Source organism: Bradyrhizobium oligotrophicum S58, from assembly GCF_000344805.1.
Lineage (GTDB): Bacteria > Pseudomonadota > Alphaproteobacteria > Rhizobiales > Xanthobacteraceae > Bradyrhizobium > Bradyrhizobium oligotrophicum.
Genome location: NC_020453.1, coordinates 3,425,687 through 3,481,011 on the forward strand (window position 1 = coordinate 3,425,687; position 55,325 = coordinate 3,481,011).

General features: G+C 65.6%; 56 protein-coding genes (2 of these 56 running past the window's edge). 35 read left to right on the plus strand and 21 right to left on the minus strand.

Features of this window, described 5'->3' with window-relative positions; genetic code table 11:
- On the minus strand, positions 1-490 hold the 5' end (the start) of the coding sequence (locus tag S58_RS14785) for an efflux RND transporter permease subunit (protein WP_015666138.1). The gene continues 2,657 nt to the left of window position 1, outside the view; 490 of the gene's 3,147 nt are visible here — the first part of the coding sequence; it begins with the start codon at positions 488-490; the stop codon falls past the left edge of the window.
- A complete protein-coding gene (locus S58_RS14790) occupies positions 487-1,656 on the minus strand; it encodes an efflux RND transporter periplasmic adaptor subunit (RefSeq protein WP_015666139.1) in 1,170 nt (389 codons plus the stop codon). Before S58_RS14790 ends, S58_RS14785 begins: the two co-directional genes overlap by 4 nt.
- 158 nt (positions 1,657-1,814) lie before the next feature.
- Here S58_RS14790 and S58_RS14795 point away from each other — a divergent pair, with 158 nt between their 5' ends.
- From S58_RS14795 to S58_RS14825, 7 genes are all read left to right on the plus strand, one after another.
- Positions 1,815-2,276 (plus strand): MarR family winged helix-turn-helix transcriptional regulator, encoded by a 462-nt coding sequence (locus tag S58_RS14795; protein ID WP_015666140.1) that lies wholly within the window; start codon positions 1,815-1,817, stop codon positions 2,274-2,276.
- A 448-nt stretch (positions 2,277-2,724) separates the two neighbouring features.
- A complete protein-coding gene (locus tag S58_RS14800) occupies positions 2,725-2,985 on the plus strand; it encodes a hypothetical protein (RefSeq protein ID WP_015666141.1) in 261 nt (86 codons plus the stop codon).
- Between the two features lie 245 nt (positions 2,986-3,230).
- Complete coding sequence (locus S58_RS14805) at positions 3,231-5,645, plus strand: TonB-dependent receptor (RefSeq protein ID WP_015666142.1); 2,415 nt, start codon at positions 3,231-3,233, stop codon at positions 5,643-5,645.
- 2 nt (positions 5,646-5,647) lie between these two features.
- Entirely contained in the window at positions 5,648-6,337 is a 690-nt protein-coding gene (locus S58_RS14810) for a Fe2+-dependent dioxygenase (protein WP_015666143.1), read from the plus strand.
- Between the two features lie 11 nt (positions 6,338-6,348).
- Positions 6,349-7,308: a tonB-system energizer ExbB gene (gene exbB, locus S58_RS14815; protein ID WP_015666144.1), complete on the plus strand. Its 960-nt coding sequence runs from the start codon at positions 6,349-6,351 to the stop codon at positions 7,306-7,308.
- A 6-nt stretch (positions 7,309-7,314) separates the two neighbouring features.
- Complete coding sequence (locus S58_RS14820; protein WP_015666145.1) at positions 7,315-7,779, plus strand: biopolymer transporter ExbD; 465 nt, start codon at positions 7,315-7,317, stop codon at positions 7,777-7,779.
- Positions 7,780-7,793: 14 nt separating this feature from the next.
- Positions 7,794-8,585 (plus strand): energy transducer TonB family protein, encoded by a 792-nt coding sequence (locus S58_RS14825; protein ID WP_015666146.1) that lies wholly within the window; start codon positions 7,794-7,796, stop codon positions 8,583-8,585.
- Between the two features lie 24 nt (positions 8,586-8,609).
- Here S58_RS14825 and S58_RS14830 read toward each other — a convergent pair whose 3' ends face one another.
- Genes S58_RS14830 through S58_RS14840 form a run of 3 tightly spaced genes read right to left on the minus strand, consistent with a single transcriptional unit; the run spans position 8,610 to position 10,198 of the window.
- Entirely contained in the window at positions 8,610-9,014 is a 405-nt protein-coding gene (locus S58_RS14830) for a hypothetical protein (RefSeq protein ID WP_042340755.1), read from the minus strand.
- Positions 9,015-9,071: 57 nt separating this feature from the next.
- Positions 9,072-9,752 (minus strand): site-2 protease family protein, encoded by a 681-nt coding sequence (locus S58_RS14835; protein ID WP_015666148.1) that lies wholly within the window; start codon positions 9,750-9,752, stop codon positions 9,072-9,074.
- A 56-nt stretch (positions 9,753-9,808) separates the two neighbouring features.
- Positions 9,809-10,198 carry a GFA family protein gene (locus tag S58_RS14840; RefSeq protein ID WP_015666149.1) on the minus strand — a complete coding sequence of 130 codons (390 nt, stop codon included), beginning with the start codon at positions 10,196-10,198 and terminating at the stop codon, positions 9,809-9,811.
- A gap of 270 nt (positions 10,199-10,468) precedes the next feature.
- On the opposite strand from S58_RS14840, the gene S58_RS14845 reads away from it, so the two are divergent.
- On the plus strand, positions 10,469-10,828 hold the full coding sequence (locus S58_RS14845) for a hypothetical protein (protein ID WP_015666150.1): 360 nt from the start codon (positions 10,469-10,471) through the stop codon (positions 10,826-10,828).
- 196 nt (positions 10,829-11,024) lie between these two features.
- Complete coding sequence (locus S58_RS14850) at positions 11,025-11,372, plus strand: hypothetical protein (protein WP_015666151.1); 348 nt, start codon at positions 11,025-11,027, stop codon at positions 11,370-11,372.
- 402 nt (positions 11,373-11,774) lie between these two features.
- On the opposite strand, the gene S58_RS14855 is transcribed toward S58_RS14850, so the two are convergent.
- Complete coding sequence (locus S58_RS14855; protein WP_015666152.1) at positions 11,775-12,791, minus strand: zinc-binding alcohol dehydrogenase family protein; 1,017 nt, start codon at positions 12,789-12,791, stop codon at positions 11,775-11,777.
- A gap of 115 nt (positions 12,792-12,906) precedes the next feature.
- Here S58_RS14855 and S58_RS14860 point away from each other — a divergent pair, with 115 nt between their 5' ends.
- The 3 genes from S58_RS14860 to S58_RS14870 are packed head-to-tail and all read left to right on the plus strand — an operon-like array spanning position 12,907 to position 16,070.
- Positions 12,907-13,284, plus strand: a complete 378-nt coding sequence (locus tag S58_RS14860; RefSeq protein ID WP_015666153.1) for a winged helix-turn-helix transcriptional regulator — start codon at positions 12,907-12,909, stop codon at positions 13,282-13,284.
- Between the two features lie 57 nt (positions 13,285-13,341).
- On the plus strand, positions 13,342-14,736 hold the full coding sequence (locus tag S58_RS14865; protein ID WP_015666154.1) for a DegQ family serine endoprotease: 1,395 nt from the start codon (positions 13,342-13,344) through the stop codon (positions 14,734-14,736).
- Positions 14,733-16,070 carry a replication-associated recombination protein A gene (locus S58_RS14870; protein WP_042339507.1) on the plus strand — a complete coding sequence of 446 codons (1,338 nt, stop codon included), beginning with the start codon at positions 14,733-14,735 and terminating at the stop codon, positions 16,068-16,070. Before S58_RS14865 ends, S58_RS14870 begins: the two co-directional genes overlap by 4 nt.
- Before the next feature lie 46 nt (positions 16,071-16,116).
- Here S58_RS14870 and S58_RS14875 read toward each other — a convergent pair whose 3' ends face one another.
- Both S58_RS14875 and S58_RS14880 read right to left on the minus strand, forming a co-directional pair.
- Positions 16,117-17,640: a GMC oxidoreductase gene (locus tag S58_RS14875; protein ID WP_083938592.1), complete on the minus strand. Its 1,524-nt coding sequence runs from the start codon at positions 17,638-17,640 to the stop codon at positions 16,117-16,119.
- 470 nt (positions 17,641-18,110) lie between these two features.
- Entirely contained in the window at positions 18,111-19,058 is a 948-nt protein-coding gene (locus S58_RS14880) for an alpha/beta hydrolase (RefSeq protein WP_015666157.1), read from the minus strand.
- Between the two features lie 102 nt (positions 19,059-19,160).
- On the opposite strand from S58_RS14880, the gene S58_RS14885 reads away from it, so the two are divergent.
- The gene (locus S58_RS14885) at positions 19,161-20,567 is read left to right on the plus strand and encodes an RluA family pseudouridine synthase (protein WP_015666158.1); all 1,407 of its coding nucleotides are present in this window, start codon (positions 19,161-19,163) and stop codon (positions 20,565-20,567) included.
- 202 nt (positions 20,568-20,769) lie between these two features.
- Here S58_RS14885 and S58_RS14890 read toward each other — a convergent pair whose 3' ends face one another.
- Complete coding sequence (locus S58_RS14890; RefSeq protein ID WP_015666159.1) at positions 20,770-21,210, minus strand: hypothetical protein; 441 nt, start codon at positions 21,208-21,210, stop codon at positions 20,770-20,772.
- 89 nt (positions 21,211-21,299) lie between these two features.
- On the opposite strand from S58_RS14890, the gene S58_RS14895 reads away from it, so the two are divergent.
- From S58_RS14895 to blaOXA, 4 genes are all read left to right on the plus strand, one after another.
- Positions 21,300-22,082 (plus strand): ATP12 family chaperone protein, encoded by a 783-nt coding sequence (locus tag S58_RS14895; protein WP_015666160.1) that lies wholly within the window; start codon positions 21,300-21,302, stop codon positions 22,080-22,082.
- A 61-nt stretch (positions 22,083-22,143) separates the two neighbouring features.
- Entirely contained in the window at positions 22,144-23,790 is a 1,647-nt protein-coding gene (locus tag S58_RS14900; RefSeq protein ID WP_015666161.1) for a flagellar hook-length control protein FliK, read from the plus strand.
- On the plus strand, positions 23,787-24,092 hold the full coding sequence (locus S58_RS14905) for an EscU/YscU/HrcU family type III secretion system export apparatus switch protein (RefSeq protein WP_015666162.1): 306 nt from the start codon (positions 23,787-23,789) through the stop codon (positions 24,090-24,092). Before S58_RS14900 ends, S58_RS14905 begins: the two co-directional genes overlap by 4 nt.
- A gap of 85 nt (positions 24,093-24,177) precedes the next feature.
- Positions 24,178-24,996: an OXA-1091 family oxacillin-hydrolyzing class D beta-lactamase gene (gene blaOXA / locus S58_RS14910; protein WP_015666163.1), complete on the plus strand. Its 819-nt coding sequence runs from the start codon at positions 24,178-24,180 to the stop codon at positions 24,994-24,996.
- 295 nt (positions 24,997-25,291) lie between these two features.
- On the opposite strand, the gene S58_RS14915 is transcribed toward blaOXA, so the two are convergent.
- The 4 genes from S58_RS14915 to S58_RS14930 all read right to left on the minus strand — a co-directional run bounded on the left by S58_RS14915 (position 25,292) and on the right by S58_RS14930 (position 28,272).
- On the minus strand, positions 25,292-25,777 hold the full coding sequence (locus S58_RS14915; RefSeq protein WP_042340758.1) for a hypothetical protein: 486 nt from the start codon (positions 25,775-25,777) through the stop codon (positions 25,292-25,294).
- A gap of 100 nt (positions 25,778-25,877) precedes the next feature.
- On the minus strand, positions 25,878-26,843 hold the full coding sequence (locus S58_RS14920) for a dienelactone hydrolase family protein (protein WP_042340759.1): 966 nt from the start codon (positions 26,841-26,843) through the stop codon (positions 25,878-25,880).
- A gap of 453 nt (positions 26,844-27,296) precedes the next feature.
- Complete coding sequence (locus tag S58_RS14925; protein ID WP_015666166.1) at positions 27,297-27,602, minus strand: hypothetical protein; 306 nt, start codon at positions 27,600-27,602, stop codon at positions 27,297-27,299.
- A gap of 235 nt (positions 27,603-27,837) precedes the next feature.
- Positions 27,838-28,272, minus strand: coding sequence for a DUF4260 domain-containing protein (locus S58_RS14930; protein ID WP_015666167.1), 435 nt, complete (start codon positions 28,270-28,272; stop codon positions 27,838-27,840).
- Positions 28,273-28,398: 126 nt separating this feature from the next.
- On the opposite strand from S58_RS14930, the gene S58_RS14935 reads away from it, so the two are divergent.
- From S58_RS14935 to S58_RS14950, 5 genes are all read left to right on the plus strand, one after another.
- Positions 28,399-29,931: an acyl-CoA carboxylase subunit beta gene (locus S58_RS14935; RefSeq protein WP_015666168.1), complete on the plus strand. Its 1,533-nt coding sequence runs from the start codon at positions 28,399-28,401 to the stop codon at positions 29,929-29,931.
- Positions 29,932-30,326: 395 nt separating this feature from the next.
- Entirely contained in the window at positions 30,327-30,797 is a 471-nt protein-coding gene (locus S58_RS14940) for a hypothetical protein (protein ID WP_042339510.1), read from the plus strand.
- Positions 30,798-30,973: 176 nt separating this feature from the next.
- Positions 30,974-31,693, plus strand: a complete 720-nt coding sequence (locus S58_RS14945) for an alpha/beta hydrolase (RefSeq protein WP_042339513.1) — start codon at positions 30,974-30,976, stop codon at positions 31,691-31,693.
- A gap of 21 nt (positions 31,694-31,714) precedes the next feature.
- Positions 31,715-31,861: a hypothetical protein gene (locus tag S58_RS38410; protein ID WP_015666171.1), complete on the plus strand. Its 147-nt coding sequence runs from the start codon at positions 31,715-31,717 to the stop codon at positions 31,859-31,861.
- A gap of 130 nt (positions 31,862-31,991) precedes the next feature.
- Positions 31,992-32,321 carry a twin-arginine translocation signal domain-containing protein gene (locus tag S58_RS14950; RefSeq protein WP_015666172.1) on the plus strand — a complete coding sequence of 110 codons (330 nt, stop codon included), beginning with the start codon at positions 31,992-31,994 and terminating at the stop codon, positions 32,319-32,321.
- A 106-nt stretch (positions 32,322-32,427) separates the two neighbouring features.
- Here the strand turns inward: S58_RS14950 and S58_RS14955 are convergent, their stop codons facing one another.
- Entirely contained in the window at positions 32,428-33,432 is a 1,005-nt protein-coding gene (locus S58_RS14955) for an alpha/beta fold hydrolase (protein ID WP_015666173.1), read from the minus strand.
- A 111-nt stretch (positions 33,433-33,543) separates the two neighbouring features.
- Positions 33,544-34,242 (minus strand): ArsR/SmtB family transcription factor, encoded by a 699-nt coding sequence (locus tag S58_RS14960; RefSeq protein WP_244440770.1) that lies wholly within the window; start codon positions 34,240-34,242, stop codon positions 33,544-33,546.
- Between the two features lie 75 nt (positions 34,243-34,317).
- On the opposite strand from S58_RS14960, the gene S58_RS14965 reads away from it, so the two are divergent.
- Together S58_RS14965 and S58_RS14970 are read left to right on the plus strand one after the other, a co-directional pair.
- The gene (locus S58_RS14965; RefSeq protein ID WP_015666175.1) at positions 34,318-34,632 is read left to right on the plus strand and encodes an NIPSNAP family protein; all 315 of its coding nucleotides are present in this window, start codon (positions 34,318-34,320) and stop codon (positions 34,630-34,632) included.
- A 45-nt stretch (positions 34,633-34,677) separates the two neighbouring features.
- Positions 34,678-35,493, plus strand: coding sequence for an isocitrate lyase/PEP mutase family protein (locus tag S58_RS14970; RefSeq protein ID WP_015666176.1), 816 nt, complete (start codon positions 34,678-34,680; stop codon positions 35,491-35,493).
- Between the two features lie 70 nt (positions 35,494-35,563).
- On the opposite strand, the gene S58_RS14975 is transcribed toward S58_RS14970, so the two are convergent.
- Positions 35,564-35,881 (minus strand): hypothetical protein, encoded by a 318-nt coding sequence (locus S58_RS14975; RefSeq protein ID WP_015666177.1) that lies wholly within the window; start codon positions 35,879-35,881, stop codon positions 35,564-35,566.
- Positions 35,882-36,052: 171 nt separating this feature from the next.
- Positions 36,053-36,466 (minus strand): hypothetical protein, encoded by a 414-nt coding sequence (locus S58_RS14980; RefSeq protein ID WP_015666178.1) that lies wholly within the window; start codon positions 36,464-36,466, stop codon positions 36,053-36,055.
- Between the two features lie 156 nt (positions 36,467-36,622).
- Here S58_RS14980 and S58_RS14985 point away from each other — a divergent pair, with 156 nt between their 5' ends.
- Together S58_RS14985 and S58_RS14990 are read left to right on the plus strand one after the other, a co-directional pair.
- Positions 36,623-37,267 (plus strand): trimeric intracellular cation channel family protein, encoded by a 645-nt coding sequence (locus S58_RS14985; protein WP_015666179.1) that lies wholly within the window; start codon positions 36,623-36,625, stop codon positions 37,265-37,267.
- A 309-nt stretch (positions 37,268-37,576) separates the two neighbouring features.
- Entirely contained in the window at positions 37,577-41,068 is a 3,492-nt protein-coding gene (locus S58_RS14990; RefSeq protein WP_015666180.1) for an indolepyruvate ferredoxin oxidoreductase family protein, read from the plus strand.
- 264 nt (positions 41,069-41,332) lie between these two features.
- Here S58_RS14990 and S58_RS14995 read toward each other — a convergent pair whose 3' ends face one another.
- The 3 genes from S58_RS14995 to S58_RS15005 form a co-directional block, all read right to left on the minus strand.
- Positions 41,333-42,310: a sensor histidine kinase gene (locus S58_RS14995; protein ID WP_015666181.1), complete on the minus strand. Its 978-nt coding sequence runs from the start codon at positions 42,308-42,310 to the stop codon at positions 41,333-41,335.
- Positions 42,311-42,412: 102 nt separating this feature from the next.
- Positions 42,413-43,465, minus strand: coding sequence for an alpha/beta fold hydrolase (locus tag S58_RS15000; protein WP_015666182.1), 1,053 nt, complete (start codon positions 43,463-43,465; stop codon positions 42,413-42,415).
- Between the two features lie 145 nt (positions 43,466-43,610).
- Complete coding sequence (locus tag S58_RS15005) at positions 43,611-44,135, minus strand: hypothetical protein (protein WP_015666183.1); 525 nt, start codon at positions 44,133-44,135, stop codon at positions 43,611-43,613.
- An 854-nt stretch (positions 44,136-44,989) separates the two neighbouring features.
- Here S58_RS15005 and S58_RS15010 point away from each other — a divergent pair.
- The 8 genes from S58_RS15010 (at position 44,990) to S58_RS15045 (ending at position 53,993) form a co-directional block, all read left to right on the plus strand.
- Positions 44,990-46,138: a thiolase domain-containing protein gene (locus tag S58_RS15010; RefSeq protein ID WP_015666184.1), complete on the plus strand. Its 1,149-nt coding sequence runs from the start codon at positions 44,990-44,992 to the stop codon at positions 46,136-46,138.
- A complete protein-coding gene (locus tag S58_RS15015) occupies positions 46,138-46,527 on the plus strand; it encodes a Zn-ribbon domain-containing OB-fold protein (protein WP_015666185.1) in 390 nt (129 codons plus the stop codon). Before S58_RS15010 ends, S58_RS15015 begins: the two co-directional genes overlap by 1 nt.
- Before the next feature lie 285 nt (positions 46,528-46,812).
- Positions 46,813-47,673 (plus strand): MaoC family dehydratase, encoded by an 861-nt coding sequence (locus S58_RS15020; RefSeq protein WP_015666186.1) that lies wholly within the window; start codon positions 46,813-46,815, stop codon positions 47,671-47,673.
- Positions 47,674-47,821: 148 nt separating this feature from the next.
- Entirely contained in the window at positions 47,822-48,700 is an 879-nt protein-coding gene (locus S58_RS15025; RefSeq protein WP_015666187.1) for an SDR family oxidoreductase, read from the plus strand.
- A gap of 129 nt (positions 48,701-48,829) precedes the next feature.
- Complete coding sequence (locus S58_RS15030; RefSeq protein ID WP_015666188.1) at positions 48,830-49,783, plus strand: dihydrodipicolinate synthase family protein; 954 nt, start codon at positions 48,830-48,832, stop codon at positions 49,781-49,783.
- A 2-nt stretch (positions 49,784-49,785) separates the two neighbouring features.
- Positions 49,786-50,589: an NUDIX hydrolase gene (locus tag S58_RS15035; RefSeq protein WP_015666189.1), complete on the plus strand. Its 804-nt coding sequence runs from the start codon at positions 49,786-49,788 to the stop codon at positions 50,587-50,589.
- 113 nt (positions 50,590-50,702) lie between these two features.
- Positions 50,703-53,384, plus strand: a complete 2,682-nt coding sequence (locus S58_RS15040; RefSeq protein ID WP_042339520.1) for a PAS domain-containing protein — start codon at positions 50,703-50,705, stop codon at positions 53,382-53,384.
- Positions 53,385-53,537: 153 nt separating this feature from the next.
- A complete protein-coding gene (locus tag S58_RS15045) occupies positions 53,538-53,993 on the plus strand; it encodes a hypothetical protein (protein WP_042340760.1) in 456 nt (151 codons plus the stop codon).
- Positions 53,994-54,008: 15 nt separating this feature from the next.
- On the opposite strand, the gene S58_RS15050 is transcribed toward S58_RS15045, so the two are convergent.
- Positions 54,009-54,392 carry a VOC family protein gene (locus tag S58_RS15050; RefSeq protein ID WP_015666192.1) on the minus strand — a complete coding sequence of 128 codons (384 nt, stop codon included), beginning with the start codon at positions 54,390-54,392 and terminating at the stop codon, positions 54,009-54,011.
- A gap of 220 nt (positions 54,393-54,612) precedes the next feature.
- Here S58_RS15050 and S58_RS15055 point away from each other — a divergent pair, with 220 nt between their 5' ends.
- Positions 54,613-55,325, plus strand: the 5' portion of a protein-coding gene (locus S58_RS15055; RefSeq protein ID WP_042340761.1) for a hypothetical protein. It continues 4 nt past the right edge of the window; the window shows 713 of its 717 coding nt (coding positions 1-713); it begins with the start codon at positions 54,613-54,615; its stop codon lies beyond the right edge, outside the window.

The window sequence follows — 55,325 nt, forward strand, 5'->3', positions numbered from 1 at the left end:
CCGCATCGACCGCGTCGCTGACCGTGGTCAGCGGCAGCGTCTCCGAAGTGGCCGACAGCAGCAGGATCGGCGAGTCCGCCGGGTTGACCTTGCGGTAGGTGGGCGGCGAGGGGAGATTCTTCGGCAGCTGGCCGGAGGCGGCGTTGATCGCGCCCTGGACGTCGTTGGCGGCGCCGTCGATGTTGCGGTTGAGGTCGAACTGGATCGTGATCGCGGCGGTGCCCAGGTAGCTGGTCGAGGTCATCTGGGCGATGCCGGGAATCTGCGCGAATTGCCGTTCCAGCGGCTGGGCGACCGACGTCGCCATGGTCTCCGGGCTTCCACCCGGCAGGTTGGCCGTCACCTGGATCGTCGGGAAGTCGACCTGCGGCAGCGGCGCGACCGGCAGCAGCGGATAGGCGACGAGGCCGATGAAGAGGATGCCCGCCATCAGCAGCGACGTGCCGATGGGGTATTTGATGAAGGGTGCCGAGATGCCGCCGCCGTTCATTCCTGCCGGACCTTAGCTGGCGCCGGGTCCGAGCTGGCCACCGCGGTGGTCACGACCGATCCTGGCTGCACTTTGAACTGACCGCCGGTAATCACCTGCTGCCCCGGCGTGAGGCCGTCTTCCACGACGGTACGGCCGTCGAACGAAACGCCCACCTTGACCTTGCGCAGCTCGGCCTTGCTGTCCGGGCTTACGGTGTAGGCGTAGAGGCCGTTGGTCGAGTGCTGCACCGCGTCGTCGGGAACCACCGTGGCGTCCTTCAGCGTCCGCACCAACAGGCGCGTCGACACCGACTGCCCGGGCCACAGCACGTGGTCCTTGTTGTCGAACACCGCCTTCAGGCGGATTGTTCCACTGGTCGTGTCGACCTGGTTGTTCACCACCATGAGCTTGCCTTCGGCGAGCTGCTTCTTGCCGTCGGTGGTGAACGCGATCACCTTCAGCGGTGCGACCTTCTGCGCCTCGTTGATGTACGGCAGCTGCTCCTCGGGCGCGGTGAAGATCACCGCGATCGGCTCGATCTGCGCGATCGAGACGACGCCGGTCTGGGTCGACGCGTTGACGATGTTGCCGATGTCGACCTGGCGCAGGCCGGCCACGCCGGAGATCGGCGCCTTGACCTGGGTGTAGCTCAGCTGGGTCTGGGCATTGGCGATCGCGGCCTCGTCGGAGGCGATCTGCGCGGTGAGCTGCGCCACGGTGGCGCGCTGGGTGTCGGTCTGCTGCCGCGTCGCGAACTCGCCGAGCTTGGTGAAGCGCTGCAGATCGAGATTGGCGTTGTTGAGATTGGCCTCGTCCTGGGCGCGCTTGGCCTTGGCCTGGTCGAGTGCGGCCTGGAACGGCCGCGGATCGATCTCGACCAGCAGGTCGCCTTCGTTGACGAGCTGGCCCTCGGTGAAGGCGATCTTGTCGATCTGGCCGTCGACGCGGGTACGGACCTGGACGGTGTTGAAGCCCTGCACGGTGCCGAGCCCGGTGAGGAAGACCGGGAAATCCGTCTTCTCGACCGGGACGGCCGAGACCCGAACGGCGGGCGGCCGGGCCGACTTTTGTGCAGCAATCTTCTTCGCTGCATCAGCGTCCTGATAGCGCTGCCAGCCGTAATAGCCGGCGCCGCCGAGGGCCGCGACCAGCAGGATCCAACCAATGGCTCGTGATGTCTTCATGCTGGCCCACATGCTGAGACGAACAGGATAACCGGTCTTTAAAACCATTCCCAGCATGCCAGATATAGTACGCACGCAATTAATGTGTAAACACACGAGGGCGTGGACAAACCTAAACAATTGGCAAGCTTCGAGGGATCGCAAGGGAGTTCACGGCCATGTCGCTGGACGCGAGACGTCAGCTCGTGACGCAGCTTGTCGAAAGCTCGCGCATTCTGCGCAACTATATTGATCATCGTGCCAAACAGCGCGGCACCACCCGCGCGCAATGGGTGGTGTTGTTTCGGCTGCGCGCGCATGAGGGGATGTCACAGGTCGATCTCGCAGAAGTGCTGGAATTGCAGCCGATTTCGCTGGTGCGTCTGCTCGACAGGCTGGTGGAGCAGGGATTGCTGGAACGCCGGCACGATCCCAGGGATCGCCGCGCGAATCGCCTTCATCTCACCGAGGCCGGACGACAGCTCGTCGACGATCTCGACGGTCTGCGCGATGCGATCGCCGGCGATGTCCTGCGCGACATCTCGGACGATGCGGTAGCGACCAGCCTGGCCACGCTGCAGGAGCTCAAGGAGCGGATCAAGACGCTGTCCGAGACGAAGGCCGCGATCGCGCTCAAATAGCCGAGGCCATGCCGCGGACGGCCGCAATCCGATCTTGAGTTGCGTTGTGCTACAACAACATCCTGAGTGCGAAAAATCGCTGGAGAAGCTCTTCTCCATCCCCGAAGGTTCGCAGGGACTATTGGCCGGAAGCGTGCCTCGCGGGAGGCCGCCATGCGGCCGTTGCAGCGTGACGCTGATGGCGAGCGCAAGGCCATGGGTGGCCTGCGTCCGACGTGACTCGCTGCGTGCGACCGCGCCAGGCCTCGCCCAGGCGCGCGCGCGCCTCTCGTACGAGGCCATGTTCGGACCTATTGTCGCCGTCTTGTCGCGCCCGATGAGAGCTGATTAGAAGCGGGTGACTCCGGCGGCCATCAGGCGACGTCGGGCAATCGGCAGGATTCAACCAGGGCGGGGCTCGCGTCGTTCGACGATGCGCCGTGCGACGACAACGAATGTGGAGCTCACGATGGAAGAGTTGAACGGAAAGATGCTCGCGTGCCAGATCCTGGTGACAGGCCTGATCGCGCGCGTCGCCAACGAGCAGCGCGATCCGCTGCGCTTCCTGACTGATTTCCGCGACGAGATCCGGGCCGTCGTCAAGGGCGTGCGGATCGCGGGCATCGAGGACTCTGATCGCGTGCGTCAGATCGCGGTGCAGACCGTGGACGAACTGTTCTCGCTGATGAAGCCGCCGAGCAGCGACGAGCAGGCGGGCCCGGCGAGCTGACCGCAAGGAAGCGGCGATTCGACAACAGCGCGAGTCAAATCGCGCTGTTTAGAACGATTTCAAGTTCCGTACTTTGTTAGTTGAGCGTCTTTAGAATTGTTTTGATCTGGAACTATTCAAGGCCAAATTAGGGCTCCTCAAATTGACCCCCTGAAACGCCCCCGATACCAACGGCACATGTTTGCAGCGCGAATGATCCGCGTTCGCGGCGTTGGAATGAAAAATCTGGGGCGCGTGAAAACAAAATGGGACAGGTGAGAGCACCGCTTTCGCTGCGTGCAGTCGCAGCGACGAGGTTCATTGACGGACGAGGAGAGGGGCCCTTCGTCACCAAGGTGTCGGCGGTCGCCGGACTGATGGCCGTCGCATCAGTGTCGTCAGCCGAGGCGCAGCCGGCCTCCGACCTGCCGCCCGTCAACGTCGATGCGCCGATTGCGCGCGCCAGGCCGATGTCGTCCAAGCCGACTGCCGAGCAGGTCCGCGCGCGCAATGCGCTGCGCCGTGCAGCCCGCCAGCAGGCGGTGCAGCACGCCGCGGTGGCGTTCCCCAATGCGGGCGGCCTGACCGCACCCGACGCCAATCCCTATGCGGATGCGGCCGCACCTTACAAGATCGACCGCGTCGCCTCGGGCAAGTTCACCGAGCCGCTGCTCAACACCGCCAAGACGATCACGGTCCTCAGCAAGGAAGTGCTCGAGGACAAGAATGCGACGTCGCTGAGGGAGGTCGGACGTTCGACCGCGGGCGTGACGCTCGGCTCGGGCGAGGGCGGCAACGCGTTCGGCGACCGCTTCTTCATCCGCGGCTTCGACGCGCGCAATGACGTCTTCATCGATGGCATTCGCGATCCCGCGGTGTCGATCCGCGAGAACTTCTTCACCGAGCAGATCGAGATCCTGCGCGGACCGGCCTCGGCCTATGCCGGCCGCGGCACCGCCGGCGGGGCCATCAACATCGTCACCAAGCAGGCCGGCGACCGCAATTTCTACAATGCCGAATCCACCTTCGGCACTGACCAGACCAAGCGCGTGACGCTCGACGTCAACCAGGTGATCTCGCCGACCTTCTCGGTGCGCACCGGCGGACTGTTCCAGGACGCCAATGTCGCGGGCCGCGACTACGTCACCGACAATCGCTGGGGTGGCTTCGTCTCGACCAAATGGACCCCGACCGACAGCATCAAGGTCACCACCAACTACGTGCACACCGATTCGAGCGGCCGGCCCGATTTTGGCGTCCCCTACTACAAGCAGGGCAACGTGCCGGTGACGGAAGCCGGCATTTCCCGCAACACCTGGTACGGCTTCCTCAATCGCGACTTCCAGACCGCGCGGCAGGATTTCGGGACCCTGACGGGCGAGTTCAAGGTGACCGACAGCATCACCCTGACCAGCCGCACCCGCATGGAGCATTCGGACCTGATCTATATCGGCACCTTGCCGCAGAGCCCGGTGACGACGAGCTCCAATCCGCAATTGTGGACGTTCACGGCGAGCCCGCAGAGCCGCAACCAGTGGGTCGACGTCATCGCCAACCAGCAGGACGCCAACTTCAAGTTCGACACCGGGCCGATCAAGCACACGGCGGTGGTCGGCACCGAGATCTCGAACGAGAAGGTCTCCATCAACCGCTATACCGGGCTGTCGTCGGAGTTCTTCGGCGCCGGCGCATTCAGCGGCAATGGTGCGCTGTCGGGACAGTCGATCTCCGCGCCGGCCTATACCGGCATCCCGTTCACGACCCTGCCGTCGCTCGGCACGACGCCGACGCGCTATGACGTCGATACCCGCTCGCTCTACGTCACCGACACCGCCAACTGGCAGGACAGAGTGATCCTCAACGGCGGCATCCGTTACGACAATTACAACATGTGGGCGGGAACGACCGCGGCCAACACGACCAAATTGCCGTCCGACTTCATCAACTACAATGGCAGCGTGGTCTACAAGCCGCTGCCGATCGGCAGCATCTACGCGGCCTATGCGACCTCGACCAACCCGTTCGGATCGGAGCTCGACGGCACCGGCACCGACTACGGCGCCCCGGTTCCCGGCGGCACCATCCTCGGGCCGGAGCGCAACAAGGGCGCCGAGGTCGGCACCAAATGGGAGCTGTTCGACCGCCATCTGCTGGTCAGCGGCGCGCTGTTCCATACCACCAAGGACAATGCGCGCGAGACGGTGAACGGCGTGCTGACGTCGGGCGCGGCCTACCGCATCCAGGGCATCGACCTCGAGGCGAGCGGCAATCTCACCGATCGCTGGAGCATCTTCGGCGGCCTCGTCCTGATGCAGTCCAAGGTCACGCAGAGCGGCGTCGCCTCGAACATCGGCCTGCAGCTTGCCAACGTCGCGCACCAGTCGTTCAGCCTGCTGTCGAAGTACAAGTTCGACGATGGCTGGGAGGTCGGCGGCCAGGCCGTGTTCAGGTCGAAGGTGTATGGCGGCACGTTCGGCGCCAACACCGGCACCCTGATCCCGAGCTATTGGCGCTTCGATGCGTTCGTCGAGAAGAAGATCGACGCGCACTGGACCATGAAGCTCTACGCGCAGAACCTGACCAACAAGCTCTATTACGATACGCTGTACCGGAGCGCGGCGCCGTTCGTCGCCGTCGCCCCGGGCCGCGCCTTTTACATCGTCACCACTGCGAAGTTCTGATCATGCTGATCTGCATCCCGGACGTTCTGTCGAAAGACGAGGTGGCCGAGTTCCGCCGCATCATGGATGCGGCGGACTGGGAAGACGGCCGCTCGACGGCCGGGGCGCAGTCGGCCATGGTCAAGCACAACGAGCAGCTGCCGCCGGACGGCGAGGCGGCGCGGGTGCTGGGACGGCGCATCATCACGGCGCTGACGAACAATCCGCGCTTCCTCTCGGCGGCGATTCCGCTGCAGATCTTTCCGCCGCTGTTCAATCGCTACACCGCCTCGCGCGGCGATCATTTCGGCATCCATGTCGACAACGCCGTGCGCGGCGATCCGCTGACGGGCCTGCGCATCCGCACCGATCTGTCGATGACGCTGTTCCTGGCCGAGCCGGACAGCTATGACGGTGGCGAACTCGTGATTGAGGACACCTACGGTTCGCACGAAGTCAAGTTGCCTGCCGGGCACGCGGTGCTGTATCCGTCATCGAGCCTTCACATGGTGACCCCGGTGACGCGCGGTGCCCGGGTCGCCTCTTTTTTCTGGATGCAGAGCATGGTACGCGATGCCCATGTCCGGAGCATGATCTTCGATCTGGACACGGCGATCCAAAGCTTGACGCAACGCGTCGGGAGGGACGATCCCGATACTGTCAAGCTGACCGGCATCTATCACAATCTGATCCGGCAATGGGCCGAGGTTTAGTGGGCCGAGATATGATGACATCGTTCCTTGTTAGGTTTGCAATCGTCCTGTCATGTCTGGCTGTTTCGGCCGTGGCGCCTGCGGGCGCCCAGCAGGTGACGCAGCCGGCCGCGGCAGCTTCCACGGATGTGTCCGTCCAGGCGCCGGCCGCCGGACAGGCGGCAGCCGCGCCGACCGCAACAACGGCCGCGCCGAATGCAACCGCCGCACCGAGTGCGGAGAGCGGCGCGCGCAGTGGCAAGGCGGTTGCCACTGGACTCGACGAGCTGTCACCCCTCGGCATGTTCCTCAAGGCCGACATGGTCGTGAAGGCGGTGATGATCGCGCTGGCGCTGGCGTCGGTTGCGAGCTGGACGATATTGATTGCCAAGAGCATCGAGTTCTCCGTGCTGCGCAGCAGGCTCGTCGGCGCCTTGCGCAAGCTCAGCAGTGCAAAGTCGCTCGCCGAAGCCCAGCTTGCGCTCGGGCAGGGGAAGCGCGAAGGCAAGCAGGACGGCAAGAACGTCGCGGCCGTCCTGCTTCAGGCGGCGATATCGGAGGCGCGGCTGTCGGCCGGGCTCAGCAGTGACGAGGGCATCAAGGAGCGTGCGGGGTCGAGCTTTACCGAGATCGTCCGCGCCGAGGCGCGCCGGGTTCGCGTCGGCATGGGCCTGCTCGCCACCGTCGGTGCGATCTCGCCCTTCGTCGGCCTGTTCGGCACCGTCTGGGGCATCATGAACAGCTTCATCGGCATTTCCAGATCGCAGACCACCAACCTCGCGGTGGTCGCGCCGGGCATCGCGGAGGCGCTGCTGGCGACCGCGATCGGGCTCGCCGCCGCAATCCCCGCGGTCATCATCTACAATCACTTCTCGCGCGTCACGAAGGGCTATCTCGAGCTGGTCAACCGTGCCTCCGGCGCGACGGGGCGGCTGCTGTCGCGCGATCTCGATCGCGGCCAGATCGGCATTCACGCGCGCGCGGCGGAGTAGCAGGCAATGGCCGTCTCGCTCTCCGAAGGCGATCTCGACGACGATTTCGACGAGACCCACGACATCAACGTGACGCCGTTCATCGACGTCATCCTGGTGCTGCTGATCATCTTCATGGTGGCGGCGCCGCTGTCGACCGTGGACCTGCCGATCGACCTGCCGTCCTCGACGGCGACGCCGCAGAAAAAGCCGGACAAGCCGACCTACGTGTCGATCAAGCCGGACCTCACGCTTGCGATCAATGAAAATTCCGTGAAGCGGGTCGATCTGGTGTCGGAGCTGAACAAGGCCATGGCCGATCACGCCACGGATGACCGCACGGTCTTCCTGCGCGGCGATCGCTCGGCGCCCTATGGCGAGGTCATGGACGTGTTGGAGCTGCTGCGGAGCGCGGGCTACAAGTTCAAGCTGGTGGCGCTGGAACGTGTTGCCGGCGCGACCGGCGATGCGGCTCCGGCGCCGCAGCCCTGACCGGCCGGTGTGAGATGAGCGAGCTCGACACCGCACACGGCACCTCGCGCGGCGCCTGGCTGATCGCGGCGCTGGTCGCGATCGTGCTCCATATCGGCGGCGTGGCCGTGGCGTTGACCACGGCGCATGGCGACGATGATGTGGGCGGGCTCGGCACCGCCGCCGATGTCATCGACGTCGAGATCGCAGCGCCGAAGGTCGAGGAGAACGATCTGCCCACCGGCGTCAATTCCACGGCAGAAACGGCATCGGCCGCGACCCCTGAGCAGAAGGCCGAGACCGAGCAGACCGATCTGCAGAAGGGCGTTCCGACCACCACGGAAGAGGCCGACCAGCGGGTCTCGCCCACCGAGGTCAAGAAGCCGACCGAAGAGGAGAAGGTCGCCGCCGTCGAGACCAGCGCCTCCGAAGCGCGGGATTCGTCGGTGGACAGCTCGCAGAAGACGCTCGATTTCAAGGTTCCCGAAGCCGAGCGCGTCAAGGCGCCCGATCCCACCGGGACGGGCAAGGACAGGGATCCGCAAACCACGAACTGGCAGCGCAAGCTCAGCCTGATCGTGAAGAAGAATCAGAAATACCCGGCCGGCAAGACCCAGGGCGGAAGCGTCCGGGTGTCGTTCAAGCTCAACCGCCGCGGCAATGTGCTGTCGGTGGATGTGACGCAATCATCCGGAGATCCGGATTACGACCGCGAAGCCGTGGCCATGGTCCGGCGCTCGGATCCGTTCCCGAAGCCGCCGGCAAAGGCTGCGGACGACGAGATTCCCCTGACCATCGTGGTGAATTTCCCACCGGGCAAAGCCTGACGGCATGCGCCGGCGCTGCTGTCTTTACTGCCAGTACAGCCGGATCCCGACATAGGCGACACAGAGCGCGGCGAAGATCAGCGCCACCGGGAGCTTGCGCGCGGTTGCGGCCCCGGACGGCGCAGCCTTGGGCTTCGGCGGCAGCTTGCGGAATGCGGTGACGTTGTCGGTCACGGGCTCGGCGGTGGCCGGCTTCACCTCGGGAGGCGCGCCGCCGCCGCCCATCTCGGCATAATAGGCCTTGTACATCTCGCGGATGGTGGCCTCGGTCGCCTCGTGCTCCGACAGGTCGGTGAGCCGGGTCTTGTAGCTCGCCAGAAACTCCTGCGCCGCCGGCGGCAGGCCGGACGCGCCGTTCAGCTTGGCGATCATCTTCCATGTCGCGAAATCTGCACGGGCCCGCGTATCGGCGCGGCGTGCAATCATCATGTCAGCGGCTTTGACCAAGAGTGCCTCGAGCTCGTTTACCGTCCCTGATGCGGAGACTTATGTGTTACCCGTCAATAACAGAAGCAGTTGCTTGAGAGAATCGGTCGTGGCGCGGAGCAGCCCTGACACAAAATCAAGATTGAGACCGAACTGGGAACCCGCAAGCGGCAGAACGATCAAAAATCCGATCAGGATCAGCATGCCCCAGGGCTCGAGCCGGGCCAGCGGCCGCGCCAGGATCGCGGGCAGCAGGCCCACTGCCACCCGGCCGCCGTCGAGCGGCGGTATCGGGAGCATGTTGAACACCGCGAGCAGGATGTTGAACGAAAAGGCATTGATCAGGTTGCTGGCAACCCATCGGGCGCCGTCCGCCGGCACCAGCGGCATGAGGTGAAATGCCAGCCCGGCCGCCAAGGCGAGCGCGATGTTGGTCGCCGGACCCGCCAGCGCCACCATGACCATGCCGGCGCGGAGCGGCTTCAGGTTGCGGAAATCGACCGGAACCGGCTTGGCGTAGCCGAACAGGAACGGCGAGCCGGAGAACAGCAGCATCCCGGGCAGCAGGATCGTGCCGAACGGATCGATGTGCTTGAGCGGATTGAAGCTGACGCGACCGAGTTGCAACGCGGTGTCGTCGCCGAACCGCCAGGCGACATAGGCATGGGCCGCTTCGTGGAAGGTGATGGCGACGATGATCGGCAGGATCCAGATCGAAATGCCGTAGAGCGAGATGTTCAAGGATGCGGTTCCGGACGACGTATACCGACCTAGATAGGCACGGCGGTTCCCGGATGCTACGCGGGATTTTCCGGAAATTGCGGCAGGCCGTCATTAAGGTTGACCCAGCCGATCTTGGCCGACACCCAGATGTGCTCGGTCGGCGCGAACGCGTTGGGGTCGTCGAAGCAGGCCAGCGCCACGCCGACCACCGGGCGGGTGTTGCGCCAGGAGAACAGCCGGGTGCCGCAGCGTGGGCAGAACATCCTGTCGAGCGCGTCGGAGGAGGGGAAGCGCGCGGCCTCGCCCTGAATCGTCAGCGCATCATGGGAAAACAGCGCACGGGCGAAGTAGGGCGATCCCATCGCCTTCTGGCAATTGCGGCAGTGGCAGACACGGACATTGATCGGCTCGCCCGCACATTGGAAGCGCACCGCGCCGCAGAAACATCCGCCGTGATGGATCATGATGTCGCTCCGTGCAGGCTGGGCACGCGATGCCGCGCATCGCTGCGAACACTGTAGCCGACTCGCAAACGCCGGTGAACGTACGAACGTCCGACCACCTGGAGGGCGTTGCTGGGCAGCGCATGAGTTGGCAGCAGTTGCTGCGGTCAGAGCAGCGCTGCGGCCCCCCCCCCCCGCGACAGCGCTAAAGGCGACCACGACGAGCGGGGGCGCGCGCCAGGCCACCAGCAGCACGAAGCCGACCAGCGCGATCGCAAAATCCTTCGCGCCATGGACGGTGGCGGTCCAGACCGGGTCGTACAGCGCTGCGCCGAGCACGCCGACGACGGCGGCACGATCCTGCGCCTCGCCCCGTCCGGGCGCAGCAACGCCGACGACCGCCGGCAGCTCGTCACATCGATGCAGGCCTCATCACGATGTACCGGCCACACGCCGCGTGAGGACACTGAACTGTTTCCGAAGATCAAGGACGTCGTCTCCTCGCACGAATACGACGCGATGGCCGAGGATTTCGAGAAGAAGGAGCACGAACTGTTCGGCGCTGACGGCTTCGAAAAGATGACCGCCCGCGTCGCCGCGCTCGAGCAGCAGATGGGCATATTCGACCTGAATCAGTTCACGCCGCGCTGATGCGCTCGGGAAGCTCGAGGTGATCGACCGACGGGATCGCGGTTGCGGAATTGAAATCCCGCGCTATCGTTGATCTGAGACGAGACGCGGAGCTGACTTGTTTCCAGATCCTTCCAGCAGATGGCGACCATACCCCTCGATCATCGATGGCATCGAGCGGCCGCCATCTGCGTTCGTCCAAGGACTCTGGCGGGGCGTGCTCCACCTCATCGTCGTGGCGTCGCCGCCTGGTCATCGTGCGTACCGCATCGGGATCTCCTGCGAGATCTTTGCCGGGTTCGAAGAGATGATCTACTCGGTCTCAGGTCAGGGATATGGGACGGGGATGTATGACGGGGGCGTCTATATCAAGGAGGCGGAGAGCTCGGCATTGCTGAACGCCTATGCGACGCTTGATCCGGTCGGCCGGAGACCGCGTCATTTCTTGTTCGTCGGCAGCGACTATTGTTACGAGGTTCTTGGCTTTTCGGAGCCGATCATTGAGGCTTTCCGTGACGCGAGAGAGGCTTACGATTGGAGACCGCAACAAGAGGGCCTTCGATAGACGGGCGAAGTGACGAAGGCGGCGCCTCAACAGGTTAGGGCATGCCGGGGACGGTGCCACGGCGCCATAATGATGTTGCATGTGCAATGACGGCGGACGCGTCTTTGCCCACCGCTGCCGTCATTGTGAGTAGCGCAGGAGTCCTCGCGCTGCCCTGGATTGCTTTCGCCGTCGCCCTTCGGGCTATGGACGACATGTCACTTCGCTCGTAATGACGAAAGATAGAAGAGCGTCGCGTTGTTAGCTGCGCAGGGGAGGGTGGGCAAAGCGGCCGCCGCAAGGCGGCAGCATGCCCACTATCGAGCGGCGATCGAGTCAGTCGGGTGGTGGCACGGCGCCACGGGGATCTCAAATTTCGAAAGACCGCGGATGCGCCTTTGCCCACCCTCCGATGATCATTAGTCAGCTCCACCCCTCCAGCACGATCTTGCCGCGCGAGGTGTTGCTCTCGATCAAGGCGTGGGCACGCTTGAGGTTCTTGGCGTTGATGGTGCCGTAGTTGTCGCCGAGGGTGGTGCGGATCACGCCGTTGTCGATCAGGTCGGCGACGTCGTTGAGCAGGTTGTGCTGGGCGATCATGTCCGGCGTCGTGAACATTGAGCGGGTGAACATCGATTCCCAATGGATCGAGATCGCCTTGCCCTTGAAGGCGGCAAGCGAGAACTCGGCGGGATCGTCGATCAGGCCGAACTTGCCCTGCGGCGTCATGAACTCGGCGATCGCCTTGTAGTGCTGGTCGGTATGGGTGAGGCTCGCGATGAGCGCGACCGGCGGCAGCTTCAGCGCGTCGATCTGCTCCTTCATCGGCTTGCCGTGATCAATCACGGCATGGGCGCCGAGCTTCAGGCACCAGTCGCGCGACTCCGGCCGCGTGGCGGTGGCGAGCACGGTCAGCTCGGTGAGGCGGCGCGCCAGCTGGACCAGGATCGAGCCGACGCCGCCGGCGGCGCCCGTGATCAGCAAGGTGCGGTCATCGAGGCTCTTGCCGGGGATGACGCCGAGCCGGTCGAACAGCAGCTCCCAGGCGGTGATCGAGGTCAGGGGCAGGGCGGTGGCTTCGGCGAACGACAGGCTCTTCGGCTTGCGGCCGACGATGCGCTCGTCGACCAGATGGAACTCGGCGTTGGTGCCCTGGCGCAGGATCGAGCCGGCGTAGAACACCTCGTCACCGGCCTTGAACAGCGTCACGTCGGGGCCAACGGCCTCCACCACGCCCGCGGCGTCGTAGCCGAGAATCTTGGTCTCGCCGGCCGGCGGTGCGGCGCGCTTGCGCACCTTGGTGTCGACCGGATTGACCGAGACCGCCTTCACCGCGACGCGGATGTCGCGCCCTGTCGGCTCGGGTTTGGCGGTCTCGAAATCGAACAGCGCGCGCTCCTCGGTGATAACAAGCGACTGCTGGTAACCGACGGCCTTCATGACAACCTCCTGGCTGGCCTCTGATGGGGCCTACTTGTCCTGCTGGCGTCATTTCAGCAAGTACTGTAAAAATGGGGAACTAGTCCCCGTTTGGATACTATTGGGCAAAACAGCGATGAAGCGGAAGAATTTCACCCGCCGGCCGGGCTGCGCGGTCGAAGCCACGCTCGACTTGATCGACGGGAAGTGGAAGGGCGTCATCCTGTATCACCTGCAGGGCGGCAGCCAGCGCTTCGGCGAGCTCAGGCGGCTGATGCCCGGCATCACCCAGCGCATGCTGACCAAGCAGCTGCGCGCGCTGGAGGAGGACGGGCTGGTCATCCGCAAGGTCTATGCCGAGGTGCCGCCGCGGGTGGACTACAGCCTGTCCGAGGTCGGCGAGAGCCTGCGGCCGGTGATCGAAGTCCTGAGGAATTGGGGCGAGCGGCACCAGGACCGGCTGTCCTGCGCCCCAATTGCCGACACCATCGAAACGCCGCATCCGTCGGCCTGAGCTTGGCCGCATCGGCCGTTCCGCCTATATCCAGGGCGTCTTATTCGAGGATTCTTCATGACGTCGATTCGTACCCTCGCGGTATTGCTGCTGTCCCTGCTGGTCGTGTCTCCCGTCGCGGCGCAGGAGCGGCGCGTGCCGCAGTCTCCGGCCGAGCTGCGGCTGTCCTATGCCCCGATCGTGCAGCGCGTGCAGCCGGCGGTCGTCAACGTCTATGCCGCCAAGGTGGTGCAGAACCGCAATCCCTTCCTCGATGATCCGGTGTTCCGCCGCTTCTTCGGCCTGCAGGGCGGCCCGCAGGAGCAGATGCAGCGCTCGCTCGGCTCGGGCGTCATGATCGACCCGTCCGGCCTCGTGGTCACCAACGTCCACGTCATCGAGGGCGCCGACGAGGTGAAGGTGTCCTTGTCGGACAAGCGCGAGTTCGAGGCCGAGATCGTCCTGAAGGACAGCCGCACCGATCTCGCGGTGCTGAAGCTGAAGGGCACCAAGGAGCAGTTCCCGACGCTCGACCTTGCCAATTCCGATGATCTCCTGGTCGGCGACGTCGTGCTGGCGATCGGCAATCCCTTCGGCGTCGGCCAGACCGTGACCCACGGCATCGTCTCGGCGCTGGCGCGCACCCAGGTCGGCATCACCGATTATCAGTTCTTCATCCAGACCGACGCCGCCATCAACCCCGGCAATTCCGGCGGCGCGCTGGTCGACATGACCGGCCGGCTCGCCGGCATCAACACCGCGATCTATTCGAAGTCCGGCGGCTCGCAGGGCATCGGCTTCGCCATTCCCGCCAACATGGTGCGCGTGGTCGTGGCCTCCGCCAAGAGCGGTGGCAAGGCGGTCAAGCGTCCATGGCTCGGCGCGCGGCTGCAGGCGGTGACGCCTGAGATTGCCGAGAGCCTCGGCCTGCGCTCGCCGACCGGTGCGCTGGTCGCCTCCGTCGTGGCCAACAGCCCGGCGGCGAAGGCCGGCATCAAATCCTCGGACCTGATCGTCTCGATCGACGGCCAGACCGTCGATGATCCCAATGCGTTCGACTACCGCTTCGCCACCCGTCCGCTCGGCGGCACCGCGCAGATCGAACTGCAGCGTGGCGGCAAGCCGGTGAAGGTCGCGGTCGCGCTGGAAACGGCGCCGGACACCGGACGCAACGAGATGGTGATCAACGGCCGCTCGCCATTCCAGGGCGCCAAGGTCGCCAACATCTCACCGGCGGTCGCCGACGAGCTGCATCTCGATGCCGAGACCGAAGGCGTGGTCGTGCTCGAGCCGGGCGACGGCACCACGGCCGCCAATGTCGGCTTCCAGAAGGGCGACGTGATCATGGCCGTCAACAATCAGAAGATCGCCAAGACCGCTGATCTCGACAAGGCCGCGCGGGAGACCGCCCGCGTCTGGCGCATCACTGTGTTGCGTGGCGGCCAGCAGATCAACGTCACGCTCGGCGGATGAGTCCGAAGCGTCCCCAGCAGGGAGGGCCAAGCCTCTTCGCTGCGGCGGGGATGGAGCAGGATGCGCCGCGGCCATTGCCGGAGCGGCTGCGCCCGCACAAACTGTCCGACGTCGTCGGACAGGATCACATCCTCGGTCCCGACGGCGCGCTGACGCGCATGCTGGAGACGCGCACGCTGGGCTCGCTGATCTTCTGGGGCCCGCCCGGTACCGGCAAGACCACCGTAGCGCGGCTGCTGGCTGATGCCACCGAGCTGCATTTCGAGCAGATCTCGGCGGTGTTCTCCGGCGTTGCCGATCTGAAGAAGGTGTTCGACGCGGCGCGCGCCCGGCGCGAGACCGGACAGGGCACCTTGCTGTTCGTCGACGAGGTGCACCGCTTCAATCGCGCCCAGCAGGATTCATTCCTGCCGGTGATGGAGGACGGAACTGTCGTGCTGGTCGGTGCGACAACGGAGAACCCGTCGTTCGAGCTCAACGCCGCGCTTCTGTCGCGGGCGCGCGTGCTGGTGTTCCATTCGCTCGATGCCGCCGCGATCGAGAAACTCTACAGCAACGCCGAAGCGGTTGAGGGCCACAAGCTGCCGCTCGACGACGAGGCGCGCGCCGTGCTGATCCGCATGGCCGATGGCGACGGCCGCGCCGCGCTGACGCTCGCCGAGGAAGTTTGGCGCTCGGCGCGCAAGGACGAGATCTTCAACGCCGTGCAGCTGCAGGACATCCTGCAGCGCCGCGCGCCGATCTACGACAAGTCGGCCGACGGTCACTACAACCTGATCTCGGCCATGCACAAATCGGTGCGCGGCTCCGATCCCGACGCCGCGCTGTACTACTTCGCCCGCATGCTCGACGCCGGCGAGGACCCGCTGTTCCTGGCGCGGCGCATCGTGCGTATGGCGGTCGAGGACATCGGCCTCGCCGACCCGCAGGCGCTGGTCATCGCCAACGCCGCCAAGGACGCCTACGACTTTCTCGGCTCTCCCGAAGGCGAGCTCGCGATCGCGCAGGCCGTGATCTACGTCGCCACCGCGCCGAAATCGAACGCCGCCTACAAGGCCTTCGGCGCCGCCAAGCGCGTCGCAAAGGAGGGCGGCTCACTGCTGCCGCCCAAGCACATCCTGAACGCGCCGACCAAGCTGATGCAGGGCGAAGGCTACGGCGCCGGCTATCAATACGACCACGACACACCGGACGCCTTCTCCGGGCAGGACTACTTCCCCGAAGCTTTGGGACGCCAGCACTTCTACGATCCCCCCGAGCGCGGCTTCGAGCGCGAGATCAGGAAGCGGCTGGATTATTGGGCGAAGCTGCGCCGTGAGCGTGGCGGTGGTTAGCCGCCACGCAAGGCGCCGGCCGGAAGCCTCTGGAAGATGGCAGAGGCTAGCTACCCAAGGCGTGGTTCAAGTGCTCGGCCAAGCGGATCGAGAGCGTGATGATGGTGAAGGTCGGATTGGAAATCCCGGCCGCCGCGAACACCGAGGATCCCGCGATATAGAGATTGTCGAGCGAATGAACCTTGAGATTTGCATCGACCACCCCTTGGGTCGGGTCGGCCGACATCCGCGTGGTCCCGATGTGATGCCCATTGTCGACCAATTGGCTTTTGACCGATTGCCATGACGCGAAGGCAACATCGCCCTTGCGCTGGTTGACGGCGGTCTTGAACAGCTGCGTCGACTGGTTGTAGGTCGCCTCGTCGCGGGGGCTGAGCTCCCATGTGATGTGGGTCTGGCGCTGGCCGAACACCGGGTCGAGCGTGTCGGCGAGGCGCACCCGGCTATCTGGATTGGGCGCCATCTCGAAATAATAGCCGCCGCCACCAGACCAGAACCAGCAGCTGCCGATGGCGTGATTGCGCTGCTGTTCGGCGCTGGGAGAAAATCTGCCGGTGACCTTGACGCCGTTGGAATCCGTCCACGGCCTGCCGTTCGCCATCTGGCCGCCCATCAGCCGCGATTCCGCGTTGGTGAGATAGGGTTTGGTGATGGTGACGACCTGGCCGGTCGCGAGCGGGTGACACATGAAGTAGCGGCCGACCTGATCGTGCTCGTTGCCGGCATTCGAGAGCAGCAGCTGGCGGGCGTTGGCCACCGCGCCGCAGGCGAGCACGTAGACGTCGGCCTTGACGGTGAACTCCGTGGCCTTCTGCGGCGGCGTTGCATCGTCCATGCTGGCCACCCGCAGCCCGGATACCACGCCATTGCCGTGATCGATGTCGAGCAGGCTGGCGTTCAGGATCACGTCGACCGGACTCTGGCCGATGGTCTGCCCATCAAACGTCCGGGTGGCAAAATTCAGATAGTTGCCGCCGATGAACTGATACATCTCGGTATCGAAGCCGGCGAGATGCGGGGCTTCAGCCCGCAATGTCGCGGCCCAGGAGTCGGCGCTGAAATCATCGCCATGGAGTTTGCACAGCGCTGCCGCCTGGGCATAATAGGGATCGAGGTCGGCCCGCTTGATCGGCCAGCCCGGAAAGCCCGGCCGCTTCTCGAAGGTGATCGGGTCGAGCGGCCGGGACTGGCCGCCCCAATGGGTTGAGGTGCCGCCGAAGATCCGCTCGCGTTCCCAGGCGGGGCTGGTGTGGTTGACATAGGGCAGAATCAGAAAATCCGGTTCGTTGGTCGCGAACAGGCCGTCGGCCAGGCCGTTGTAGAGCAGAACCTTGTCCGGCCAGCTGGCGTCTCGATTGTTGTTGTAGTCGCGGCTGCCCTCGATCAACGTGACTTTCCTCCCCGCCTTTTGCAGGCAATAGGCCGCGGTGATGCCCGCGGGGCCGGATCCGATAATGCAAACCTCGGTGGAGACGACGCTTCCGTTGGGAATATCTTTGCCGTTTCTAATCATGGGAGTGCCTATCAATGCTGGTGGTTGAAAAATCGCTTGCGGCAGAACGTTGCGCATGAGGCATTCATCGCCGGCAAGCGATGGCCAGCGGCGGACGACATCCAGGAATGCGGGCGTACTGCAGCTAACGGCTAGGGATCGAAATGACTTCCTGCCTCGAAATGCCTCGGGCGAAATGCCTCGAGCCAACTACTTCAAATGCGACGCTTCAAGAAACCAGAGGCGATAATACCACTGGTTGATGAGATCATATGATATCACGCAGAGCGTGTCGAATTTTTTCCTCCTGATTCGCGCTCAAATGGAGTTGATCGGACCTTCGATCCCGCCTGCTGGTCGTCAGGGGTCGAGGCCCGTGGACGGTGAACGGCAGTGATGCTGCAGCCGCAGTTCGTGATGCGCTGGATTTTCGCCGCCGAGCGACTGGCGGACGAGGCGCAGATCACGACCGGCTGCATCGGCGTGTTCAGGCCATCGCCCCGACGGCAGCAAAGCGCTGCGCATCCTCCGCGTCTGGGCGGATATGGCTATTTGCGGCTGACCACAAATTCGAGAATCTCCCGCGTCAGCCGGTCGTCGTCGGTGTTGATCGAATACGCCTCCGACATGTGACTGTGCTGCGGCAGCATCACCGCGCGGGCGCAGCCCGCAGGACGCTTGCAGGCGGCCTGCTTCAGCAGATCGAACTGCTCGACGAAGCGCGGCGGGTCGAGTTCGGCGGAGGCGATCATCAGCGGCAGGGTCGAGGCCTGCAGGCCCGACAGCGACGAGCGCTCCTTGAAGCGCGAGGGATCGGTGCCGAAATAGGCCATCTCCTGATCGCCGAGCGGCGTCGCCGTGAGGTCGTAGACCCCTGAGGCCATGATCGCACCCGCCAGCCCGCCGCCGCCGACCTTGTGGAATTCGGGATGGGCGACGTAAGTCGCGACGTGCACGGCGCCGGCCGAATGGCCCATCAGATAGATGCGGGCGGGATCGCCGCCGTTCTCGGCGGCGTGAGCGGCCACCCATTGCACGGCGCTGGCGACGTCCTCGACGCCGGCGGGCCAGGGGAATTTCGGCGCCAGGCGGTAGGTGATGTTGACGCCGACGAAGCCGCTTTTCACCGCCCATAGCATGACGTTGTCGTAGAACGGGCTGTCGGGCGTGGTGCGCTTGTTGCCGCCGATGAAGGCGCCGCCATGCACGAAGATCAGCACGGGGCGCGGCGCGGCGGCTGCCTCGGGCGTGAAGACATCGAGCAGATTGCGTTCGGCCGTGCCGTACCTGACATCGCGCTGGATCGTGACGCCTGCGTAGGGTTCCTTGGCCTGCAGCGGCGCGTAGATCGCGGCGGTCTTGGGCGGGTCGATCGTCCGGCCGATCTCGATCAGTTTCCAGGCGATGTCGTCGGGCATTGGGCTCTGCTGAGCCTGCGCGGCGGTCGCCGCCAGCGTGGTTGCCACGATCGCCAGGGCCAGTCGTGTCAGCGCCATTGGATTGAGCTCCGATCAGTACCGATTCTGCACAACACTCGCCGGCCGCCTTTATCGCGAATTCGCCGTGACTGGCAGTGGCTTTTGGGATACGCAGCACGCATGAGCCGCCGCATCAAGCGAACCCAGACCAGATCCGACCGCCCGACCGAACGCCGCAAGGGCGATCGGCCGAAAGCCGAGGCTGTCCGCAGCACAGGCGCGCCGGCCAAGCGTGAGACTGCGAAGCGTGATCCAGCGACGCGCCCTGATGGCGATCGTCCGCGGCGCGACCGCTTTGCTGGGGAGCGCGAGGCGGCCCCGCGCGGCGAGTTCGGGCGGGGCAAAGCCGAGCGCAGCCGCAGCTCTCGGCCCGAGCGCGACGATCGCCGCGACAGCTTCGAGCCGCGCGAGCGGCCGCCGGCCAAGCGCGCTGCTGCCGGCAAGCCCGCGCGTTTTGGCTCGGAGCGTGCCGAGCGCAAGCCGCCGGTTGCCGCGCCGCCGCCGAAGAAGCCGGAGCCGGAAACGCCGCTGCTGCCGACCAAGGTGCAGACCGTCGTCGTCAGCGCGGACGAGAACAACATGCGCGTCGACCGCTTCCTCGAGGCGCGCTTTCCCGGCCTGTCGTTCTCCCACATCCAGCGCATCGTCCGCAAAGGCGAGCTGCGGGTCAACGGCAAGCGCGCCGACTCCAAGGACCGCCTGGAAGAAGGCCAGACCGTCCGTATTCCGCCGCTCAAGCTCGACGCCCCGAAGGTCTCGGGCGTGCTGTCGGAGGCCGAGCAGAAGACCCTCGACAGCCTGAAGGCGATGACGCTGTACGAGGACGACGACGTGCTCGTTCTTAACAAGCCGGTCGGACTCGCAGTGCAGGGCGGCTCTGGCATGACGCGCCACATCGACCAGATGCTGGAGGTGATGCGCGACGCCAAGGGACAGAAGCCGCGGCTCGTGCACCGTATCGATCGCGAGACCTCGGGCTGTTTGTTGATCGCCAAGACCCGCTTCGCGGCGACGCATCTGACCGGCGCGTTCCGCAGCCGCTCGGCGCGCAAGATCTACTGGGCGCTGGTGGCCGGCGTGCCGAAGCCGAAGCAGGGCCGGATCTCGACCTATCTCGCCAAGGAGGAGAGCGAGGACGACACCATCATGCGCGTCGCCGCGCATGGCGACGAGGGCGCCAGCCACGCCGTGACCTACTATGCCGTGGTCGAGGCCTCCGCCAGCAAGCTAGCCTGGGTGTCGCTGAAGCCGGTGACCGGCCGTACTCATCAGCTCCGCGCCCACATGGCCCATATCGGCCATCCCATCGTCGGCGATCCCAAATATTTCAACATCGAGAACTGGGCGCTGCCGGGCGGCCTGCAGAACCGGCTGCATCTGCTGGCCCGCCGCATCGTCATCCCGCATCCGCGCGGCGGCTTCATCGATGCCACCGCGCCGCTGCCGCCGCACATGCTGCAGTCGTGGAACCTGCTCGGCCTCGAGCACGACCGCTTCGACCCGATCGAGAACGCGCCGGAGGAGTGAGCCGGCCTGCCTCCCGCTCGCGTTGCTACTGATGGCCGACGCTTTCACCGCGTCATTGCGAGCGCAGTGAAGCAATCCAGAGTCCTCGCGCTGCCCTGGATTGCTTCGCTGCGCTCGCAATGACGGCAGGAAGTGTCGGACTTCATTTGAGCAGCACGTGAGAACCCGGATGTCGCTTCGCTCATCCGGGCTACGCAGCGGCTCAATTCCGGAACTGCTCCAAAAACTGCCGCAGCGAATCGTGCGGGGTCTCGACGTCGAGGATGACCCAGCCGTCGGGCCCCTTCACGACGATGAAGTTCATGGTGACGCGACGGCCCTGATTGTCGAAGGCGGCGGCGACATAGGTCTTGTCGAACTGCCTGCGCAGAATCGAGATCGCGACCGGGCCGAGCTTCCAGCGCGGGCTCTGCACCAGGAAGTCGTAGGGTTCGCGCCGCGGTGCGCTCCAGGCTCGCGCGAGGCTCGGATCGAAGAACTGTCGCGCGATCTCCGGCGTCCGCGGCAGCCCGGCGGAGAGTTCCGGCGCGCCCCGGCCGTAATGCGCATAGACGTTGCGGACCAGCGATTCCGGCGTGCCGAAGCCGGCCAGGGCGCCCGAGACGCTGCCGAGCAGGACGAGGACGGAAAGCAGGGGACGCATCGGCAGCTCGCATTTCGGGCGGACAGGGTCTATCTACCGCGAAAACAACGGATCCCGTGTGATCATCCCGCGAGAGGGCTGGAATTCCGATGCGCGAACTCTTTGACGAAGTGGCCGGCCGGTCGCCGCTCGATCCGCAGGAATCGGCGCGCCAGGCGATGCGGAAGCCGCTGCGCAAGCGCTTCTACAAGGACGCAGGCATCGCCGCCGCCGAGGGCGGCTTCAACGTGACCCTCGACGGCCGCCCGATCCGCACCCCGTCGGGGCGCGTTGTGGTCATTCCCGCCAGGGAGCTCGCCGAGGCGGCCGCCGCCGAGTGGCAGGCCCAGGGCGACAGCATCGATCCCGCCACGATGCCGCTGACGCGGTTCGCCAACAGCGTCGTGCAGTCGGTGGTCGATCGCACCGACGACGTCCGCGAGGACATCGCCAAATACCTGCAATCGGACCTGCTGTTCTACCGCGCCGGCCATCCCGAGGGTCTGGTCTCGCGTGAAGCCGAGCATTGGGACCCGGTGCTGGACTGGGCGCGCGACGCTCTCGGCGCGCATTTCATCCTGTCCGAGGGCATCCTGCATGTGACCCAGCCGGAAGCCGCGGTGCAGGCGGCGCGCAGCGCGCTGCCGACCGGCCCGTGGACGGTGGCGGCGGCGCATGTCGTCACCACCTTGACCGGCTCGGCGCTGCTGGCGCTGGCGCTGCTGCATGGGGTGCGCGACGCCGACCGGGTCTGGGCGGCCGCCCATGTCGATGAGGACTGGAACGCCGCGCAATGGGGGGCCGACGAGGAGGCGATGAGCCGGCGCGCCGCCAAGCAGATCGACTACCAGGCCGCCGTCCGCATCCTCCGGGCGGTCGACGCCGCCAGCTGAGGCCGGTTAACGCCGGGTTTAGGGCCACCCGCTAGGCTCTGCGCGTAACCCGAGTACGCGCATGGTCCAGAGTGTCACCCCGTCGCCTTCCGTGAGCGCTCCCCGCGCCGTCGGCGGCTCGTCGGCCGGACCCACGACGCAGGCTGCGACCACGCTGCAGGTCGGTGCGCTGGTCAGCGCCAGGGTGCAGCAGGTGCTCGCCGAGAATCTGGTCCAGGTCGCGATCGGAAACCTGTCGATGGAGCTCGCCAGCGAGCTGCCGCTGCAGGCGGGCCAGACCGTGCAGGTCGCGGTGTCGCAGACCCCGCAGGGGCTGCAGCTCGCCATCGTCGGCCAGGGTGGCGGCGCTGCGGCTGGCACCAGTGGCACCCCGACGCCTGCCGCCACCGTCGTCGACGTCACCGGCCGGCTGGCACCGACCTTGGCCCCGCCGCCTGATCCCCTGACCGGGCTGGAGCGCCTCGCGCTGTCGATCGCCAGCGAGGAGGCCGCGACCCGCCAGGGCAGCCAGGGCCAATTGTTCGCCGATCTCCAGGCCGTCGCCGACTCCCCGAATCTGCCGCCCGCGTTGCGCGCGGCCGTGGCCCAGGTGCTGGCGCAGCAGACCCAGCTGTCGCCGACGTTGACCGCCGAGGATGTTCAGAGCGCAGTGCAGAACTCCGGCCTGTTCCTGGAGTCGTCGCTCGCAAATGGCAGTGCCGGCGCCGGTGTGCCGGACCTGAAGGCGGCGTTGATCGTGCTGCGCCAGACGTTGACCGCGGTGCTGCAGAGCGTCGATCCCGGCATGACGGCATCGACCGTGCCCGCCGCCGGCACCTCCTACGCCACCGTGCTGTCCGAGGCGGGCCGCGCTGTCGCCGCGCAACAGAACGCCGCGCCCTCGCTGGTGCCGGACATCGAGATCGAGCTGCCGCCACAGCCCTGGGCGACCGGGATGGGGCGGCCCGACCTCGCATCGAGCGGTGTGACCGGCTCGGTCCTGATGGAGACACTGGCCGGAGCAAAGGCGCAGTCTTTGACCCCCGGCACGGTGCTGGCCGTGCTGCAGGAAGCCCAGCAGCAGATTCCTCGCGCCGCCGGGCTCGTTCCCGGACGCAACGCCAATGGCCGCGGCGACGCGGTCGTCCGCACCAACACGCCGCCGCCACCATTCCGCGGGGCTGCGCCGATGCCGCAATCGGTGGCGACGCCGACGCTCGGTCCGGATACGCCGTTGCCGGCGATCGCTCACCGGCTGCTGGATGAGACCGACCAGGCGCTGTCGCGCCAGACCTTGCTGCAGGTCGCTTCGCTGCCGGATCGCCCGGATGCCTCGACCGCGCGGACCGATCCGGCGCTGCCGCGCTGGAACTTCGAGATTCCCTTCGCCACCCCGCAGGGCACCGCGATGGCGCAGTTCGAGATCTCGCGCGATGGCGGCACGCAGTCGCCGGACGCCGCCAAGCGGATCTGGCGGGCGCGCTTTTCGCTCGACGTCGAGCCGGCCGGTCCCGTGCATGCGATGATCTCTTTCAGCGCCGAGCGCACCTCGGTGCGGATGTGGGCCGAGCGTCCGGTCACCGCAGCTCGGCTGCGCGCCGGGCTCTCCGAGCTGAGCCAGGCGCTCAGCCGCGCCGAGCTGTCGCCGGGCGATCTCGTGGTCCAGGACGGCGCACCGCCCGCGGTGATGCCGCCCAAGGCCGGCCATTTCCTGGATCGCGCGCTATGAGCATCGACGTGAAGGCCACCGCGAAGCCTCAGGCCAAGGTCCAGCCCAAGACGCAGCTCGCCGTCGCGCTGCATTACGACAAGGGCCAGGGCGCGCCGCGCGTCGTCGCCAAGGGCAAGGGCACGATCGGCGCCAAGATCATCGAGGTGGCGAAGGCGCACGACATCCCGATCGAGGAGAACGAGGTGCTGGCCGGCGCGCTCTCCAATGTCGAGATCGGCGACGAGATCCCGGAGGAGCTTTACAAGGCGGTCGCCGAGGTCCTGGTGTTCGTGCTCAATCTGTCGCGGCCGGCGCGGTAGCGCGCAGCCTTTGTGATCTCCGTCCCGCTTCGATCGCGGTCGCCCTGTGATAGGGAGGGGCGGATTTTCGACGGAGAGACCTGCGATGCCCCCGATCAGCCGCCGCCATGCGCTTGCCCTGATGGCCGGCGCCAGCCTGGTGCCCGCACGCGTAGCAGCGCATGTCGCCCCGCCACGCAACGAGGTCCGTGGCGATCTCGTCAAGCGCTTCACCGACGAGGGCACCAACGGCACGTTCCTCGCCTACAAGGTCGAGGAGTATCTGATCATCGCGAGCGACACCGAGCGCTCCGGCGAGGGCCGGCTGCCGGCCTCGACCTTCAAGATCGCGAACTCGCTGATCGCGCTGGAGACCGGCGTCGTCCAGGATCCCGACAAGGACGTCTTCAAGTGGGACGGCGTCACGAGGTCGATCGAGGCCTGGAACAAGGATCACACCTTGCGCAGTGCGATCGCAGTGTCGGCCGTGCCGGTCTATCAGGAGATCGCGCGCCGCATCGGGCCTGAGCGCATGCAGAGATATCTCGAGGAGCTCGATTACGGCAATCACGACATCGGCGGCGGCATCGACCAGTTCTGGCTCACCGGCGCGCTTCGCATCGATCCGGTGGAGCAGGTCGATTTCATCGACCGTCTCAGGCGCGGCGCGCTGCCGGTGTCGAAGCGCAGCCAGGATCTGACGCGCGACATCATTCCGGTGACCAAGGTCGGCGACGCCGTCATTCATGCGAAATCGGGATTGCTCGGCAAGGAGCAGGGCTCGCTCGGCTGGATGGTCGGCTGGGTCGACAAAGCAGATCAGCCGACCGTGTTCGCGCTCAACATGGATTGCCCGGAGCCGCGTCACGTGGAGGACCGCATGACGCTGACACAAGCGTGCTTGAAAGACATCGGCGCGTTATAAATCGAGCTGCGGTTGTGTCGTTGCCCGGATGAGCGGAGCGATATCCGGGTTCGCGCACCCTGTGCATGAGGCCCCGGATGTCGCTTCGCTCATCCGGGCTACGATGGCGCGGCACGCCGGGCCGGCTCGGCCCACATGATCACGCCAACATCGGTGGACGTGAGCTCCTAGACTTCCGCAAACACCAACACTCTATCGGCATTGCGAGGAGCGAAGCGACGAAGCAATCCAGAGTCCCGATCTGGTCCTGGATTGCTTCGCTTTGCTCGCAATGACGCAGAAAAACCTTGCTGACTTACCTTCGCGACAGCTCCAGATTCACCCCCGTGATCTCGGTGCCCGCGGGGCGGATCGACACCGTCTGGCGGCGTCCCTGCGTGGTCAGCGACAGCCCGGCCGAGAACGTCTGGCCGCGCGCCTGCGCCTCGATGCGGTTGCCGACGGCGCGGCCTTCGATGGTGCCGGACGCGTTGTGGCTGGCCTCGCTCCATTGCCCGGAAATCTCGCCGCCGCGATAGGCGACGTCGCTGGACAGATCGATGTTGTAGCTGTCGCTGGCGCAACGGATGTTGAGCCGCAGCTGCTCGCCGGCGCCGCCGACGTCGTAAGCCGCGCGGCAGCGCAGCCGCTCCTGGTTGCCGTCGGAGGTGCTCAGCACGCCGCCACCGGTCCAGGAGCCCTCCAGCCCCCGGAACGGCGAGGCCGGCGCGGCATGGGCGGCGCCGGCCAGAGCGAGGGCGGTCAGCAAAGTCGGGATCGCAAGGCGAGAGGCGCGCATCATCGGGCTCCATTTCATCGTCGAAATTCGTGCGACAACGCAGGAACACCCGATGCGTTCGATCTGTCACCTCAAAAATTGATCCAAAGCGTTCTGTTTCTGCTCACGACAACTTGAGCAGCGTGCGCAGGAAATCCGTTACAGCCTGGCGCGCAGCTTCGGCCGTCGCCGGATTGCCGCCGACATGCGGGTCGAGCTCGACGCACGCATCCTGATAGGTGAAGGGCTGCTGCGTATCGGCATTCACCAGCACACCGCCGTCAGCTTCCTTGATGCGGCAGTTGCGCACGGTCTGCGCCTTGGTCGCCACCGCAACCATGTTGGCGCCCAGCAGGCCGAGATCGAAGCCGTGCGGCGAGTCCGGATATTCGGTCAGCTCGACATCGCGTCCCACAGCCTTCAGCCGCTCGACGAAGCCCTTGCAGGTCCGCACCGGATTGTAGTCGTCCGGACCGCCGTGGAAGATCCGGATCGGACGCGCGACGACATCGGTGTCGCCGACATAGGTCGTGGCGCAGTCCGGATAGAACGGGATGTAGGCGGCGAACTGCAACCCGGAATGATTCCAGCGCTTGTGGAAGCGCTCGAGGCTCGCATACAGCGCCGCCTGTCCGCCGCGCGAAAACCCCATCAGCACGATGCGGTCGGGGTCGACCCGCGGGTGCTTCGCCAGCACGTCGAGCGAATGGTAGATGTCCAGGATCAGATTGAGCCGGCCGAGCTGCGCCTGGTTGGTGCTGGTCGCGGTGATGCCGCGCCCGGTGAAGCCGTCGATCACGAAGGTCGAGATGCCCATCGCGTTGAACGTCCGCGTCCACGCCGCGATGTTGGCGCCGACGCCGCCCGAGCCGTGCATCAGCACCACCACCGGCAGCCTGCCGCTGCCCTGTGCGACGCGCAGCTCGCCGGCGACTGTGACCGGCTTGCCATTGTCGTCACCTGACAGGAATTGCCGATCGGACAAAGTGAGCGAGGGGATCGGATACATCTCGACCCGGGCCGGCACGTCCTTCGGGATGCCCTGCGCTTGGGCGGTGCTGCCGAGGCCGGCGCCGAATGCAGCAAGCATCGCCAGCGCTGCAATCACGCGGCGTCGCGTCCGGCCGACGGCCAACGCTTGATCGTCGTGGCGAGAACTGGCGCACGCGGCAAACGCCATCGGCGCGGCAACAACGCGTCGCTCCATGACCGTCCTCCTGGCTCGCCGCTTGTGGCGCGGCGTTGCGGCCGAGTAGAACGAGCGACGACGACGCTGTCAAACGGGCTCGGGAGCGACGCTGGCGAACAGCGGTGGACAAGGTGGAGCATGGTGCGCCGCAGAAGTGAAGGGCGCGCCACCTCGTCGAGAACCTGCACACCGATCGCGCCACCTTCACGAGGGTCCTGCGGTCAGCCTGATTTTAGGCCCGAGGTGGTCGCGGTCCCGCTCAGCTGTGCTCTGCTTCAGCGAGCAGCCGAAGGCCCGTTTGAAGGCGTGGGCCGAAGGCGCTCTGAGGGAGGTACCCAAACTCGGGGGCACCGGTCAGCCGCGATCGTGTTCCTGAACGCCGTCGTGAACGTTATAGACGATGTTGCCCTGGCGCCAGGCGAACGGGCCGTTCGGGTTGCGGCAGGCAATGCCGGATTCGGGAATCAGTTTGTCGCACAGCATGACGATGATGTCTTCCAGCGGGGCGCTGGTGTCGTTGTCTTCCGTCATCCGGTCGATCGAGATCTCGCCGCCTTCGACACCGTCCTCGATGTGAGTGATGAAGATCTCTTCATGGCCGTGGATGCCGTGCGCCGTCACCCGAAACACTTCCCCCTTGTACTCGAATTCTCGAACCATCGCGTCCGCCCATGATGAGTTTGTTGATTGTTGCTTCAAGCGGCAGGGAAACTAGGAGCGCGCCGCGCGAGGGTCAAGAAAAGGTGGTGTGGGGAATCCGACAAAATGCAGGGACCGTGAGGCCCTGTTTGCAAGCGCCGCATCAGCGAGCCTGACTGATGGGCCACGGAGCGGCCGCCCCATCGCGCGCCGTTCGATCACGGCGGCACCGGCATCGAACAGCGAGCGCGGCCGATCACCGCGCCGCGTCGCGCCCGATCCGGCCGAGATGGGTGAAGCCGAAGCCGTCGACGTATTTCAGGCCGTAGCCGGCCAGCCGGTCGACGCCGATGTGGGCGAGCCAGATCGTGGCGATCTCGACGACGAGCGGCTGTCCGGCCGCAAGCCCGATCGCCAGTAGGGCGGCGGGCGCGAGCGTGCTGTGGACGGCGTTGTAGACCACGGCGCCGAGGCGCGGTCCGGCGAGATAGGCGGCGAAGCTGACGTCCGGGGCCAGGAACAGCGCCGCGAACAGCCACCACGAGCCGCCCTGGTGGGCGTAGAAGGCGACGGCTGCGGCCGCCAGAACCAGCCCTTCGAGCCGCAACAGCAGGCGCACGCCACCCATGACGGCGCCTCGGGATGCGCCCAAGGGCTCAGTGACCAGATCCGGTTGAGCGGCCATATCCATGATTCTGCTTCCAATTCCGAACTGTGGGAGGACGCCTTGTCATTGCCGAAAGCGTCTTTCCGGCTCCGAAATAGCCGTGATAGAAGGCCGCCAACACTCACGACATCGGGAACGGGCGGGAAGCGCATGAAGGACATCCTGGACACCCTCGAAGAGCGGCGCGCGGGCGCCAAGCTCGGCGGCGGCGAGAAGCGCATCGAGGCGCAGCACGCCCGCGGCAAGCTGACCGCCCGCGAGCGCATCGAGCTGCTGCTCGACAAGGGCTCTTTCGAGGAGTTCGACATGTTCGTCGAGCACCGCTCCACCGAGTTCGGGATGGAGAAGACCAAGGTCCCCGGCGACGGCGTCGTCACCGGCTGGGGTACCGTCAACGGCCGCAAGACTTTTGTGTTCGCCAAGGATTTTACGGTGTTCGGCGGCTCGCTGTCGGAGACGCACGCGCTGAAGATCACCAAGCTGCAGGACATGGCGATGAAGGCGCGCGCGCCGATCATCGGCCTCTATGATGCCGGCGGCGCCCGCATCCAGGAGGGCGTCGCGGCGCTCGCCGGCTATTCCTACGTCTTCCGCCGCAACGTGCTGGCGTCCGGCGTGATCCCGCAGATCTCCGTTATCATGGGCCCCTGCGCCGGCGGCGACGTCTATTCGCCGGCCATGACCGACTTCATCTTCATGGTGAAGAACACCAGCTACATGTTCGTGACCGGTCCCGACGTGGTGAAGACCGTCACCAACGAGGTCGTCACCGCCGAGGAGCTCGGCGGCGCCTCGGTGCATGCGACGCGCTCCTCGATCGCCGACGGCGCCTTCGACAACGACGTCGAGACCTTGCTGCAGATGCGCCGTCTGATCGACTTCCTGCCGGCGAACAATTCCGATGGCGTGCCGGAATGGCCGAGCTTCGACGACATCGAGCGCGTCGACATGTCCTTGGACACGCTCATCCCCGACAATCCGAACAAGCCCTACGACATGAAGGAGCTGATCCTGAAGGTCGTCGACGAGGGCGACTTCTTCGAGATCGCGGACCTGTTTGCCAAGAACATCGTCACCGGCTTCGGCCGCATTGCGGGGCGCACCGTCGGCTTCGTCGCCAACCAGCCGATGGTACTGGCCGGCGTGCTCGACAGCGACGCCTCGCGCAAGGCGGCGCGTTTCGTCCGCTTCTGCGACGCCTTCAACATCCCGATCGTCACCTTTGTCGACGTGCCGGGCTTCCTGCCGGGCACCGCGCAGGAATATGGCGGCCTGATCAAGCACGGCGCGAAGCTGCTGTTCGCGTACTCGCAATGCACCGTGCCGCTGGTGACGGTGATCACGCGCAAGGCCTATGGCGGCGCCTTCGACGTCATGGCCTCCAAGGAGATCGGCGCCGACATGAACTACGCCTGGCCGACGGCGCAAATCGCGGTCATGGGCGCCAAGGGCGCGGTCGAGATCATCTTCCGCGCCGACCTGGCGGACCCCGACAAGATCGCCGCGCGCACGAAGGAATACGAGGACCGCTTCCTGTCGCCGTTCATCGCCGCCGAGCGCGGCTATATCGACGACGTCATCATGCCGCACTCCACCCGCCGCCGCATCGCCCGTGCGCTGGCGATGCTCAGGGACAAGAAGATGGAGATGCCGGCGAAGAAGCACGACAATCTGCCATTGTAGACATCCACACAGCCCATCGTCATTGCGGGGAGCGGCGACAAAGTCATTCCGGAGCCGTGGGTGCGGCGCTGGATTGCTTCGCTGCGCCGCTGCGCTCGCAATGACGGAGAATGCGGCGCGTGCGCAGGGCGCCATTGCCGTACCCTGCGTCCGCTTGGGATGAAAGCGCGCCACACCCGTCGTCATTGCGAGGAGCGCAGCGACGAAGCAATCCGGGGGCCTCGGCTGCGGGCCTGCATTGCTGCGCTCGCATCACAGAAAATGCGGCAATCTGCGCCGTCTCCGGCCCTGGCGTTAAGCCTATGTCTTAACTAACCTTTAACGATGGGTTTGCGGGAACTGGGCCTCTGGCCTAGCTTCGATGGTCAGCAGGCAAGTGAGTAGGGTCGCGTATCATGGCTGACAGAACATCGGCATTTCGGAATTCAGGCGTTTTCGTCGTCTGCGCGGCGGCCGCTGCGTTGATCTTCTCGACCGAGGCTGCATCGGCCCGGTCTGGCGCCGCCGTGGCTGCGCCCGTCGCTGCCGGTCCTGTTGGATCGAGCCAAGTCGCCCGGCCGGCACCTGGGATCGGGCCCGGCATGCGTCATCACCATCATCGCGGCGCCCGCGCCTATCTGCCGGCCGCCGGCGCGTTCGCCTATGGCGGTTATGACGAGCCCGCGCCGCAGCAGGTCCCGGAGCGGACCTCGGCCGATGTGCGTTACACCTATACCTATGACGTTCCGTGGGACTGGGCGCACCGCTTTCCGCCCAACGTCGTGCCGTCGGATCGGCCGTATGTGTCGAGCTGCCCGATGCAGACCGTGACGGTGCCGGGACGCCGTGGCGGCGATCACACCGTCACGATCACGCGCTGCTACTGACGTGTTGAGCCAGCTCAATGCGAGGCCTGTGATCAGGCGCTAGTCGTTCAGGAATACCGACCGGCTTCGCTCGCGCGAGGTCGCGAGGTGACGAGGCCCGGACTCCTAGGCACTCCGGGCCTCGTTGATTTCTGCTAGTCTCCCAGCGTCGCACGAGTCGGCGCGGGGAGGGACTAATGATCAGACCGGCGAAATGGTCGTGTCGCGTAGTGATGCGCATCTGTCTGGCCTTGATGGTGTCGGCTGTCGCAGCCCAAGCCGCCTTTGCCGATGAGACCGTGACGGTCGGCGGCTCGCGCGTGGCGCTGATCAGGCCGAAGGCCGTACGCGCCAGCGTGATCCTGCTGCCGGGCGGCGACGGCGCCATCAATGTCGGCGATCGCGGCGACATTCACGGCCTGCTCGGCAACCAGCTGGTGCGCACGCGTAACGCCTATGCCGCGCGCGGGCTCGCGGTGATGGTGGCGGACGCCAACACCGACCTGAAGGCGGCGGTCGATTACATGGCCGCGATCAGGCGGCCGGTGACGGTGATCGGCACCAGCCGCGGCACGCTGCGTGCCGCCGAGGGGATCGCGCGCGGCGCCCGGCCGGATGCGCTGGTGTTGACCTCGGGCTTCCTCAGCCCGGAATCCGGCAGCTCGTCGAACGTGATGTCGATCCTCGGCTCGTCGTCGGCCCTGCCGCGCACGCTCGTCATTCACCACACCAGTGACGGCTGCAAATTCACGCTGCCGGCGGGCGTCGATCCGTTCATCAAATGGTCGGGCGGCCGCGCGCGCGTGAAGTGGCTGTCGGGTGGCGCGGAAGAGGGAGATCCCTGTCAGGCACGCGGCCACCATGGCTTCAACGGGCTCGACGGCCAGGTCGTCGGTCTGGCCGCAGGCTTTCGCTGAGCGGCGGATTCCAGCTAGGCGGTGTATCAGTTCGACGATGTCGCCGCGAGGGAGCGCGCGGTCGGCGGCGACGAGACGAAGCGGCTGATCGCGGATTTCAACCGCGATTGGCCTGACATGACGCGGACGCGCGAGAGCTTCGTGCTGGTGCAGACGGTCGATGGCTGAGCTCGCCGTGCACCGACAACGACAAAAGCGACACTGCGCCATCACGGTGCCGCGCCCGGTTCAGCTCACGTTCAGGTGATCGGCCGAATACTCCCTCCATGCGCTGGCTCGTTGATCATGGAGGCGTCCGATGGAACGACGGAATTTCCTCAAGCTCGCATTGGGGCTTGGCTGTGCGGCGGCGGCAGGTGCGGTGCTCCGCACCACCGATTCGATCGCTGCTCCACTCTCGCCGTCGCCGCTGACCGAAGCGGCGCCTTCGGCTGCAGATCAGCCGGTCGATCGCGTGGTCACCTCGCAGGACGAGGCCGATCGGCTCGCCCCGGAGCAGGTGCGGTGGGGGCATCACGGGCATCATCACGGCCACGGCCACCACTGGGGCTGGCGCCGCCGCCATTGGGGCTGGCGTCACCATCATCGCCACTGGCATCGGCATTGGCATCGCCGTCACTACTGGTGACGTCGGCACGGCCACCTTGCGGCAAAGCACTCTTTCAGGCTGGTGAGTTTGACACAGACGGCAGGGATCGGCGCCGCGCGATCCCTGCCGCTCCTGTTCGTTTGACTTACCTGCCGAGGAAGCCCAGCAGCAGCGCGTTGTATTTGTCCGGCGCGTCGAGGAAGACGAGGTGGCCCGCATTGGCGATCACCTCGGCGCGCGCCTCGCGCATTCGGCTGGCGAGGCTCGTCGCCAGCTCGGCATTCTGGCCCATCTTCGCCCTCACGGCCTCCGGCGCGTTCGGCCGTCCCGGCGCGTTGTGATCGTCGGCGCCCATGATGAACAGCGTCGGCTGCGTCAGCAGCGGAATCTCGTGCACCACCGGCTCGCGATAGATCATCTGATAGGAGCTGACGAAGCTCTTCAGCCAGCGCGAATAGTCGGCGCTGCCCTTGAGGTTGAAGCGCGCATCGATGAAGGGCGTGACCTGGTCGGGCGGCAGTTTCAGCGCGTAGTTGGTCTCCAGCTGCTTCCGATAGCCGTCCGCGGTGAGCCGCTCCTCGCTCTCCATGATCTTCTCGGACGGGATCGGCGGCACGTAGAGCCTGTAGTCCTCGAGCCCGATCGGAGCGGTCAGCACGAGATGGGCGATGCGATCGGGGTAGGCGCGGGCGATGCGCACGGCGAGCATGCCGCCCATCGAATGCGCAACGATCTCCGCCTTGGCGATGCCGAGGTGATCGAGCAGCGCCATCGTGTTGCGCGCCAGCGTGTCGAAATGCAGCTCGCCCGTGGGCTTGGATGATTTGCCGAAGCCGATCTGATCGGGCACCACGACGCGGAAGCCGGCGTCGGTGAGTGTCTTGATCACAGGCGCCCAGTAGCTCGACGGAAAGTTGCGGCCGTGCAGCAGCAGCACAGTGCGGCCGTTCGGCTGCGTCGGCGCGACATCCATATAGGCCATGCGCAGCTGCTCGCCGTCATTGACCAGGGGCAGCAGGCTGACCGGATAGGGATAGGCAAAACCCTCGAGATTGATGCCATAGGGCTCGCGCGGCGCCTCCGTCGCCGGAGCGACAATCGGCGCGAAAGCGAGCAGGGCGGCACAGAGGGCGGCAGCGAAACGGGACATGAAGACTCCACGACGGACGGTGATGAGATATCGTCAACCGTCACGCCGTGCCCCGCGTTCGCTTGGGGCGCAAGGCAGCAGAGCGCCGCTGCGATAAAGAGCGCGTGATCGTCAGTCGCCCGCCGGCCCGAACAGCGCGGCGAAATGCTTCTCGCCGGCGCGGCTGAAATTCACCACGCGGCTGCCTGGCGTGGCATCGCGCGCCGCCCATTTCAGCTCGGTGAAGCGCTTCATCAAGGTCGCGCCCAGCGTGCCGGCGAGATGGTGCCGCCGCGCGCTCCAGTCGAGACAGGCCTTGCAGACCGGACGGCGGGGATGCGCCAGCATTTCCGGCGAAATCCGCAGGTGCCGCGCCAGGAAGTGCTCGCCGTCCTGGGTGAGCACGATCTCCTGCTTGCGCCGGCGGACCAGCTTCTGGCTGACCATGCTGTCAAGCATCTGCACGCCGAGATCACCGGCGAGGTGGTCGTAGCAGATGCGCGCGCGGCGCAGCTCCGGCTCCTTCGGCCCGGTGCGCACCCGCATGTGGCCGGCGCGCGCCGCGAGTCCGGCGAGCTTCTCCAGCACGTCGGCGACATCGGGATCGGCGAGCCGGTAGTAGCGGTGACGGCCCTGCTTCTCCGGCTCGACCAGGCCGCCGCCTTCGAGCTTGGAAAGGTGCGAGCTTGCGGTCTGCGGCGTCACGCCGGCCTCCTGCGCGAGCTCGGTCGCGGTCAGCGCACGGCCCGAGAGCAGGGCGGTCAGCATGTTGGCGCGGGCGGGATCGCCGACCAGCGCGGCGACCATCGCGATGTCTGGGCCAGATTTCATACTTCGATGCTAGACGAAGCATTCTCGCCGGGCAAGCGGATAGTGTCGAGGATGTCGAAACAACCCGAGGCTGTCATGACCATCACCGTCTTCATCCGCTATCGCATCGATCCGCATCAGCGCGACGTGTTCGAAGCCTACGCCAAGCGCTGGCTGTCGATCATTCCGCGCTGTGGCGGCGACCTGATCGGCTATTTCATGCCCCACGAAGGCACCAACGACGTCGCCTACGGCCTGATTTCCTTCGACAGTCTTGCCGCTTACGAGCGTTATCGCGCGATCCTGCGCGGCGATGCCGAGGGCCGGGCGAACTTCGCGCTGGCCGAGGAACACAAGCTCATCCTGGGCGAAGAGCGAACATTTTTGCGTAACGTCGTGGCGGCGCAATGATTGCGGCCCTATGCTGAGGCAACCACGAACGCATGGGAGGATGACATGACGGTGACGATTGCGGACAAGCGCGCGGCCTTTCGCAAGTTGCACGAAGCCGGCTGCTTCGTGCTGCCGAATCCGTTCGACGTCGGCACGGCGAAGATGCTGCAGCATGCAGGCTTCAAGGCGATCGCCTCGACCAGCGCCGGCTTCGCCTGGTCGGTCGGCAAGGCAGACACCAAGGTCGAACTGGATGAGGTGCTCGCCCATCTGACGGCGCTCAGCGCCGCCGTCGATATTCCCTTGAATGCCGATTTCGAAGGCGGCTTCGCGGATGCGCCGGAGGGCGTGGCGGCCAACGTCACGCGCGCGGTCGCGACCGGCGTCGCCGGTCTGTCGATCGAGGACTCAACGGGCGACAAGGCTGATCCGCTCTATGAACGCGAACTTGCCATCGCGCGTATCCGCGCTGCGCGCCATGCGATCGATGCGAGCGGCGGCGACGTGCTGCTGACCGGCCGCTGCGAGGCGTTTCTCTGGGGCAAGCCCGACCTCAATCTCGTGACCGACCGCCTCGCAGCCTATGCCGACGCCGGTGCGGATTGTCTCTACGCGCCCGGGATCAAGTCGATCGAGGAGATCACGGCCGTGGTCAAAGCCGTCGCGCCGAAGCCGGTCAACCTGCTGATCGGTGCGTCCGGTCTCTCGCTGAGCCAGGCCACGGAGCTCGGCGTGCGCCGCATCAGCGTCGGCGGTTCGCTGGCGCGGATGGCATGGGCGGGTTTCATGCGGGCAGCCAAGGAAATGGCCGAGCAGGGCACCTTCAGCGAGTTGGCCAACGGCTATCCCGGCGGCGAACTGAACAAGATCTTCGGGTGAGATCAGCCCCTTGAATGCAGAAAGGCCGCGGACATTGCCGCGGCCTTTCCATCTGACCAGGTCCGAGCGCTTAGTAGCGGTCGGTTCCGATGCCGACGCTCACGCCCGGGGCACGGAAGCCGATGCCGCCGCGGTCTTCATAGCCGCGCCGCTCGATATAGCGCTCGCGCGGAGCGTACGCGTAGGAATCGCGGTCTTCGCCTTGAATGATGACGCGGCGCTCGCTGCGCTCGCGCCAACAGCGGCCGTCCTCGTTACAGACCATCCGGACGTTCTGGATGTCTCGTTGCGGGACCGCCGAGGCTGCGGGAGAGATCGGCGCCGCCGAAGCGGCGGTCACGGCCAGCGTGCTTGCTACGGCCACGAGAGCTATCGAGAGAGCTTTCATTGCGTATCTCCTGGGGTGAGAGTGTCAATGAGCCAATCGGTTCGCGCGGCTATGGTTCCATGGCGGCCCTCGCGCGCTTCGCGTTATTGTTGGACGACAGCCAAAGAAAGGGCGGCGGATGATTGCTCACCCGCCGCCCAGGAGTGGGACTGCTGATTGCCGTCCGCGAGATTACTTGACGGCGTTGGGCTTGCCGCTCGGGGCCGCCGGCGGCGGCGTGGTGCGATCTCCTGCGGCGCCGGTCGTTACGCCGGGCGAGCCGGTCGAGGTGTTATCTTTGGTGGTCGAGGCGGATTGCGAGGCCGGCGTGGTACTCGCATTGTCGTTACGCATCGACATGTTGTTCAGCCCGTAGAACACGGCGCCGAGCAGGAGCGCGATGCCCAGGGCATAGGCGGCGATGCGGCCGGTCGAGCTCGGGGCGTTCGTCGGCTCGATTTCGGGCTGCAGCCGGCTGTCCACTGGCGGCGTGCGCTCATAGTCCGTGCCCGTCATTCCGGCCCCAGTGATGTCGGGACGTGTGGACATGTCGGGACGGTTCATGCCGTCGGGATAACGTTCGTTGGGAAGCCGTTCGTTGGCCATCTCATCCTCCTCGTGATTGTCACCTGACAACCAGGGTAGCTCCGGGCCGTTCCGCGAAACCTTTGCAAATCCCCATCTGTACCGCTGCACGGCGCGCTAAGGTTCCTCGCGAGCATTGCGATTCTCGGTCTCGTTGGAACTTCTGGAGCTCTCCTCATGTGGAACCTGCCGCCGGGTGACAGCGTGTTGCATCTGTTGTCGTGGGTGGCGTTGGCGGCGCAGGCCATGACCGCGGCACTTGCGGCCGGACGCCGCAGCATGGACTGGATGGGCGTCTGCCTGCTCGGCGCGATCACGGCGCTTGGCGGCGGCACCCTGCGCGACGTCTTGCTCGGTCACTATCCGCTGGCCTGGGTCGAGCGTCCGTCTTACCTGCTGCTCACCGTGCTGGCGCCGTTCGTCACCATCGCGATGGCGCGCTGGGTTCACAGGCTGACGACGGCATTCCTGGTCCTCGATGCCGTTGGCCTGGTCGTGTTCACGATGACGGGCTGTGACATCGCCGGGCAGATGAATGTGCCGTTCGGGATCGTCATCGTCGCCGGGATGATCACGGGCTGCGCCGGGGGCGTGCTGCGCGACATCCTCTGCAACGACGTGCCGCTGCTGTTTCGTGCCGAGCTCTACGCCAGCGTGTCGCTCCTGACCGGCCTGATCTATGCGAGCGGCCCCTTGCTCGGCCTGGGCAGCGAATTGTGGACAGCGCTGACCTTCGCGCTCGGGCTGTCGTTCCGGCTGCTCGCCATCCGTTACAAGTGGAATATGCCGCGCTTCGTCTTCACCGGCGAGGAGCGGGGTTGAGCGCATCGCACTGCACAACGCGTCTGATGCCGGATTCGCGCCGGCCGCAAGGGTTCAGTAGCCGTCAGCCGGGCGGGCAGAAGCCATGGCGGACATCATGCCATTTCGCGGCGGCCGTCGTTTTCGACACAAACCGCAAAAGCGCCCGCCGGCTGCCGCCATGAAATTGCGATTTCGGGGGGCTGCCCTGCGCGCGCGAGATTTGTGATGCGCAATCTTCAAAAGCAGACATAGATAATTGCCAGAACGCGTGCTTCCGCCGGCGGGCGGGCGCACGCGCACCCCGATAAAGCACGGCAAGAGGGCGGAATGGGCATCAACGAGAGCGAGATCAATCTCGACCAGAAGTACACCGCAAGCTCCGGCCACATCTTCCTGACCGGCATCCAGGCGCTGGTGCGGCTGCCGATGGCCCAGATCCGGCGCGACCGCGCCGCGGGCCTCAACACCGCGGGCTTCATCTCCGGCTATCGCGGATCGCCGCTCGGCGGCTACGACCAGCAGCTGTTCTCGGCCCGCAAGCATCTCGAGCAGTACAACATCAAATTCCAGCCCGGCGTGAACGAGGACCTCGCGGCGACCGCGGTCTGGGGCTCGCAGCAGCTCGCATTGTCGCCCGGCGGCAAGTACGACGGTGTCGTCGGCATCTGGTACGGCAAGGGTCCCGGCGTCGACCGCTGCGGTGACGTGTTCCGCCACGGCAATGCCGCCGGCTCGGCCAAGAACGGCGGCGTGCTCTGTCTGGCAGGCGACGACCACGGCGCCAAATCCTCGACCGTGCCGCATCAGTCCGACCACGCCTTCATGTCGGCGCTGATGCCCTATCTCTATCCGTCCTCGATCCACGAGATGATCGAGATGGGCCTGCTCGGCATCGCGATGTCGCGCTATTCCGGCTGCTGGGTCGGCATGAAGGTGATCACGGAGACGGTGGAGACCACCGCCGAGATCAACCTCAACGACGAGATGACGCCGTTCGTCATCCCCTCCGATTTCGAGATGCCGCCGGGCGGCCTCAATCTGCGCTGGCCCGACGACCGCTTCGAGCAGGACCGCCGGCTGCAGGACTACAAGGGCTTTGCCGCGATCGCCTTTGCCCGCGCCAACCGGGTCAACCGCATCACGATGGATTCGCCGAACGCCCGCTACGGCATCATGGCGTCCGGCAAGAGCTACGAGGACATCCGCCAGGCGCTGCGCGAGCTGGGGATTACCGAGGAGGTCGCCGCCAAGATTGGCCTCAGGCTCTACAAGATCGGCATGCCCTGGCCGCTGGAGCCGGAAGGCGTGCGCCAGTTCGCGGTCGGCCTCGAGGAGATCTTCATCATCGAAGAGCGCCGCGAGATCGTCGAGAACCAGGTCAAGCAGGAGCTGTTCAACTGGCGCGACGACGTCCGCCCGCGCATCGTCGGCAAGATGGACGACCACGACAAGCGCTTCCTGCCCTTCGCCACCGAGCTGTCGGTCGCCTCGCTCGCGAGCTCCCTCACCGAGCGACTTCTCCGCCTCGACCTCAATCCCGAGATCAAGGCGATGCTGCGCGCCAAGGCCGACTGGTTCAACGGCCGCGACGCCTCGCAGATGCAGCTGGTGTCGCCGGTGGCGCGCACGCCGTATTTCTGCTCGGGCTGTCCGCACAACACCTCGACCAAGGTGCCCGAGGGCAGCCGCGCGCTGGCCGGCATCGGCTGCCACTTCATGTCGCTGTGGATGAACCGCAATACCGAGACCTTCACGCATATGGGCGGCGAGGGCGTACCGTGGGTCGGCATCGCGCCGTTCACCGATGAGAAGCACATCTTTGCCAATCTCGGCGACGGCACCTATTTCCATTCCGGCAGCCTCGCGATCCGCCAGTCGATCGCCTCCAAGGCCAACATCACCTACAAGATCCTCTACAACGACGCGGTCGCGATGACCGGCGGCCAGCGCCATGACGGCGATCTGTCGCCGCAGCAGATCACCTTCCAGCTGCACGCCGAGGGCATCCGCGAGATCTATTTGGTCTCGGAAAATCCGGACTCCTATCCGGCCGACAGCATCGCGCCCGGCGTCAAGCTGGCGCATCGCGACGAGCTCGACAACGTCATGAAGACGCTGCGCGAGACCAAGGGCGCGTCGGCGATCGTGTTCGTGCAGACCTGCGCCGCCGAGAAGCGCCGCCGCCGCAAGCGCGGCACGATGGAGGATCCGCAGCGCCGCGTCTTCATCAACCCGGCCGTCTGCGAAGGCTGCGGCGACTGCTCGGTGCAGTCGAACTGCATCTCGGTCGAGCCGCTGGAGACCGAGCTCGGCCGCAAGCGCGTCATCAACCAGTCCTCCTGCAACAAGGACTATTCCTGCGTGAAGGGCTTCTGCCCGTCCTTCGTCACGGTCGACGGCGGCAAGCCGCGCAGCCGTGCGCCGGCCGAGCTCGGCGACATCGGCGTGATGCCGGAGCCGCTCACCAAGCCGTCGCTGGCGCGGCCCTACAACATCGCGGTCGGCGGCGTCGGCGGCACCGGCGTGCTGACGATCGGCGCGCTGCTCGGCATGGCCGCCCATATCGAGGGCAGGGCCTCGATGATCCTCGACATGTCCGGCCTCGCGCAGAAGGGCGGCGCCGTGCTCAGCCACGTCCGCCTGTCCGAGAACACGGCGGATGTGACCTGCTCGCGCATCGTGACCGGCACCGCTGATCTGGTGATCGCGGCCGACGAGGTCGTGGCCGGCGCCAAGGAGACGATCACGCTGTGCGACAGCGAGCGGACCCATGGCGTCATCAACAGCCATCTGATTCCGACCGCCGATTTCGTGCTCAACCGCGACTTCAACTTCCAGAACCGCAAGGTGACGAGCCTGCTGGAAACCGCGCTGCGCAAGGACTCCACCTTCTTCGACTTCACCAAGCCGGCCGAAGCGCTGCTCGGCGATTCCATCGCCACCAACATGATGATGATGGGCTACGCCTATCAGAAGGGCCTGCTGCCGCTCTCGGCGGAGGCGATCGAGAAGGCGATCGCAATCAACGGCGTCGCGGTCAAGATGAACACCGAGGCGTTCCGGCTCGGCCGCCTGGTGGTGGTCAATCCGGAGCGCGTTGCCGCGATGATGTCAGGCCAGGACGAGACCGTGCCGCCGAAATCGCTCGATGCGATGTCGCTCGACGAGATCGTCGCCCACCGCTCGGCGTTCCTCACCGCCTACCAGAACGCGCGCCTCGCCAAGCGCTACGGCAAGCTGGTCGATCAGGTCCGCGAGGCCGCCGACAAGGGCGGTTATGGCGAGGCACTGCCCCGCGCGGTTGCCATCAACTACGCCAAACTGCTGGCCTACAAGGACGAGTACGAGGTGGCACGGCTGTTCGCCGACGGCACCTTCGAGAAGCAGATCCACGACGCCTTCGAGGGCGACTACAAGATCAGCTTCAACCTGGCGCCGCCGATCCTGAATTCCAGCCGCGATCCGCAAGGGAGGCCGAAGAAGCGCAGCTTCGGTCCCGGCATGATGAAGGTGTTCCGGCTGCTGGCGAAGCTTAAGGGCCTGCGCGGCACGCCGCTCGACATCTTCGGCTATGCGGCCGAGCGCAAGATGGAGCGCGACCTGATCGCCGGCTACGAGAAGGACGTCGCGACGGTGCTGAGCTTGTTGTCGCCGGCCAATGTCGAGATCGCCGTCGAGCTGCTGTCGCTGCCCGACCAGATCCGCGGCTACGGCCCCGTCAAGGAGAAGGCGGTGAACGACGCGAAAGTGCGCTATGCGCAACTCGCCGCCGACCTCGCCAGCCCGCCGCCGGCGCCACGGCAGATGGCGGCGGAGTAGGCACTCCAGGCGACGTGCCGTAGGGTGGGCAAAGGCGCGCGATCGCCGTGCCCACCATCACGCGATCGCTTTATCACCTAGCCCCGTCATTGCGAGCGAAGCGAAGCAATCCAGGCTGCCTCCGCGGAGGGATTCTGGATTGCTTCGCTTCGCTCGCAATGACGACCTCGCCCTGATCGGCGATACCCGCCTCTTGATCAATCCGGTGTGATCGGTGACGGGTACATCAGACTCGCCTCGCTCCCAGCTTTCTCCTCCGGCGCGTCAATTCGCCATCCGCTCCCGGCTCATGCGCAGCGTCACGGCCAGGCCTTCGTCGGACCAGTCGTACGCGATGGTGCCGCCGAGCTGGGCGTTCATGCTGCGATGGATCAGTTTGCTGCCGAAGCCTTCGGGGGAATCGGCCGATTTCGGCGGCCCACCGCGCTCGGTCCACATGATCACGACTTCGTCGTCATGCGCGTTGCTTGACACGTCCAACGTGCCGCTCGAAACCGACAGCGAGCCGTATTTCGCCGAGTTGGTTGCGAGCTCGTGGATGACCAGCGCCAATGTCGTGCTGGAGCGCTCTCCGACATTCATCTTCGGCACCGACACACGTATGCGGACGCTGGCGCCTTTCTCGTCGTAGGGGGCAAGCAGCACGGAGACGAGATCGCCGAGCAGGGCTGCTTCATTCGTCCGGCCCGGGCGCGGACGTATCAGGTCCTGGGCTCGGCCCAGCGCGATCAGCCGGCTGGCGAGCTCGTGGGCCATGTCCTCCTTCGTCGCCGCCGTCCGCGACGTCATCTGCGTCAGCGCGGTCGCGATCGTCAGCAGGTTCTTGACCCGATGGCTCATCTCGCCCGCCAGCAGCTCGTTGGCTTCTTCGGCCTGCTTGCGCTGGGTCACGTCGAGGAAGATGCCGAACATCAGCCGCTCGGCGATGTCGGCATCGTCGCCTTGGCCGCGGGCGGAAATCCAGCGGATCTCGCCATCCGCGAGAATGCGAAAATCGATCTCATACGCGCCGACGATCGCCCGCGTCGCCGAAAACGCCGATCTCACCCGCTCGAGGTCGGCCGGGTGAATGTTCCGGGACAGCACTTCGAATGTGATCCTGCCGTTGGTCTTGGGCACCTCCCACAGCTCATAGGCGCGCTCGTCCATCGTGATCGCGTCGGTGTCGACATTCCACGACCACAAGGCGACGCCGGCAGCTTTGGTGGCAGCGCGCAGATGCTTTTCGTGCCAGATCGGCATGCACGCGTCCTCGGCCGGCATGAGTTCGATCCCCCAATTCGTCGCCGCTCTGCAAGCTGCGGATCCCGCGATCCCGCAGCGACAGCCAAGTCTGCACTTCGACTACGCCGCGGCGGCAACTTCGTCGATCGAGGACATGATGGCCTCAGTCGAGGTCTGATGCACCATGTGGCCGGCGCCGCGCACGCGGTGAAAGGTGCTCTGGCTGACGTCGTTATGAAGCCGTCTGGACTGCGCATTGATGTCGATCAGGCGATCCTGATCGCCGGCAACGATCACGACGGGCATCTTCAGCTCACTGTACGCTCTCCTGAAGCGGAAAGCATCGGGAATCATGAGCGCGGCTTCCGCGGCAGAGGCGCGGATCTGCGACGGGCGAACCGCCATTTCCTTGGGGAAGCCGGCAAACTTCGCCGGCACCGACCGCGGGCCGAACAGCTTGGCCATCAGCAGCGGCCACATCATCCGGCTGATCAAGGGTGAGATCGTGTAGCGCAGAATATCACCCACCAATGGAATTGCGGGAGCCGATCCGGCCACCACGTCGGACCGGAAAGTCGGATAATAATAGCCGGAGGCGAGCACCATGCCCTTGACCATGGCCGGATGTTCGAGAGCGAGCGCGACGGCAACTGACGCTCCCCAGGAGTGGCCCAGCACGAAGGCCTCCGATACGCCCAGGCGATCGAGTGCGCTCTTGATCAGCCCGGCCTGCGCCGTCGGCGTCCAGACGACGTTGCGCGGCCGGTCGCTGTGACCGAAGCCGGGCCGGTCGAACGCGATCACACGGTAGTTCTGCGCAGCCAGATCGATCAGGCCGCTGGAGGCGAAGTCCTGGATCATGCTGCCGTTGCCATGCAGCAGCACCAGCGGCACGCCCGTGCCGCGTTCGACATAGTGCAGGCGGACGCCGTCGACGTCCATGAACTGGCCGGCAGGGGGATTGGCCCGCTCGGCAGACTTGGCGAGCCGGCGATTGACGAGCGCCGTGATGGTCAGGACGGCCGTGGCCGCCGCTGCCGCCAGAAGAAAAGGATGCGTCTTCGCCAACGACCGGCCGCGTCGCGCCACGGGCTCGAGGGACGGTGTCAGGCTGGTCGGGCGGTTGGGCGTTGAGGCGGCGAGCGCGCGCGCTGCGGTCCGGGTTGCGGTCATCATCTGCCTCATGGAAGGCGTGCACGAAACCCGGAGGATCCGAGAAATGATGCAGCGCAGGGGCAACGGCCGGTCACGCGCTTCGTTCCGTTGCGCGCGCCGACCCGTGACCACGATCGTGCTTACAATGGCTCGACGCCGTGTTTCAGCGAGCGCTTTCACCGCCGCATGTTGGAAAATGCTTCGCCGTCAGATCAGGGAGCAGATCGGAATGGTCTTCGATCACCTCGCAGAACGACAGGAACCAATAGCTTGTCTCGGACAGGTCGAGACGAGGTGGCTCGCGCATGAGGCAACACAGAACGGCGCGATAGGCGCAGTTGGTCTTGTCCTGGAAGTCGCGCGGGTCATCGAGTGCATCGATCGCTTGCCAGCAACGGCTGCGCGCATCGTCAAGCTCGGCCGAATTCACGAGCGTCGTCCGATCGCCGCAAGCGATTGAGAACAACGGCGGCACGGTAGGAGGTAGGGCCATGATCATGGAGTTCAGGAATTCGACTGCAAAGGTCATGAACTGCCGCAACGCCGTATCGTGGCCATTCGCGCGTTCGAACCGCTGGAGGCGCTCGATGACGAGATCCATATTCGCTTCGCTGTTCGACCCGAGGTTCAAATCGTACTCCGTACTGGTCGCGAGGTCGTTCGGCGGTCTCACCGACTCGTGCTGCATGCCGGCCGGTCTTGAGAGGCGTGAGGAGCCCCAATACTACGACGCACGATCGCTTCGTGTCATGCCGCACAAACTGCCCGTCGGGCAGATTTCACTTTACGAATATCAGAAATCATGCTTTATTGCACGCATCCCGCCTCACTCGAAGGGGCGTTGCGCGCGATCGTCACGACACGGGAGGCGGGAGGCGGTGGCCGCGAGAGATCGCAGCGTCCTCTTGCGAGGGCGCGGACGAACGATCGCTTGCGGACGGTCAAGTCGCGTGGTCCTGGCCTCCCGAAGCTGAGGTCAAGTTCGCGCTGGTGCTGATGCATCACGTGGATGACGGTGGCCAACAAGCCCGGCGCACCGGGGAGATCGCGAAGCAGCCGTAAACCCATCGCGCAGGGAAGGCCGGGTGTTTCCGGCTGCACCTGTGGTACCTGCCGCCTGCATTTTTTTCGCAGGCGGGCCGCAGGCGTCAGCCGACGCCTGGCCTTCCCTGCGCCCTCCGATTTGATGAGGGTGAACGAGACGAGCATGACCCGGGCAGAAGTTGTCGCGGGATCGCGATCGTGTGACTTGGGCGCGTGCGAGAGATGCCGACCACCCACTCGGATGTCATCGCCCGGCTTGACCGGGCGATCCAGTACGCCGCGGCGTCTCGGTTCAATCGCTACGGTCTCTGGAATACTGGATCGCCCGGTCAAGCCGGGCGATGACAGCAGGGCGCTATCGCGTGCAACGTTGAACGATGTGGCTACATTGCAGGTCATCTCCACCCCACGGAATATTTTCATCGCTTGCCAAGCCTCCTGCAACGGTCCAAAAAATCTCCAACACCTGGGACGAAACGACGACAAGCGGAGACGGAATTGACCATCAAGGGCAAGGCCTACATTGCCGGGATCTATGAGCATCCGACCCGGCATGCACCCGACAAATCGACCGCGCAGTTGCATGCCGAGGTCGCGAAGGGTGCGCTGGAGGATGCCGGACTGAGCGCGAAAGACGTCGATGGCTATTTCTGCGCCGGCGATGCGCCGGGTGGGGCGTGGCCGATGGTCGACTATCTCGGCCTCAAGGTGCGCCACATCGATTCCACCGAGACCGGCGGCTGCTCCTATCTCATCCATGTCGGCCACGCGGCCGAGGCAATCGCCGCGGGCAAATGCTCGATTGCGCTGATCACCCTGGCCGGCAAGCCGCGCACCGGCCCGATGCCGCCGCGCGCCGCCGGCGCCGAGGCCGATTTCGAGATGGCCTATGGCGCCACCACGCACAACGCCTACGGCATGTGCGCGATGCGCCACATGCACGATTACGGCACCACGTCGGAGCAACTCGCCTGGATCAAAGTCGCGGCCTCGCATCACGCGCAGTACAATCCGCACGCGATGCTGAAGGAGGTCGTCACGGTCGAAGACGTCATCAACTCGCCGATGATCTCCGATCCCTTGCATCGCATGGATTGCTGTGTCGTCACCGACGGCGGCGGCGCGCTGATCGTGACGACGCCGGAGATTGCCAAGAGCCTGAAGAAGCCGTTGGTGCGGCTGATCGGTCATGGCGAGGCGATGAAGGGGCCGCGCGGCGGCAAGGATCTCGATCTCACCTATTCCGCCGGCGTGTGGTCGGGCCCGCGCGCCTTCGAAGAAGCGGGGATCACGCCCAAGGATATCAAATACGCCTCGATCTATGACAGCTTCACCATCACGGTGTTGATGCAGCTCGAGGACCTCGGCTTCTGCAGGAAAGGCGAGGGCGGCAAGTTCGTCGCCGACGGCAATCTCATCTCCGGCGTCGGCAAGCTGCCGTTCAACACCGATGGCGGCGGACTCTGCAGCAACCATCCGGTCAACCGCGGCGGCATGACCAAGGTGATCGAGGCCGTGCGCCAGCTGCGCGGGCAGGCCCATCCCAAGGTGCAGGTGCCAAACTGCGATCTCGCCATCGCCCATGGTACCGGCGGACTACTCGGCGTGCGCCACGCCGCCTCGACCTGCATTCTGGAGCGCGTGTGATGTCTGAACCGAAGAAGCTGCCGGCCCCCGTCACCAATCCCGAGACCAAGGCGTTCTGGGATGCCGCCACGGAAGGCAGGTTCATGATCAAGCGCTGCACGGCGTGCGGCGAGGCGCATTACTTCCCGCGCTCGATCTGCCCGTTCTGCTTCTCCGACCAGACGGTGTGGGAGCAGAGCGCGGGCGAGGGCGAGATCTACACGTTCTCGATCATGCGGAAGTCGCCGACCGGGCCTTATGCGATCGGCTACGTGACCTTGAAGGAGGGCCCGTCGCTGCAGACCAATTTCGTCGATTGCGACTTCGACGCGTTGAAGATCGGCCAGAAGGTGAAGGTGGTGTTCAAGCCGACGGACGGCGCGCCACTGCCGTTCTTCACGCCGGTGTAGTTGGGCACAAATGCTGTCACCGCGCGTCATTGCGAGGAGCGAAGCGACGAAGCAATCCGGAGTGTCTTGCGAGGCCCTGGATTGCTTCCGCCGTCGCCCTTCGGGCTATGGCGGACAAGTCGCTTCGCTCGCAATGACGATTGGAGATCGAGCTGTGTGCCCAACGACGAGTGCGCAGGGTGGGCAAAGGCGCGGAGAGCCGTGCCCACCGTGGTCGTTGCGAGAAAAATGGTGGGCACGCTTCGCTTTGCCCACCCTACAAGGAATGAGTTCTAGGGAGGCGACATGCCGATCAACTACGATGAGCTGATGGCGATGAAGGCGATCGGGCAGCCCTATGGCTATGGCGATCGCGAGGTGATGCTGTATGCCTACGGCATCGGCATGGGCGCCGATCCGATGGACGAAAGAGAGCTCGCCTTCGTCAACGAGGCCACCGCCGAGCCGCGGCCGCTGAAGGTGGTGCCGACCTTCGCGTCCGTCGCCGCATGGGGCGCGGGTCCCGGCGACATGAAGCTCAACCGCGTGCTTGTCGTCGACGGCGAGCGCGACATCACCTTTCACAAGCCGCTGGCGACCGCGGCGAAGATCACCGCCGACTCCTCCGTGCTCGCGGTGTCCGACAAGGGCAAGGACAAGGGCGCCGTGATCCGGCATCAGACGGTCCTGCGCGACGAGGGCGGTGCGCCGCTCGCGACGCTCGTTGCCTCGCGCTTCGCCCGCGGGGACGGTGGCTTCGGCGGTCTATCCGGCGGCATTCCCGAGCCGCATCCGGTGCCGTCGCGCGCGCCCGACCGCAGCGTCGATATTTCCTCGCGGCCGGACCAGGCGCTGATCTACCGCCTGTGCGGCGACCGCAATCCGTTGCACTCGGACCCCGAATTCGCGCGCCGCGCCGGTTTTCCGCGGCCGATCCTTCACGGCATGTGCACCTACGGCCTCACCTGCCGCGCCGTGCTGCAGACCTATGCCGACTACGATGCGTCAGCCTTCCGCCAGCACGCCGCACGATTCTCCTCGCCGGTGTTTCCCGGCGAGACCGTGACGGTCGATCTGTGGAAGGACGGCGATGTGATCTCGTTCGAGGCGCGCGTGAAGTCGCGCAACGTCACCGTGATCAAGAATGGCAAGACGGTGCTGGGTTGATGTTTGCTGTGTGGGGCACACCTGTTTGTTGTTGTCATGCCCGGGCTTGACCCGGGCATCCACGCGGGTGCCTCAAAAGGAAAGACGTGGATGGCCGGGACAAGCCCGGCCATGATGGAGAAAGACAAACAACACCGCGGAGGGACCTATGGGACTGCTCGACGGCAAGGTGGCGCTGATCACGGGCGCGGGCGGTGGGCTCGGTGAGGCCTATGCAAAATTGTTCGCGCGCGAGGGCGCGGCGGTCGTGGTCAACGATCGCGGCGGCCCGCGCGACGGCTCCGGCTCCGACCTGTCGATGGCCGAGCAGGTGGTTGCGGCGATCACTGCCGAGGGCGGCCGCGCAGTCGCCAACGCCGCCGACATCTCGACCATGGCCGGCGGGCAGTCGGTGTTCGCCGACGCCATCCGCCATTTCGGCCGCGCCGACATCCTGGTCAACAATGCCGGCATCCTGCGCGACCAGACCTTTGCCAAATCTAATGAGGCCGATTGGGACAAGGTCATCCAGGTCCACCTCAAGGGCACCTTCTGCTGCACCTTGCCGGTGTTCCGCTGGATGCGCGAGAACGGCGGCGGCGTCATCGTCAACACCTCGTCGACTTCGGGCCTGATCGGCAATTTCGGCCAGTCCAATTACGGCGCGGCCAAGGGTGGTATCTGGGGCCTGTCCAACGTGCTGGCGATCGAGGGCAGCAAGTACAACATCCGGGTGTGGACCCTGGCGCCGGGCGCGCTGACCCGGATGACTGCGGACCTGCCGCGCTACAAGGAGAATCCGGGTGCGGCGCTGACGCCCGAGGGCATCGCGCCGGCCGTGCTCTACATGGTCAGCGACCTCTCGGGTGACCAGACCGGCAAGGTGCTCGGCGTCTCCGGGGCGCGCGGCGTGCGGGAGATGCGCATGATGGAGATGGAGGGCTGGAAGCCGCCATCGTCGGCCTGGAGGCCTGAGGACATCGCCGCCCATGCAGGGGAGATATTCTTTTCGGAGGCCGACATAACGAAGTCCGCGCGGCGGTTTTGATGTATTGAGGTTGTCATTCCGGGGCGCGGCGACGTCGCAAGCCCGGAATCCATAACCACCATCGTGAGTATGGATTCCGGGTTCGCCCTGCGGGCGCTCTGGAATGACGGAGCAAGTGGAGATAGAACGATGAAACTCACCGCCGCTGCCAAGGGCACCTTCGCGATTGCGCCGACCCCGTTCCATGATGACGGCCGCATCGACGAGGCCTCGATCGACCGGCTGGTCGATTTCTATGCCGAGGCCGGCTGCGACGGCATCACCGTGCTGGGCATCATGGGCGAGGCGCCGAAGCTGGACGCCGCTGAATCCGAGCAGGTCGCGGTGCGCTTTGCCAAGCGCGCCAAGAACCTGCAGATCATCGTCGGCGTGTCCGCGCCGGGTTTTGCGACCATGCGCTCGCTGGCGCTGAAGTCGATGGATGCCGGCGCTGCCGGCGTGATGATCGCGCCGCCGCCGAGCCTGCGCACCGATGATCAGATCACCGGCTATTTCAAGCAGGCCCAGGAGGCGATCGGCACTGATATTCCGTGGGTGCTGCAGGATTATCCGCTGACGCTGAGCGTCCAGTTCACGCCAGCGGTGATCCGCAAGATCGTCATGGACAGCCCGTCCTGCGTGATGCTGAAGCACGAGGATTGGCCGGGCCTCGAGAAGATCTCAGGCTTGCGCGGCTTCCAGAAGGACGGCTCGCTGCGGCCTTTGTCGATCCTGTGCGGCAATGGCGGCCTGTTCCTCGACTTCGAGATGGAACGCGGCGCCGACGGCGCCATGACCGGTTACGCCTTCCCGGAAATGCTGGTCGACGTCGTCAAGCTGTCGCAGGCCGGCAAGCGCGACGCCGCCCATGATCTGTTCGACGCGCATCTGCCGCTGGTGCGTTACGAGCAGCAGCCGGGGGCAGGGCTCGCCGTGCGCAAATACGTGCTGCAGAAGCGCGGCGCGATCGCCTCCAGCGCACAACGCAAGCCGGCCTCCGGCATCAGCGGGGCCGCAAAGGCAGAAGTCGACTATTTGCTGTCGCGCGTGGCGCGCTACGACGCTCGCGCCAATCTGCAACCTCGTGCGACCGCCGCGGAGTGACCATGGCTGACGCTGCCGCCGTCCGTCCCGCTTCGACCGTGCTGCTGCTGCGCGATAGCGCAACCGCACGCGAGATCGAGGTGTTCATGATGGTGCGTCACCATCAGATCGAGTTCAACTCGGGCGCCCTGGTATTTCCGGGTGGCAGCGTCGACAAAGGCGATCAGGAGATCGCCGGCAAGCCGGAGCTCTACGCCGGCGACGAAGGGCTCGCGGCCGAGGCGCTCGGCTTTCGCATCGCCGGGGTGCGTGAGACGTTCGAGGAGAGCGGCATCCTGCTGGCGCGGCCGCGCCGCTCGGAGACGCTGATCGATGCTGCCGCTGCGCGCGAGATCGAGGCGGCGCATCGCCTCGCGCTGTGCGAGGGCAAGGTCAGCTTCCTCGAGGTCCTCGAGGCACATGGCCTGGTGCTGGCGCTCGATACGCTGGTGGCCTATGCGCATTGGATCACGCCCGAGGGCATGCCGAAGCGCTTCGACACCTGGTTCTTTCTGGCGGCGGCCCCGCCGGACCAGCTCGGTGCCCATGATGGCCGGGAATCGACCGACTCCGTCTGGGTCTCGCCGCGCGAGGCGCTGGCCGGCGGAGAGGACGGCCGTTTCAAGCTGCCGTTCCCGACCACCCGTAACCTGATCCGCCTAGGCAAGCAGCCGGCGGTGGCAGACGCCCTGGCGGGAGCGCGGGGCATGGACATCGTGACGGTGATGCCGGTCATGACCAAGACCGCCGACGGCGGCCGTCAGCTGCGCATTCCGCGCGAGGCGGGCTATGATGGGGAGGTGTTCGAGTTTGGTGCTGCAGGTTAACCGCACAGACCATTTTTCGTCCGGCGGATGATGCGCGGACGGTATTTGTTCGCTATTTGTTCATTTGGCCGCGCGACGGCTCGTATATAGTGCGGTTCCGACCATCGGATCCCATGAGTAAATTACCGGACCTCGACACGGCCTGCAGCAGCCTCCGATCCATGACGATCGGACGGATGATCTTTGGCAGCTTTCTGCTGCTGCTCGCCGTGATCACCGCGACCAGCATGGCGAGCGTGATCGCCATCCGTCACATCGATTCGACCTTTGCCGAACTGCAGCGGCTCCAAGGTGTCGGCGATCTCGCCGAGGAGATCGACCAGCGCATGAACGAGCTGCGGCTCGCGGCGCGCGATTTCGTCACCGACCCCGGCTCGCGCTCCGACCGCGTCATGGAGGCGGCCACCGAACTGAACGCGCTCTTGAAGAAGACGCGCCTGCAACTGGCGCCGGAGCAGCAGGCGACCATCGACGGCGTCTCCCAGCGGCTTGCGAACTACCGCGAAGGCATCGACCGGATCAGCGCGCTGATCGGCCACCGCGCCGAGCTGCTGTCCGGACTGCCGGCGGCGCGCGAGGGTTTCGAGGAGGCGATCGCGGGCCTGACCGAGCGTGGGACCGCGCGGGCGCTGTTCCAGGTGCAGAACCAGATCGGCGCCGCTCTCCTGGCGCGGGATCCAGCCGGCGCCGAGCAGGCGGCCCGCAGCATGCGCGCGCTGCCGATCGAGGACAGCGCGCTGCGCGCCGCAGCCGACCGCTACGCCGAGGTCATCATCGCCATTGCCGGTACCGAGGACGAGATCGCTCGGCTCGACAAGGAGGTTCTGGGTATCGAGGGGCGGCTGATCGGGCGCGTCACCGAGTTGCTGCGGGCCTTGAGCGCCAGCCAGGGCAAGGTGCTGTCGCGCGACTTCGCCCGCACCTTGGCCGAGACCAAATGGCAGAGCATCATCTTCGGAACGGCGGGTGTTCTGATCGGCATCTTCGCTGCGTCATTCGTGGTGCGTCGGACTGTGCGGCCGCTGACTTCGATCGCGCGCTCGATCCGGGCGCTGGCGGCGGGTGAGAAGGCGACGTCGATCCCGCAGACCGACGTCCAGAACGAGATCGGCGATATCGCGCGGGCCGCGGAAGTGTTCCGGCAGACGCTGCAGGATGCCGATGCGGCACGCGAAGCGGCGGTGCGCGCTTTGGCCGAGCAGCGGCTGGCGGAGGAGAGCTATCGCAAGCTGTTCGAGGCCTCGATTGACGGCATCTATGTGACCACCCCGAGCGGCCTCGTTCTCAATGCCAACCCGGCGCTCGCCCGCATCATGGGCTACGAGTCGACGAGCGACCTGATCCAGAGTGTCAACGACATCGCCGACACCATCTATGTCCATCCGCTGGCGCGGGAACGCTATCAACGGCTGATGCGGCGCGATGGCATGGTGCGTGAGTTCGAATACCAGGTGCGGCGGCGCAATGGCGAGATCCGCTGGCTGTCGGACAGCGCCACGGTCGTGCGCGACGAGAGCGGCGAGGTGGTCCGCTACGAAGGCGTCGTTCGCGACATCACCGATCAGAGGCGCGCCGAGGACGCGATCGCCGAAGGCCGCCGGCTGCTGCAGCAGGTCATCGACACCGTGCCGGCGGTGATCAACGTCAAGGATCGCGAGCTGCGCTACGTCCTGATGAACCGCTACATGGCCGGCATTTTCAACGTCGAGCCCGAGGATGCGCTGGGACGCACCACGGGCGAGCTGATGTCGCGCTATGGCGCGAGCAAGACCGACTCCAACGACAAGCGCGTGCTGATGACGAAGGCCGGCCTCGGCTTCTACGAGGAGGAGTACCTGGACTCGTGCAGCGTCATGCGGCAATGGCTGGTCAACAAGCTGCCGCTGCTGGACGCCGACGGCGAGGTCGACAAGATCGTGACGGTGGCGCTCGACATCGGCGAGCGCAAGAAGAGCGAGCAGGAGATGCGCAAGGCCAAGGAGGCCGCCGAGACCGCGCTCCGGAACCTGCGCGAGACCCAGGCCTCGCTGATCGAGGCCGAGAAGCTTGCCGCGCTCGGGCGCATGGTCGCCGGCGTCGCCCACGAGGTCAACAATCCCGTCGGCATCAGCCTGACCGTAGCTTCCGCGCTCGAGCGCAAGACCGACCGCTTCAGCGAGGAGGTCAAGCGTGGCGAGCTCAGGCGTTCGAGCCTCAACGAGTTTATCGAGACCAGCCGCAGCGCTGCCGGCCAGCTCGTCGCCAATCTCAACCGCGCCGCCGAACTGATCCAGTCGTTCAAGCAGGTCGCGGCGGATCGCAACTACTCCGACCAGCGCACCTTCGATCTGGCCGATCTCACCGAGCAGGTGGTGATGAGTCTGCGCCCGGGCGTGCGCAGACAGAACCTGACCGTCAACGTCAACTGCCAGCCCGACCTGGTCATGAACAGCTATCCCGGCCCCTACGGCCAGGTGCTGACCAACCTGTTTCTCAATGCCGTTGCGCACGCCTTTCCTGACGGAAGGAGCGGTGTGATCGAGATCCAGGCGCGCGAGTCCGGGCGCGACAATGTCGAGATCATCTTTTCCGACAATGGCTGCGGCATGTCGCTCGATGTCCGCCGTCGTGCCTTTGATCCGTTCTTCACGACGCGCCGCGATCAGGGCGGCACCGGCCTCGGCTTGCACATCGTCTACAACATCGTGACCAACCGGCTCGGCGGCCGGCTCGATCTCGATTCCGAGCCCGGCAGCGGAACGCGTGTCCGGATCCTTCTCCCGCGGGTCGCTCCGCTGGAGCAGGCGGCGGAGTAGGGGCGTCCGCCGGGGTCTGCGAGGTGTTTCGTCACTACGTTGGACTCCGGATTGACTCTCACGAAGCCGCGATCGAATCGAATTTTGGCCCGGTTGATGCATTACCATCGGCGCACCCTGGGGTGGTGCAGGAGCCAGATGGACCAGATGGACATGAGCAAATGGATCGTGTGCGGCGGCCATGAGCCGCATCGAGTTGAACGTGCCGTTCTTAGCAACAGCGGTTCAAGGCGGCAGGTGGCCGGACGATGGAAACCGCCCATCCAGATGACTGGCGCAGCGCTCCTGCTCGCGCTGGCCGCTCCGCCGTCATTGGCGCGCGACCGCGGCCAGTACGCGAACTCATCGCCGGAGATGAAGGCGTGGTTCGACGGCCTGCGCAGCGGCAAGGGCCCGTGCTGCTCGGATGCTGACGGCAGCGCCGTCAGCGACGTCGATTGGGAGAGCCGGAATGGTCACTATCGCGTCCGTCTCGAGGGCGAATGGTTCGATGTTCCGGACGATGCCGTGATCACCGAGCCCAATCGGGTCGGGCGCACCATGGTCTGGCCGATGCGCGGCTATCAGGGCCTCTCGATCCGCTGCTTCATGCCTGGCAGCATGACGTAGTGGGCGCGCGGAGGTTCAGGCGTATTTCTTGTCGCGCTCCAGCAGCTCGATCGAGATGCCCTCGGGGCCGCGGATGAAGCAGATGCGAACACCGGGGCGGATCGTGGTCGGCTCGGTCGTGAAGGTGACGCCCTTGGTCTTGAGCTCGGCGGCAACAGCGTCGATATCCTTCACGGTGAGGCCGAAATGATCGAGGCCCTGGTAGGGCGTCAGCGGCGGCGCATTGACGCCGTCGCCCGGCTCGACCTTGGCAATGAAAACGCTCGCGCCACCGAGCTTGACGTCGATACGGCCGGCATTGCGGACGATCTCACCGCCGAGAACGTCATGGAGCCAGTTGGCGGTCGCTTCCGGGTCCGGGCTGCGGAGATGGATGTGGTCCCACGTGACATTCAACATCGTCGAGAGCTTTCGAGAGAGTGAACCGCCCGCGGAGCGGCGGCGTTTCTGATGGGTCGGAAAACGACGCGATTGTTTACCGGCTCGTCCTCCGCAACGCCAGTCCGGGAGACGGCCGGTATCCAGGACTGCCCTCCAATTGTCGGCTTTGCATGCAACCATCTCGATGTTTGCCGATTGAACGTTCCAGATGCCCGGCCGGGCAGCCGATGGTGCAGACATGAGCGCGGGTCTCTCTCGTTTGCTAAGGGGCAAGCCCGGCGCTTCGGCGTCGCCGGCCGAACGTCGGCGCGACGTGTCGCATATCCCTTTGGGGTCTGCGCTGATCGGGCTTGCTGTGCTGGCGATCCTGATCTGCGGTGCGCTTGGTTGGCTGGCTATGTCGATGGATGAGGGCGAGACGACCGACGCCAGCCTTGCGCAGCTCACATCGACCAATTCGAGCAGCCAGTACGGAAGCGACGAAGATGGGACGGAGCCGTCGCGCGGGTTCCCTTCCGTGGTCCCCGGCATGGCAGAGCAGTCCAACGCCGTCATTGACGCCGCATCTTCATCGTCGGGCGGCCCGGGCTCCAACCTCATGGACGCCAATGCGAGCCTGACGCCGACGCAGCCACCGGCGCCATCGACAGCGCTGGACCCGGCCGTTCTGTCCGGCCTGCGGATCAGCTCCCAGTCCTGGCGGCGCGGCGGTCTCGGATCGAAGGCGTTGGTGACCTTCACCCTGCGGAACGCCAACAAATTCGCGATCAAGGATGTCGAGATCAGCTGCGCCTTCAGCCGGCGGGACGGCAGCCACGTCACCGACCGCCGCCGGCTCGTGCCGGGAGAAATAGCGTCACGGAGCCGCAAGACCTTCGCCGCCGTCCACGTTGGATTTGTCAACGTTAATGTCAGCACGGCAAAATGCGCGCTGGTTGCAGCGACAAAAAT

Excerpts from the sequence above, each read along its gene's own strand:
- S58_RS15050 (WP_015666192.1), bottom strand. The coding sequence starts at position 54,392 with ATGTTGAATGTCACGTGGGACCACATCCATCTCCGCAGCCCGGACCCG.
- S58_RS15045 (WP_042340760.1), top strand. The coding sequence starts at position 53,538 with ATGAGCAAATGGATCGTGTGCGGCGGCCATGAGCCGCATCGAGTTGAA.
- S58_RS14895 (WP_015666160.1), top strand. The coding sequence starts at position 21,300 with ATGCGCGAACTCTTTGACGAAGTGGCCGGCCGGTCGCCGCTCGATCCG.
- S58_RS14970 (WP_015666176.1), top strand. The coding sequence starts at position 34,678 with ATGACGGTGACGATTGCGGACAAGCGCGCGGCCTTTCGCAAGTTGCAC.
- S58_RS14995 (WP_015666181.1), bottom strand. The coding sequence starts at position 42,310 with ATGCCGATCTGGCACGAAAAGCATCTGCGCGCTGCCACCAAAGCTGCC.
- S58_RS14905 (WP_015666162.1), top strand. The coding sequence starts at position 23,787 with ATGAGCATCGACGTGAAGGCCACCGCGAAGCCTCAGGCCAAGGTCCAG.
- S58_RS14830 (WP_042340755.1), bottom strand. The coding sequence starts at position 9,014 with ATGATGATTGCACGCCGCGCCGATACGCGGGCCCGTGCAGATTTCGCG.
- blaOXA (WP_015666163.1), top strand. The coding sequence starts at position 24,178 with ATGCCCCCGATCAGCCGCCGCCATGCGCTTGCCCTGATGGCCGGCGCC.
- S58_RS14920 (WP_042340759.1), bottom strand. The coding sequence starts at position 26,843 with ATGCTTGCTGCATTCGGCGCCGGCCTCGGCAGCACCGCCCAAGCGCAG.
- S58_RS14860 (WP_015666153.1), top strand. The coding sequence starts at position 12,907 with ATGAAGCGGAAGAATTTCACCCGCCGGCCGGGCTGCGCGGTCGAAGCC.
- S58_RS14810 (WP_015666143.1), top strand. The coding sequence starts at position 5,648 with ATGCTGATCTGCATCCCGGACGTTCTGTCGAAAGACGAGGTGGCCGAG.
- S58_RS15015 (WP_015666185.1), top strand. The coding sequence starts at position 46,138 with ATGTCTGAACCGAAGAAGCTGCCGGCCCCCGTCACCAATCCCGAGACC.
- S58_RS14875 (WP_083938592.1), bottom strand. The coding sequence starts at position 17,640 with ATGCGCAACGTTCTGCCGCAAGCGATTTTTCAACCACCAGCATTGATA.
- S58_RS14975 (WP_015666177.1), bottom strand. The coding sequence starts at position 35,881 with ATGAAAGCTCTCTCGATAGCTCTCGTGGCCGTAGCAAGCACGCTGGCC.
- S58_RS14965 (WP_015666175.1), top strand. The coding sequence starts at position 34,318 with ATGACCATCACCGTCTTCATCCGCTATCGCATCGATCCGCATCAGCGC.
- S58_RS14945 (WP_042339513.1), top strand. The coding sequence starts at position 30,974 with ATGATCAGACCGGCGAAATGGTCGTGTCGCGTAGTGATGCGCATCTGT.
- S58_RS14870 (WP_042339507.1), top strand. The coding sequence starts at position 14,733 with ATGAGTCCGAAGCGTCCCCAGCAGGGAGGGCCAAGCCTCTTCGCTGCG.
- S58_RS14955 (WP_015666173.1), bottom strand. The coding sequence starts at position 33,432 with ATGTCCCGTTTCGCTGCCGCCCTCTGTGCCGCCCTGCTCGCTTTCGCG.
- S58_RS15000 (WP_015666182.1), bottom strand. The coding sequence starts at position 43,465 with ATGACCGCAACCCGGACCGCAGCGCGCGCGCTCGCCGCCTCAACGCCC.
- S58_RS14930 (WP_015666167.1), bottom strand. The coding sequence starts at position 28,272 with ATGGATATGGCCGCTCAACCGGATCTGGTCACTGAGCCCTTGGGCGCA.
- S58_RS14845 (WP_015666150.1), top strand. The coding sequence starts at position 10,469 with ATGGACGGTGGCGGTCCAGACCGGGTCGTACAGCGCTGCGCCGAGCAC.
- exbB (WP_015666144.1), top strand. The coding sequence starts at position 6,349 with ATGATGACATCGTTCCTTGTTAGGTTTGCAATCGTCCTGTCATGTCTG.
- S58_RS14820 (WP_015666145.1), top strand. The coding sequence starts at position 7,315 with ATGGCCGTCTCGCTCTCCGAAGGCGATCTCGACGACGATTTCGACGAG.
- S58_RS14795 (WP_015666140.1), top strand. The coding sequence starts at position 1,815 with ATGTCGCTGGACGCGAGACGTCAGCTCGTGACGCAGCTTGTCGAAAGC.
- S58_RS14990 (WP_015666180.1), top strand. The coding sequence starts at position 37,577 with ATGGGCATCAACGAGAGCGAGATCAATCTCGACCAGAAGTACACCGCA.
- S58_RS15005 (WP_015666183.1), bottom strand. The coding sequence starts at position 44,135 with ATGCAGCACGAGTCGGTGAGACCGCCGAACGACCTCGCGACCAGTACG.
- S58_RS14865 (WP_015666154.1), top strand. The coding sequence starts at position 13,342 with ATGACGTCGATTCGTACCCTCGCGGTATTGCTGCTGTCCCTGCTGGTC.
- S58_RS15040 (WP_042339520.1), top strand. The coding sequence starts at position 50,703 with ATGAGTAAATTACCGGACCTCGACACGGCCTGCAGCAGCCTCCGATCC.
- S58_RS14880 (WP_015666157.1), bottom strand. The coding sequence starts at position 19,058 with ATGGCGCTGACACGACTGGCCCTGGCGATCGTGGCAACCACGCTGGCG.
- S58_RS14900 (WP_015666161.1), top strand. The coding sequence starts at position 22,144 with ATGGTCCAGAGTGTCACCCCGTCGCCTTCCGTGAGCGCTCCCCGCGCC.
- S58_RS14935 (WP_015666168.1), top strand. The coding sequence starts at position 28,399 with ATGAAGGACATCCTGGACACCCTCGAAGAGCGGCGCGCGGGCGCCAAG.
- S58_RS14825 (WP_015666146.1), top strand. The coding sequence starts at position 7,794 with ATGAGCGAGCTCGACACCGCACACGGCACCTCGCGCGGCGCCTGGCTG.
- S58_RS14915 (WP_042340758.1), bottom strand. The coding sequence starts at position 25,777 with ATGATGCGCGCCTCTCGCCTTGCGATCCCGACTTTGCTGACCGCCCTC.
- S58_RS14940 (WP_042339510.1), top strand. The coding sequence starts at position 30,327 with ATGGCTGACAGAACATCGGCATTTCGGAATTCAGGCGTTTTCGTCGTC.
- S58_RS14855 (WP_015666152.1), bottom strand. The coding sequence starts at position 12,791 with ATGAAGGCCGTCGGTTACCAGCAGTCGCTTGTTATCACCGAGGAGCGC.
- S58_RS14960 (WP_244440770.1), bottom strand. The coding sequence starts at position 34,242 with ATGAAATCTGGCCCAGACATCGCGATGGTCGCCGCGCTGGTCGGCGAT.
- S58_RS15035 (WP_015666189.1), top strand. The coding sequence starts at position 49,786 with ATGGCTGACGCTGCCGCCGTCCGTCCCGCTTCGACCGTGCTGCTGCTG.
- S58_RS14805 (WP_015666142.1), top strand. The coding sequence starts at position 3,231 with ATGGGACAGGTGAGAGCACCGCTTTCGCTGCGTGCAGTCGCAGCGACG.
- S58_RS14950 (WP_015666172.1), top strand. The coding sequence starts at position 31,992 with ATGGAACGACGGAATTTCCTCAAGCTCGCATTGGGGCTTGGCTGTGCG.
- S58_RS14925 (WP_015666166.1), bottom strand. The coding sequence starts at position 27,602 with ATGGTTCGAGAATTCGAGTACAAGGGGGAAGTGTTTCGGGTGACGGCG.
- S58_RS15020 (WP_015666186.1), top strand. The coding sequence starts at position 46,813 with ATGCCGATCAACTACGATGAGCTGATGGCGATGAAGGCGATCGGGCAG.
- S58_RS14800 (WP_015666141.1), top strand. The coding sequence starts at position 2,725 with ATGGAAGAGTTGAACGGAAAGATGCTCGCGTGCCAGATCCTGGTGACA.
- S58_RS14985 (WP_015666179.1), top strand. The coding sequence starts at position 36,623 with ATGTGGAACCTGCCGCCGGGTGACAGCGTGTTGCATCTGTTGTCGTGG.
- S58_RS14890 (WP_015666159.1), bottom strand. The coding sequence starts at position 21,210 with ATGCGTCCCCTGCTTTCCGTCCTCGTCCTGCTCGGCAGCGTCTCGGGC.
- S58_RS14840 (WP_015666149.1), bottom strand. The coding sequence starts at position 10,198 with ATGATCCATCACGGCGGATGTTTCTGCGGCGCGGTGCGCTTCCAATGT.
- S58_RS15025 (WP_015666187.1), top strand. The coding sequence starts at position 47,822 with ATGGGACTGCTCGACGGCAAGGTGGCGCTGATCACGGGCGCGGGCGGT.
- S58_RS14790 (WP_015666139.1), bottom strand. The coding sequence starts at position 1,656 with ATGAAGACATCACGAGCCATTGGTTGGATCCTGCTGGTCGCGGCCCTC.
- S58_RS15030 (WP_015666188.1), top strand. The coding sequence starts at position 48,830 with ATGAAACTCACCGCCGCTGCCAAGGGCACCTTCGCGATTGCGCCGACC.
- S58_RS14980 (WP_015666178.1), bottom strand. The coding sequence starts at position 36,466 with ATGGCCAACGAACGGCTTCCCAACGAACGTTATCCCGACGGCATGAAC.
- S58_RS14885 (WP_015666158.1), top strand. The coding sequence starts at position 19,161 with ATGAGCCGCCGCATCAAGCGAACCCAGACCAGATCCGACCGCCCGACC.